The sequence below is a fragment of the Amycolatopsis sp. SB7-3 genome (assembly GCF_041021335.1).
Classification (GTDB): domain Bacteria; phylum Actinomycetota; class Actinomycetes; order Mycobacteriales; family Pseudonocardiaceae; genus Amycolatopsis; species Amycolatopsis japonica.
Window position 1 is genome coordinate 1 of record NZ_JBFPJQ010000010.1, and the last position, 55,107, is coordinate 55,107.

The window sequence follows — 55,107 nt, forward strand, 5'->3', positions numbered from 1 at the left end:
AGGCTTGCCCGTGTCGATCTGGCAGAAATCACAGCGCCGGGTGCACTGGTCGCCACCGATCAGGAAGGTGGCTTCACGGTCTTCCCAGCATTCGTAGATGTTGGGGCAGCCGGCTTCTTCACAGACGGTGTGGAGGCCTTCGCGGCGCACCAGGCCTTTGAGTTCGGTGAACTCCGGACCCATCCGGGCGCGCGTCTTGATCCACGACGGCTTCTTTTCGATGGGAGTCTGGGAATTCCGGACCTCGAGCCGCAACAGCTTGCGGCCATCTGGGGCAGCACTCACACCGTCACCCTACGCCCGCCGGAGCAGTGGTCGCCGCTCACGCGGGGTCGGGGGTGACGCCCGTCAACTTGGTGGTCAGATCCCACAACGCGGCGCCGAGCGATTCGCTCCTCGCGGCGGCCAGCGGGCGCACCTTGACCGGGGCGCCGCGAAGTCCGCCGAGCCCGCGAGGGCCGATGTAATCGCCGCCTTCGGCCTCCGGGGAGGTCGCCGCGAACAGCTGCGGGAGCGTGCCCTGGCGGGCGCTCTGCGCGATGAAGATCTCGCCGATCCGGTTGCCCCCGGCGACGAGCGCGCGCACCACCGGATTGCGGTAGGAACGGGCCATCCCCGAACCGAGTCCGGTCCAGGTGTAGCCGGGATGCGCCGCCACGCTGATGACGTTCTCTCCCGCGGCGCGCAGCCTGCGGTCGAGTTCGAGCGCGAACACCTGATTGGCGAGTTTCGACTGGCCGTAGGCGGAGCCGGGGTTGTACATCCGGCGTTCGAAGTTCGGGTCGGCGACGTCGATGCGCGCGCCTGTCGCCGCGATACTCGACAAGGTGACGACGCGCGCTCCCGAACCGTTGCGCAGTGACGGCATCAGCAGCCAGGTCAGCACCGCGTGCCCGAGATGGTTCGTGCCGAACTGGGTTTCGAAACCGTCCTTGGTGTGGCCGCGCGGGGTCGCCATCACGCCCGCGTTGTTGACCAGGACGTCGAGCTTGCCGCCCGTCAGCTCCTGGACCTTCTTCGCGGCCTCGCGGACCGAGTCGAGGTCGGCGAGATCCAGCCGGACGAGCTCGGGTGCGTCCCCGGTCGCGGCCGCGCGCACCTGCTCCAGCGCCTTGGCGCCACGCTCCGGCGACCGGCAGCCGAGCAGCACGCGGGCCCCCTTGCCCGCGAGCACCTCGGACATCCGCAACCCCAGCCCCGAATTCGCGCCGGTGACGAACACGGTCCGGCCGGTCTGATCCGGGATGTCGGCCTCGGTCCAGCGCGCGTGAGCAGCCATGTCGGTCACCTAACTACATCGTCGGCGGGGCCGCTACGCCGGATCAGGCGCTCGGCGCGAGCAACCGGAGCAGGTGACCCATGGGGCTGCGGCGGCGGGCGGGCTTCGCGTGCCGTCCGTGCCGGAGCAGGGTGGCGAACGCGCTGCCGACCTGGGTGATCTCGTCGACCGGTTCCTTGCCGTCGGCCAGCCCCGCCGTCAGCGCGAGCGTGCGCAGTTCGGCTTCGTGCGACGGGATCAGCGCGGGGCACCGCTCGAGGGCCGCGTCGAGAACGGCGCGGAGGGTCTCGTGTTCGGCGATGGCGCTGTTCCAGGCGCGGGTGACGGCTTCGACGCGGTCGAGCGCGAGGTCCTGGTCGGCGTAGTCCGGATCGGTCATCTCGGCGCGGAGGTGACCGGCGAAAACCTGGTTCCACTTGTACCGGAGCGCGACCAGAAGTTCCTCTTCGGTCGCGAAGTACTTGGTGGCGCCGGGGATTTCTTCGAGTGAGATGGCGTCGGACGGGTGGTGACCCGCCTGGCGCAGTGCGGCTTCGAGGATGTCGCGCCGCTGGTAGAAGTCGTTCCAGCTCATGATGTGGGCTCCCCTCCGTGACCCGGTTCATACCGCAGGTTTGCGGCATACTCCCGGTACGGACCTGACAGCAGCCAACATACCATGAGTATGGAGCGGGACCTGCGGCGTAAAGTTGTGAAGGTGGCGACAATGAGGTCAAGGCGGCTGGACTATTCCGAGTCCACCCGGTCGGCGCTCGTCGAGAGTGCCGTCGAGCTGTTCACCAAACGCGGCTACGCCGGCACGTCTCTCGACGAGATCGCCAAGCGGGCCAGGGTGACGAAAGGCGCGCTGTACCACCATTTCAGTGGGAAGCAGGCGCTGTTCGAGGCCGCCTTCGACACGGTGGAGAGCCAGGTCTTCGACCGGCTCGAAAAGATCATGAACGGCCCGGCCTCGCCGTGGGAGCGCGCGCTCGCGGGATTGCGCGGCTTCCTGCAGAGCTGCCTCGACCCGGCGTACCAGCGCATCGCGATCCACGAGGCGCCGGTGGTGATGGGCTGGGAACGCTGGCGCGAGGCGGAGGAGCGGTGCAGCTTCGGCCTGGTCCGCACCGGGATCCAGTCGCTCATCGAGGTCGGCGAGGTCGACGACGTCCCAGTGGACGTCACCGCGCGGCTGCTGTTCGGCGCGTTGTCGAGCGCGGCGATCGAGATCGCTTCGTCGCCCGAGCCGAAGAAGGTCAGTGCCCAGGTCGAGGAGGTACTGGTGCGGCTGCTCGTCGGCTTCCGCCGTGTCCCGCCCGCCGAGCACGGGAAAGCGAGCTGACCGAGCCCTGGCTAGGGTGGCGGCGTGGACCTCAGGATCTTTACCGAGCCCCAGCAGGGGGCCGCCTACGATGACCTGCTCCGGGTGGCGAAGGCCACCGAGGACGCGGGCTACGACGCCTTCTTCCGCAGCGACCACTACTTGAAGATGGGTTCGGCGACCGGGCTGCCGGGGCCGACCGACGCGTGGATCACCCTCGCGGGTCTCGCCCGTGAGACCAGCCGGGTGCGGCTGGGCACGCTCGTCACCGCCGCCACCTTTCGGCATCCGTCGGTGCTCGCGATCTCGGTCGCGCAGGTGGACCAGATGTCCGGCGGCCGCGTCGAACTCGGCCTGGGTTCGGGCTGGTACGACGACGAGCACACCGCCTACGGCCTCGACCTGCCGCCGATCAAGGAACGTTTCGACCGCTACGCCGAGCAGCTCGCCGTCGTCACCGGGCTGTGGGAGACGCCGGAGGGGGAGACGTTCTCCTTCGACGGCGAGCACTACAAGCTCGTCGACTCGCCCGGCCTGCCCAAGCCGGCGCAGCGGCCCCGGCCGCCGGTGATCATCGGTGGTGGCGGCAAGAAGCGCACCCCGGCGCTCGCCGCCCGCTACGCGGACGAGTTCAACCTGCCGTTCGTCGGCCCGGACTTCGCCGCCGAGCAGTTCGGCCGCGTCGACGCCGCCGCGCGCGAGATCGGCCGCGACCCCAAGGAGATCATCCGGTCGGCCGCGCTCGTCGTCGCCGTGGGGCGTGACGACGCCGAGGTCGCGAAGCGTGCTTCGGTGCTCGGGCGCGAGGTGTCCGAGCTGCGGGAGAACGGGCTCGCGGGGACGCCGTCGGAGGTCGTCGAGAAGGTCGGGCAGTGGCGCGAGAAGACCGGGATCACCCGGCTCTACCTGCAGCTGCTGGACCTTTCGGATCTGGACCAGGTCGAGCTGATCGCTTCCGAGGTCGCTCCTCAGCTGGACTGACGCTTTGCGCGTGAAGGCCCCCTTCCCTCGGCTCAGCCGAGGGAAGGGGGCCTTCACGCGCTTCTAGACGTATTCGACGTCCACACTGGCGATGGAGCCGCCAGGGCTGAACGAGACACCCGAAGGGTTGCCGTTCACCGCCGGGTAGCCCTCTTCCCGGGTGCAGTGCACCCGGCAGTACTGGACGACGACCTTGTAGGTCCCGCTCGGACAGAAGCCCGCGGCCCAGGTCGAGCCGTTGGTCTCGGTCCAGCAGCCCGGTGGCACCGCCGAGGCGACGCCGGGGGTGGCCAGCAGTCCGCCGACGGCGGCCGCGACCACCGCCGCATACGCGATTCTGCGCATGATTCCTCCCAGTGGGGCCGCGGCGCTTCCGCGGCCCTACTGGGAGCTTGGCACAGGAATCAGCTCTGCAGAGCGAAAGTGACGCCGGGGGCGGCCGGGGCTTCGGGGCGCGGCAGCCAGCGCTCGTCGCTCACCGCCAGCTCGCCTTCCAACGCCGCGAGGACGGCTTCCCGCGCCATCGGCAGCACCGACGCGACGGTGACCTCGCGGTCGAGCTCGTAGGAAAGCGACGTCACGCCCGCGTCCCGGATGCCGCACGGGACGATCTTGTCGAAGGCGCCGAGGTCGGCGTTGCAGTTCAGCTCGAAACCGTGCATGGTCACGCCGCGCTGGACGCGGATGCCGATCGCGGCGATCTTCCGCTCCGGGCCGCGGTCGTCTGCGGGGATCCAGACGCCGCTGCGGCCCTCGACCCGGCCGGTGTGCACGCCGAGCTGGTCGCAGACGGTGATCAGGGCCTCTTCGAGACGGCGCACGTAGTGCACGACGTCGATCGGGTCGGCGAGTTTGACGATCGGGTACCCGACCAGCTGGCCGGGCCCGTGCCAGGTGATCTTGCCGCCGCGGTCGACGTCGATCACCGGGGTGCCGTCGGTCGGCCTGTCCTCGGCTTCGGTGCGCTTGCCCGCCGTGTACACCGACGGGTGTTCCAGCAGGAGCATGGTGTCGGGACCCTCGCCGTCGGCACGGGCTGTCACGTGGCGGCGCTGGAGTTCCCAGGCTTCGGTGTAGTCGATCGTCCCGATCTCGCGGACGTCGACGGGCTCGGTGGCGGCACGGCATGACGTGGTCGAAGAGCTCACGTCAGCGACACTACGCCGGGTCTTTCGGCAGGGGGAGCAGGCCCAGCCAGGCCGCCGAAATCAGGCCGACGCCACCCACCGCGAGTACGGATCCCGCGGTGTCGGTCAGCCAGTGCACGCCCAGCACGATGCGGCAGAGGGCGCCGAGCACCGTCGCGGCGACGGCGATCGTGATCGCCAGGCGCGCGAGACGCGGCCGGGTCCACGCGCACAGCAGCACCGCGACGAATCCCGTGCACGCGACGGCGACGACGTGCCCGCTCGGGTAACTCAGATCGGGGAATTCGCGTGGCCGTTCCCGGTAGAAGGCCGGTTTCGCGATCAGGCTGGTCATGCGGCACGACAGCAGGACGACGGCCAGTTTGACGCACAGGACGGTCAGGTCCCGGCGGCGCCAGGCGATCACCACCAGCACGGCGCCCAGCGCGAACGGCAGCACCGGGCCGAGGACGTGCGTGACCAGGCCCGCCACCTGCCCGGCGGGCCGGGTGTACTGGTCGCGGAACGCGTCGGCGAGGGCGACGTCCACCGGCGGTGGCCGTTCGTCGACGGACAGCCCGAGTGTGACGAAGCCGACCAGCAGCAGGATCCCGGCGAGGGTGTACAGCCCGCGCTGCAAGGTCATGTCGCGGCGGCCAGCGCGTCCTCGAGGGTCGGATGGCGGAAGGAGTATCCCGCCTCCTCCAGCGCACGCGGCATGGCGCGCTGCCCGAACAGCGCCATCTCCTCCGCCGCCTGCCCGAGGGCGATCTTCATGGCGAACCCGGGAACCTGCCAGATCGCCGGCCGGTGCACGGCGCGGCCCAGTGCCTTCGTGAAGGCGGCGTTCGTGGCGGGCTGTGGCCCGGAGAGATTCACCGCGCCCGACAGCGATTCGTTCTCCAGCGCGAAAACGATCGCGCCGACCTCGTCGTCGAGCGAGATCCAGGGCATGTACTGCTTGCCGTCCCCGAGTTTCCCGCCGAGCCCCAACCGGAACAGCGGCCGCAGGACGTCGAGGAGCCCACCGTCGCGTGCGAGCACCAGCCCGGTGCGGATGCGCACTACGCGGGCTCCGGCGGTGGCCGCGGACTCGGTGGCGCCTTCCCACGCGGTGCAGAGCTCGGCGAGGAAACCGCGGCCCACCGGGCTCGTTTCGTCCACAAGGGACGGACCGGGATCGCCGTAGTAGCCCACGGCGGAAGCGTTGACCAGCACCGGGATCCCGTGTTCGGCGACGGCTTCCGCGAGGACCTCGGTCGGTTCGACCCGGCTGTCGAGGAGCACCTGCTTGCGGGCCGCGCTCCAGCGTCCGGGCAGCAGCGGCGCGCCCGCGAGGTTCACGACCGCGTCGACGCCGTCGAGCGCGCCGTCGGCGATCTCGCCCGCGGGGGGATCCCAGCGGCGTTCGTCGGCGGCCCGCTCCTCCCGGCGGACGAGGCGGACGACCTCGTGCCCGGAACGGCGTAACCGGGTCGTCAGGGCGCTGCCGATCAGTCCGCTCGCGCCCGCGATCAGAACTCGCATGATCCGATCGTGTCCTATCCGCGATCCGGTCGCACGCTCAGGTTCTTCAGCTGCCCGGCGACGTCCGACGCGGCGGTCAGCAGCACCAGCACCGGGATCGTCGCGGTGGGACGAAGCCGGTAACTGCCGCGCTTGTCCTGCTCGACGATCCCGGCGCCGGTCAGCGCCTTGAGATGGTGGTAAAGCTGGCCGGGCGACCCGAGATCGGCGGCCTCCTGCAGGGCGGGCGCGGTCTGCGCGCCCTTCTCGGCCAGCGTCCGCACCAGTGCCACCCGCGCCGTGCTGGACAGGGCCGCGAGCACCTCGACCCGCGGCCCGTCCTCGAATCCCAGCATCGGACCGGGTGTGATGGTGATCGCCCAGCTCAGCTCGAGGGGCTCGGTCAGCTCGCCGTGGTAGCCGACGATCCCGCCGGGACTCACCGCCTGCTCGGCCTCGTGCTCGCCGTGCCGTCCTTCGAGCGCGGCGACCCGGGCTTCGAGGGCGGCGATCCGGTCGGCGAGCTCAGCGTCCATACCGGCTATCTATACCTGCGCCTCAGCGGAGCGCTCGTTCCAGGGCGGCGAAGCGCGCCGGATCGGACAATGCCGCGAGCAAGACGTCGAGGAGCACGGGGGCGTTCGCGATGTCCTGATCGCTGACGCCGGTGAACAGGATGGCCGCGGTACCCGAACGCCCGCCGGGCCAGCGGACGGAAAGTCCCGTGGTCAGCGAGCGCGGCAGGCTTCCGCCCTTGAAGAGCACTTCGCTCGCTCCGGCGGGCACGCGGTCCGCGAGCGGTTTCGCGAGGATCTCGCGCGCGGTCGGGTACAGCCCGTTCGCGATAGCGCGGTGCAGCGCGAACAGATCCGCCGCCGAGCCCTGGCCGTGTCCCTTGATCCACGGCCATTGGGTGTCGGGGGTGCTTGGCATGTCCGGCCAGCGCCTGAGCGCTTCGGCGCGGAACGCCCGATCGCGGACGAAGCGGCGCGCGACCGCGTCACCCATCGCCCGGCGGACCGCGACGGGGCTACCGGGCGGGGGCGCGTACTCCGGCATGATCAGCATCAGGACCTCGCCGCCGAGCGAACGGGTGTCCGGCCGGAACCAGCCGCCCCGCGCCGCGGCGCGCTGGAGGGCCGGGTCGCCGAGGCGGGTGCGGAGATAGTCCGTGGCGGCGTTGTCGCTGAAGAAGATCATCGCTTCGGCGAGCCTCGCCAGGGGGACGCGCTGCTCGGGGTCCTTGGCGACGCCGTAGTCGTCGCAGGGGACACCCAGCCGGTTGAGCGCCAGGAAGTGCGCGCGGCCATCGCCTACGAACGGGTGGTGGGCGTCCCAGTCGCCCATCCGGATCTGTTCCTTCGGATCGAGCCTGCCTTCGGCGACCGCGACGGCGTACGCGCTGAGATGCACGACCTTGATCGACGAGGCCATGACGCGCCGGACGTCGGGGTTGCGCGCGGCCCGGTGGCCGGCGCCGTCGTCGATCAGGACGGAGACGTCGTGCCGGTGCGCGGCGATCCAGTCGAGCCAGCCCTGTCCGGTCGTCGTGTCCGGCTGGGCCGCGCTCGCGGTCCCCGGCAGCAGCAGCGCGGCCGATCCCGCGGCGGCACCCGCCAGCAGATGGCGTCTGGTCAGCATGGTCAACACCCTCCCTCTTGTTTTCCGTAATTCCGGAATACTAGAGTTCACGGTGGCTGTCAAACTCCCGCATTTCGTCCTCTGGATGCGGTAGTTCGTCATGCCAACGACCGCATTCAGAGGACGGAATGCGGGAGGGGAGAGGGGAGGGAAAGGCGAAGGCCCCCGCCCCGCCGAAGCGGGACGAGGGCCTTCACGGACCACCGGAGGATCAGAGACCGAGCTCGTCCTCGAAGTTGCCCTCTTCCAGACGCTGCTTGATCGTCGTGACGAAGCGGCCCGCGTCGGCCCCGTCCACCAGGCGGTGGTCGTAGGTCAGCGGCAGGAACGCCATCGACCGGACGGCGATCGTGTCGTTGCCGTCGGCGTCCGCGATCACGACCGGGCGCTTCACGACCGCGCCGGTACCGAGCATGCCGGACTGCGGCTGCACGATGATCGGCGTGTCGAACAGGGCGCCGTTGGAGCCGATGTTCGTGATCGTGAAGGTGCCACCCGACAGCTCGTCCGGCTTGATCTGGCCCGAACGCGCGCGGCCAGCCAGGTCGGCGATGCGGTGCGCGAGACCGGCGAGGCTGAGCTCCCCCGCGTCGTGGATGACCACCGACAGCAGACCCTTTTCGGTGTCCACCGCGATCCCCAGGTGCACCGCACCGTGGTAGGTGATCTCCTTCGTGTCCTCGTTGTAGGACGCGTTGACGTTCGGGTGCTGCTTGAGCGCCTCGACGGTGGCCTTCGCGAAGAACGGCAGGAACGTCAGGTTGACGCCCTCACGCTCCTTGAAGGCCGCCTTCGCCCGCTGGCGGAGCTTGGCGATCTTCGTGACGTCCACCTCGTGGACCTGCGTGAGCTGCGCGGAAACCTGCAGCGACTCGCGGGTCTTCGTGGCGGTGATCTGGCGGATCCGGCTGGCCTTCTGCACGGTGCCGCGCAGAGCCGCGAGCTCCGGCGAAACCGCGGCCTTGCGCGGAGCCGACGGGGCGGCGGCGGCCGGGGCGGCGGCAGCGGGCTGCGCGGCCGGAGCCGGGGCGGCCTTCTGCTTGGCTTCGGCGGCCGCGAGCACGTCCTGCTTGCGGATGCGGCCACCGACGCCGCTGCCGGACAGCGACGACAGGTCGATGCCGTGCTCCGAAGCGAGCTTGCGGACCAGCGGCGTCACGTACGGCGCGTTGTCCGAGCCGTTGTCGCTGCTCGCCGCCGGCTTCGGCGCCTCGGCCTTGGGGGCCGGAGCGGCCTGCGGAGCCGGGGCGGGCTTCGGCGCGGGAGCCGCTTCGGCCTTGGGCTCGGGCTTCGGTTCCGGTTTGGGCTCCGGCTTCGGCTCGGGCTTGGGTTCCGGCTTCGGCTCGGCCTTCGGGGCCGGGGCGGAACCGGCGGCACCGATCACCGCGAGCACACCGCCGACCTCGACGGTCTCGTCCTCGCCGGCGCGGATCTCCAGCACGGTGCCGGCGACCGGGGACGGGACCTCGGTGTCGACCTTGTCCGTGGAGATCTCGAGCAGCGGCTCGTCGACCTCGACGCTCTCGCCGACCTGCTTGAGCCACCGGGTGACGGTGCCCTCGGTGACGCTCTCGCCCAGCTCGGGCAGCTTCACCTCGGTACCTTCGCCGCCCGAAGCCGGCGCGGTGTCCGGCTGGGACGGCGCGGAGGCCTCTTCCTTCGCGGGCTCGGGTTCCGGCTCGGGCTGCGCCTCTTCGGCGGCCGGCTCGGCCGAACCGGAGGACTCCGGCACGCCGCCGGTCCCGTCGTCGATGACGGCGAGCTCGCCGCCGACCTCGACGGTCTCGTCTTCCTGCGCGCTGATCTTCACGACCTTGCCGGCGACCGGGGACGGGACCTCGGTGTCGACCTTGTCCGTGGAGATCTCGAGCAACGGCTCGTCGACCTCGACGGTGTCGCCCTCCTGCTTCAACCACCGGGTGACGGTGCCCTCGGTGACGCTCTCACCGAGCTCCGGCAACGTGACGGAGTAGGCCATCGTTCGCTGACTCCCTTGATATGTCTTGCTTGGTCTGGTTCTTCGACGGTGAGACGTCAGCTGTGGACGTGCAGCGGCTTGCCCGCCAGGGCGAGGAACGCTTCACCGAGGGCCTCGGTCTGCGTGGGGTGCGCGTGGATGAGCGGGGCGACGTCCTCGGGGAAGGCCTCCCAGCTGTAGATCAGCTGCGCTTCGCCGATCAGCTCGCCGACGCGGTCGCCCACCATGTGCACGCCGACGACCGGGCCGTCCGGAGCCTTGATCAGCTTGACCCCACCGGAGGTCTTGAGGATCTGGCTCTTGCCGTTGCCGCCGAGGTCGTAGGTGAAGGTGGTGACGTCGGAGCCGTACTTCTCCTTCGCCTGCGACTCGGTCAGGCCGACCGAAGCGACCTCGGGGTGCGAGTAGGTGACGCGCGGGATGCCGCTCTCGTCGATCACGCGCGGCTCCTGGCCGGCGATCTCTTCCGCGACGAAGATGCCCTGCTGGAACCCGCGGTGCGCGAGCTGCAGGCCGGGGACGATGTCACCGACGGCGTAGACGTTCGGCAGGTTGGTGCGCAGGCGGTCGTCGGTGAGGACGAAGCCGCGCTCCATCTTCACGCCTGCCTCCTCGTACCCGTGCCCGGCCGAGTTCGGGCCGCGGCCCACGGCGACCAGGAGCAGGTCGGCTTCGAGCGTCTCGCCGGACTCCAGCGACACGCTGACGCCGTTGTCGTCCTGCTTGGCGCCGGTGAACCGAACGCCGGTCTTGAAGGCGATCTTGCGACGGCGGAAAGCGCGCTCGAGCTGCTTGGACGCGTACTCGTCCTCGTTCGGGACCAGGCGGGGCAGCGCCTCCACGATGGTGACGTCGACGCCGAAGGACGCCCAGACGGACGCGAATTCGACACCGATGACACCACCGCCGAGGACGATGGCCTTCTTCGGGATGTAGTCCAGCGAAAGCGCCTGCTCGCTGGCGATGATGCGCCCGCCCAGCTCCAGGCCCGGCAGCGTCCTCGAGTACGAACCGGTGGCGAGGATGACGTTCTTGCCGGTGTAGCGGGTGCCGTCGACCTCGACGGTCGTGCCGCCGACGAACGTCCCGGTGCCCTCGACGAGGTTCACCTTGTGCGCCTTGGCCAGGCCCTGGAGGCCCTTGTACAGGCGCGAGATGATCCCGTCCTTGTACTTGTTGACGCCGGCGATGTCGATGCCTTCCAGCACGGCCTTCACACCGAAGGTCTCGGCGTCACGGGTCTCGTCGGCGACCTCCGCCGCGTGCAGGAGGGCCTTGGTCGGGATGCAGCCTCGGTGGAGGCACGTCCCGCCAAGCTTGTCCTTTTCGATCAGGGTGACGGAAAGGCCCAGCTCGGCCGCGCGGAACGCGGCGGCGTAGCCGCCCGATCCGCCACCCAGGATCACAAGGTCGGCGGAGGTGTCGGTCACTTCAATAACTCCTCGGCAAGCGGTAGGGGTGGTGCTCTGGCGCCGCTCCGCGCGGTATACGCGCGCGCGGACACTTGCCATCTTGTCACTACGTGTGGAGAGGCTGCGACCTAGGCCGCGTGCTGTGACCCACGGGACACGGTCCACGCGGACCGCCACGCTGAGCACACGCCCGCGTCGGGATAATGGACATCGGACGCGAATGGGAAGTGAGGTGGTCGGAGTGGGTCTGTTCGACTCGCTGCGCCGGCGCTCTAAGGGCGGGCAAAAGCCCGGTACGCTGCGGAAAGCCTCTTCAAACGACTTCAAGCATCTTGAGGACTGGGCGTCGTCACGGACCGGTGTCGAGGCGTACGTGGAGCCGAAGACCAACGTCACCGAGACCACCGTCGTCCTGATCGCCCATGACGGTGAGTGGACCCGGCGCCGGATCGAGAGCCTGGACGCGGCGCAGCAGTTCGGTCACAAACGGTCGATCCCCGTGTACGAGGTGGCGCGGGTCGGCTACCCGAAGCGGATGCGGGAGTACACCGAGCGGAAGAAGCGCGGCGAAGCCTGAGGCGGGGTCAGAGGTCGATCTCGCCGACGTGCTGTCCGTCGTGGACGGTGCCGGTGTCGCGGAAGCCGAGCCGGAGGTAGAACGCCTCCGGACTGTGCTCGCCAGGAACCCAGAGGGTCGTCGCCCGCCGATGGCCACGGCGCCGAGCCTCGTCGAGGACGGCCTCGACGGCGAATCGGCCGTAGCCCTTGCCTTGCCGTCCCGCCGCGACGTTGAGCCGCCAGAGCCCGCAGCGGAAGTAGTCGATCGGGCAGTCCGGATCGAACGCGCCCATCACGAATCCGGCCGGTTCCCCGTCGGCGAGGATCAACCGCGGCCAGGCGACTTCGGGCTGCGCGTAGGCCTCGGCGAGTGACCGGACCACTGGGGCCACGTAGGACTCCTGATGTGGTTCGACGGCGATCGCGCAGGCGGCGCCGACGTTGTCCCGGGTGATCTTCGTGAGCGTGAGTGCGGTCATGGTCGCGAAGCTAACGACGCGCTTCCGCGGATTTCACGCAGATTGCGCCAAAAGGAGCAAGTGCCGCTCCAGCAGCGCCCGGAACGTCGGATGCACCGTCGTGCCCAGCGCCGGGTCGATCTCGACCGTCCGCCACTGCTCGCCGGCGGACGTCAGCAGCACGACGGCCGGATCCGAGATCACCACGACACCGCCTTCCGCGCGCAGTTCCGCCGTCCCGAGCAGTCGGGGGAAGACGACGTCCGCGGGTAGGCCGTCGCAGGTCAGGAGGAATTCGCGGTAGTCGTCGGGCAGCCGGAGCCCGAGCCGCGCCTCGGCCGCGTCGATGGTGCGGAGCGACGCCGCCGGGGGAGCGGTGCCTCCGCCGCGCAGCCGGAGGATGCCCCCGATCATTTCGCGCCACGAGCCGGTGTCGGGCGGGTAGCGCTCGTACAGGGCCGCGACCAGCGCCCCGGCGCAGAGTTCCGTCCAGTCGCCGAGCCCGAGCGGGTCCGCGCCGGCGGCGAGTCGCGGCGCGAGACGTCGGGTCGCGGCGAGCACGGCGACGTCGGGGCGGCCCTGTCGCGACGCGATCTCGGCCCAGCCGTCCAGGTCGCCTCGCGCGATGGCCTCACGCAACCGATCCGGCCGCGACGGCCCGAGATGCGACACGGCCTCGCCGATCGGGGAGCCGCCGAGCAGACCGTCGAGATCGGACACGCGCCGGGCGAGGTAGTCGTCGTGGGCGCGTTCCTCGGCGTCGAGATCGAGCGGGATCATCGCCGCGGCCCAGTTCGGGTGTGCTCCCCGCGCTTCGAAGAGCATCGCCCACGCGCGGGCTTGCACGGCACCGGGGATCAGCGTCGTGACGGGTCGTTCGGTGAGCGCGTGCCAGTGCGTGACCAGCCGGTCCGCGTCCGCCATCGCCCCGGACGCGGCGAACAGCAGTGCCGCGTGCGCGATCCGGTCGTCGAGCGTCGCGTCGTCCCCGCTGAGCACGTCCCTGATCGCGCCTTCGAGATACGCGTCCCTGTCCACGGCACCGACCTTGCCATAAAGCGCGTGAAGGCCCCCTTCCCTCTGCTGCGCCGAGGGAAGGGGGCCTTCACGCGCGAAAAGGATCAGCCGTTCGCGGCGATGTCCGCGAGGACGGCGGCGATGGTGCGGACCGGGACGCCGGTGCCGCCCTTGCCGGTGTAGCCCCACGCGCCGCCGGTGTTGAACGACGGGCCCGCGATGTCGATGTGCGCCCAGGGCAGGCCCTCGGTGACGAACTCGCGCAGGAAGATGCCCGCCGCGAGCATGCCGCCCCAGCGGTGCCCGGTGACGTTGGCCAGGTCGGCGAGACGCGAGTCGAGGTCGGCGCGCAGCTCTTCCGGCAGCGGCATGGCCCAGCCGCCCTCACCGGTGGCCTGCGCGATCGAAGCGATCCGGTCGCGGAACTCGTCCGAGCCCATGACGCCCGCGGTGCGGTTGCCGAGCGCGACGACCTGCGCGCCGGTCAGCGTCGAGGTCTCGATCAGGTAGTCGGGGTTCTCCTCGCCCGCGCGCACGATCGCGTCGGCCAGCACGAGACGGCCTTCGGCGTCGGTGTTGAGTACCTCGACGGTCTTGCCGCCGTACATGCTTAGCACGTCGCCCGGCCGGTACGAGGTGGCCGAAGGCAGGTTCTCCGCCAGCGGGATGTGCGCGACGACCTCGAGCGGGTACTTCAGCTTCGCGGCCAGCACCACGGAGGCGAGCACGGCGGCCGCGCCCGACATGTCCGAGGTCATGTGGTCCATGTTCGCGGCGGGCTTGATCGAGATGCCGCCCGAGTCGAAGGTGATGCCCTTGCCGACCAGCGCGACCTTCTTCGACGCCTTCGCGGGCTTGTAGGCGATGCGCAGCAGGCGCGGCTGCCGCGACGAACCGCCGCCGACGCCGAGGATGCCGCCGAAGCCCTTGCGCTTCAACGCCTTCTCGTCGAGGACCTCGAAGTCGAGGTTGTTCGCCTCGGCCAGCGTCTTCGCGCGGTCGGCGAAGGAGGCCGGGAACAGGTCGTTCGGCGGGGTGTTGATCAGGTCGCGGGCGATGATGACCGACTCCGCGATCAGGCCGGCGGCCTTCAGCGTCGCCTTGTGGTCCTTGGCGGTGCCCTCTTCGGGGCTGACGAAGTCGACCTTCGCGACCGGGCCGTCGCCCTTCTCGGAGCGGTACTCGGTGAAGTTGTAGGCGCCGAGCACGGTGCCCTCGACGGCGGCCTGCAGATCGATCGCCGACAGCGTGACGAACGCGCGGTCGGTCCCGCTCAGCGCCCGCGCGGCGGCACCGGCGGCCCGGCGGACCTGCTCGGCGGTGACACCGTCCGCGCCCGCCTTGCCGAGGCCGACGGCCAGCACGACACCGGCGGACAGCTTGCCCAGCGTCGGTACCTTGACGACCTCGTCGGCCTTGCCGGAGGCGCCGAGGGTGCCGAGGACCTCGGCGAGCTTGCCGTCGAAAGCGGCGTCGGCGACGGAGGAGCCGGCGGCGAGCGCCAGGCCGTCTTCACCCTGCAGGGTGCCGATGACGACGACGTCGGCGCGCGTCTTGGCAAGCGCCGCTTCGGCGTTCTCGGTCAGGGCAAGCTTCGGCACGGTCACTTCTGGCTCCTCGCGCGTTCGCGGTGGTACCGGGCGGCCGCCCGGTTGGATCGTGAGCCATGCTAATGACAGTGGGACCTGGGGGAACAGCGGGGCCGAGCAGGTGACTGGACGAACTGGAAGGGCGACGGCGTGCGACTGGCTGGCGGTCTGCTCATCGCCCTGGCGGTGGGCACCTCTGGAGCGGACTACTGGGTACTCGCCGCGGTCGTCGTCGCGGCTGTCCTCGCCGTCGCGGCGGAGGCGTTGCTGCCGGCATTGGGTGACACCCGGCCCGAGCGGATCGCGGGCTGCGTTTCACGGTTGGGCCTGGTCCTGGTCTTCGCGACGACGTTCGGGCAGTACCTCTTCCCGTCCGCGCCGGGAGCCGCCGCCGCGGCGTTCGCGGTCGTGGTGACCGTCGCCGACCTGGCCGGAGTCCGTCTCGGCGACTACGCCGCCCGCTGGGTCACCGGGCTGTCGCTGGCCGCCGCCGCGTCGCTGATCGCGATCTGCGTGGGCATCCCGCCGTTGGCGCAGTTCATCGCGCCGGATCCGCCGTCGGTACCCGGTCTCGGCCTCGCCGTGCTGGTCCTGCTGCCGTTCCTCCTGCCCCGCCGCCACGGCGCGGGCCGGGCGGCCGCCGTGGGCGCGGTGGCCGTCGCGATCACGGCCGTCGCCCTCTACCAGCTGGGACCGATCCGGCTGGGGCTTTCGGCGACCTCGTTCCGCGAGCTCCTCGCCGCGGCCGACGCGGTCTCGCTGCTGCCGGTGCTGACCGTGGTGGCCGCCGTGGCGACCGTGCCCGTCGCGGTCGACGCCTTCACCGAGGGCAGGGAACGGCTTTCCCCGGAACGTCCGAAGGCGACACTCGCTTGTGGACTGATCGTGGCCGTCGCCGCCTTCTTCGCTGGGCCGGTCGTGGCCCTCGCGCTCGCGGGAGTGGGAACGCTCGCCGAACTGGTTCTGCGGGTCCGCGCCCGTCGGTACCGTTCGGAGAGTGACCGTTCAAGGCGTGCATGATCCTCTCTGGACCCCGGGCGACACGGTCGTCGAACGTTTCCTGCGACCGGACGGCTCGATCGGCCAGCACCATCCGCTGCGCGTCATCGCCGACGACGGCACCGTGCTGCTCGGCTGGCTGCCCGCGGACACCCCGATCGTCGGCAGCAGGCTCGCCGACGGACGGCTTTTCCGTGAAGCGCCCTTGGAAGAGCGGTTCCGGGTGCCGAGGGTGCGCGTGGCCGATTTCTGGCGCGACACGTCGACGCTGCGCCGCATCGCCGACGACGAATGGTCGTCGGTCTGGTGGTTCTTCGACGCCGACGGCCACTTCCTGAACTGGTACGTCAACCTCGAGGTCCCGCTGGGGCGCACGCCGTCCGGTCCCGACCGGATCGACGGCATCCTCGACGTCGCCGTGGAACCTGGCGGACGCTGGCAGTGGAAGGACGAGGACGAGGCCGAGGAGGCCGTCCTCGCGGGCCGCATCACCGCGGGTCAGCTCGAACGCCTGCGCGCCGAGGGCGAGCGGATCGGGGCACTCGCGGACGCCGGGGCGTTTCCCTTCGACGGGACGTGGACCGACTTCCGGCCCGACCCGGACTGGCCCGCGCCCGGCCTCCCCGACGGGTTGCTCTAGCTCACCTGCAACAGCAGGAGCAGCACCAGCACGACGTTGATCACCGTGAGGACGACCACCGACTTGGTGGACAGCTCGCGCGGGAACACCTTGCCGTGGATGTGCTTCCACCAGAAGATGCCGAAGAAACCGGCGATCAGGCCGAGGAACGCGCCGAAGCCGCTGTCGAGCAGGGCCCAGCCGTCCATCATCAGCACGCCGGTGCCGAAGGTGAGCAGCACGGCCGTCACGAAGGTCTTGACGTCGGCCCCCTTGCCGGGAACGGCGGGAGCGGCCGGGTGAGCGGGCTGCATCTGGTTGTACGTCACGCCGCCATCCTAGGGGCGCGACCCCTCCCGTGTTCGTCGTGACGGACAGATCGAGGGAGGTAAAGATATGCGGACGTCCGACTAACGTGGGTCCGACCAAGCGTTATCGTCTTGGGTATGACGACCTCGACGCAGTTCAGCCACCTCCCGCACCCGAGCCCCGCGAGCCCGGAACGCGTCGCGGACGTATTGGCCGCACCCGGTTTCGGGTTGCACTTCACCGACCACATGGTGACCGTGAAATGGAGCGCCGAGCAGGGCTGGCACGACGCGACCGTCGGGCCGTACGCGCCCTTGTCGCTCGACCCGGCCACCTCCGTGCTGCACTACGGCCAGGCGATCTTCGAAGGCCTCAAAGCGTACCGCCAGCCCGACGGCACGATCGCGGCGTTCCGCCCCGACGCGAACGCGATCCGCTTCCGTAACTCGGCCGAGCGCCTCGCCATGCCGCAGCTGCCGGTGGAGACCTTCCTCGACTCGATCCGCGAGCTGATCGCGGTCGACAGCCGCTGGGTCCCGACGAAGCCGGGCGAGTCGCTGTACCTGCGGCCGTTCATGATCTCCACCGAGGCCGGGCTCGGCGTCAACCGGCCCGCGAACGAGTACCTCTACGCGCTGATCGGCTCGCCCGCCGGCTCGTACTTCTCCGGTGGTGTGAAGCCGGTGAGCGTGTGGCTCTCGACCGAGTACGTGCGCGCCGTCCCCGGCGGCACCGGCGAGGCGAAATGCGCGGGCAACTACGCGGCGTCCTTCGTGGCGCAGGCGCAGGCCGTGGAGAAGGGTTGCGACCAGGTCGTGTGGCTCGACGCGGTCGAGCGGCGCTGGGTCGAGGAGATGGGCGGGATGAACCTGTTCTTCGTCTTCGGCTCCGGCGACGAGGCCCGCGTCGTGACGCCGGAACTGACCGGTTCGCTGCTCCCGGGCGTGACCCGCAAGTCGCTGCTGGAGCTGGCGAAGTCGTTCGGGCACCAGGTCGAGGAGCGCCGCGTCTCCACCGACGAGTGGGAGAAGGCGGCGGCTTCGGGCGAGCTGACCGAGGTGTTCGCCTGCGGGACCGCGGCGGTCATCACGCCGGTCGGGCACGTGAAGCACGCGGGCGGCGAGTTCTCCGTCGCGGGCGGGCAGCCCGGCGAGCTGACGATGAAGCTGCGCGGCGCGCTGACCGGGATCCAGGAGGGCACCCGCCCGGCTCCGGAAGGCTGGATGTACCCGCTGGGCTGAGCCCAAGTCCGTGAAGGCCTCCTTCCCTACCTTGAGCGTAGGGAAGGAGGCCTTCACGGACTTTCGCATTTAGAGGACTAAATGCGGGCGGGGTCAGGTGGCGGGGGTCTCGATCAGGGGGCCGCTGACGCCGGCCTGCTCGTGTGTGGCCATCTCCGCGAGCACCCGCGTCGCCATGAACACCAGCGGCAGGGCCGCGACGGCGCCCGTTCCCTCGCCGAGGCGGACGTCCAGGTCCAGGATCGGCTCCAGGTCGAGGTGCTCCAGTGCCAGCGCGTGCGCGGGTTCGCCGCCGCGCTGGCCCGCGGTCCACCACTGCCGCGCGCCGGGGACGAGTTCCTCGGCGACCAGCGCGGCCGCGGAGGCGACCAGGCCGTCCAGGATCACCGGCGTCTTCCGCAGCGAGGCCTGCGCGAGAAAGCCCGCCATCGCGGCGATGTCCGCGCCGCCGGCGGTGCGCAGCAGCGCGACCGGGTCGGCCAGCACGGTCCTCGCCCGCCGCAGCGCGTCACGGACCGCCGCGGCCTTGCGCATCCAGGCGTTGTCGTCGATACCGGAACCACGGCCGACGACGGCCACCGGTTCGCTGCCGGTCAGCGCCGCGACCAGCACCGAGGCCGGGGTGCTGTTCCCGATCCCGAGGTCGCCCGCGATGAGCAGGTCGGCCCCGCCGTCGACCTCGGCGTCGGCGATCGCCCGGCCCGCGCGGACGGCGGCACGCGCCTCTTCGTCGGTCAGCGCGTCTTCGACGTCGATCGAGCCGGATCCGCGCCGCACCTTGAACTCGCCGATCGACCGCGTCGCGGGGGCGTCGCTGTCGACGGCCATGTCGACGACCCGGACGCTCGCGCCCGCCGAGGCGGCCAGGACGTTGATGGCCGCGCCGCCGGTCAGCATGCTTCCGACGAGTTGCGCGGTGACCTCACCCGGATAAGCCGAGACGCCCTTCGCGGCGACACCGTGGTCACCGGCGAACACCACGACCCGCGGCCGCGTGAACGGCCGCGGCGGCGACTGGCCCTGGCAGGCCGCGACCCAAACGCCCAGCTCTTCGAGCCTGCCCAGCGAACCGGCCGGTTTGATCAGTTTCGTGTGCAGGGCGATCGCCGCCGAACGCGCGTGTTCATCAGGCTGCTCGACTTCGGCGAACTCGAGGTTTTCGTCGTCCAACGCCCTGCCCCTTCGGATCGCTTTGGTGGCCGGGCCCAACCTACCCACCCGGCTGTGCCAGAGTTGCCTGTGGCTCAGACGAAGGCCGCCGGAGTGGTGCTCGCGAGCGGAGCGGGTACCCGGGTCGGCGCCAAGCTCAACAAGGTCTATCTGCCGGTGGCGGGCAAACGGGTCGTCGCGTGGTCGCTCGACGCCTTCGCGCGCGTGCCCGGAATCGACGTGCTCGTGCTGGTCATCCGGCCGCAGGACACCGAACTCGCGCACGAGGTGCTCGCCGCGCATCCGGGCGAGGTCGAACTCGTCCACGGCGGCGCGACCCGGCAGGGTTCGGAGCTGAACGCCTTGCGCCACATGGCTTCCCGCATCGAGAGCGGTGAGATCGACGCGGTACTGCTGCACGACGCGGCCCGCCCGCTCGTGACTCCGGAACTGATCGCGGACGTCCTCGACGGCACGCGGCGCCACGGGGGAGCGGTGCCCGGCGTCGCGGCGGACGACATCGTGCGCGTCGACGGCGAGACCGTTTCCGGCGCGCTGCCCGGAGCGATCAGGGTGCAGACACCACAGGGTTTCCGCGCCGCCCCGTTGCTCGAAGCGTACGAAACGGCCGAGCGTGAGGGTTTCGTCGGCACGGACACGTCTTCGTGCATGGAAAGGTTCTCCGCGCTGCCGGTGCGGTGGGTTCCGGGCAGCGCGGAGAACCTCAAGATCACCTACCCGCACGACCTCGTTGTCGCCGAGCAGGTGATCGGCCGAGGTTAGGGATCTCCCTGGTCGGCCTTGGTCGGTATGGCGGGCAGGACGGTGACCGGTCGTCGTGCCTCCATCGGGATCACGCAGTCCGGATGTGGTTGCAGCAGCTGGATCGGCGCGGCGGTGTCGCCGGGCGGCGGAATGGTGAGCACGGCGCGCAGGGTCCAGTCGGCCGTCGAGTGGTACTGCCAGGACACGAGCGCGGGCCGGAAGACGTCGGTGTCGGCGACCGTGGTGACGCGGAAGGCGCTCGCCCGTTCTTCCCCGCGGAGGATGAGGACGTCGGCGCAGGTGTCCCACTGGAACACCGCGGCGCAGACCTCCGGTTCCTCCCGGGGGCCGAAGATGTAGACGACCCACCGGCGTCTTCGAAGCTCTTCGAGCAGTTCGTCGATGCTCAGATGGTTCATCGAGCCCCCCAACGGGTTTCGGGAACTTCTCGGAGAGTAACAGGTGTACTAGAGCACCGTCCAGAATGTGTACTAGTACGTAATAATGGGGTGTGAGCAGGATCCTTGGTGCTCGCCCATTGGTGTGCTAGAACGCTTGTGCGCACCGCGCGACCTTGTGAGGAGTCACCTTGCCCGCCGTCGATCGACCCGAACCGCCGTATCTCCAGATCGCGGGGAACATTCGCGACGACATCGTTTCGGGCAGGCTCAAGGAAGGCGACGCGGTTCCGTCCGCGCGCGAGATCGCGAGGAACTGGAACGTCGCGATGGCGACGGCGATGAAGGTGCTTTCGACACTTCGCGCCGAAGGTCTGGTCCGCGCGGTACGCGGGATCGGGACAGTGGTGCAGACCAGGGCGCTGCATCGGTCCGCGCACGATCGGACGATCTCGATCGCGCGAACCGGCAAGGTCTATCCACCGGGCCACTACGCGAAAATCCGCGAAGCGGGCCTCCTGCCGGCACCGGACAGGGTGGCCGGCGCGCTCGGAATCGATGAAGGTGCTCCGGTGATCCGGCGGCGAAGGACCACGTACGCGGCCGAAGGCAGGCCGGTGTCGACGTCGGTTTCGTGGTTCGACGGAGCCGTCGCGTCGAAGGCGCCTTTGCTGTTCGAGCCGGTGCGGATCGTCGAAGGCACGGTCAAATACGTGGCGGACCGGACGGGCCGGGTACTGACCGCGACTCATTCTCAGCACGCCGCGGGGCTGGCGGGTGCCGAGGAGGCGGCGGAACTCGGCGTGGCCGAAGGTTCGGCGATTCTGTTGAGTCGCAACAGGTTCTTGTCCGCCGAGGGTGACGTACTCGAGTACGGCGAATCGGCGGCCTTGCCGGACCACTGGATTTTCTACGAATACAACATCGAGGACGGGGCATGAAGCACATTCACGCGGGTAAGGTCCGGGACCTTTACGAAATCGACGGCGACATTCTGCTCGTCGCGTCGGATCGCGTTTCGGTCTACGACGTCTCGCTGCCGACCCCGATCCCGGACAAGGGCGCGCTGCTGAACCAGCTTTCCGCCTGGTGGTTCGAAAAGATGGCCGACGTGGTGCCGAACCACGTCGTCTCCACGACCGACGTGCCCGCCGAATTCGCCGGCCGCGCCATGCGCTGCAAGCCGCTGAAGATGATCCAGGTCGAGTGCATCGCGCGCGGCTACCTCACCGGTCTCGGCATGCGCGAATACCAGCGCGACGGCAAGGTTTCCGGGGTCGAGCTGCCCGCCGGTCTGGTCGAGGCGGACAAGCTGCCCGAGCCGATCTTCACGCCCACGACGAAGATCTCCGACACCGGACACGACGAGTTCATGACCTTCGCCGACGTCGTGAACGAGATCGGCCAGGAGACCGCGGACCGCATCCGCGATCTGACGCTCGAGGTCTATACCAAGGGGGCGGAGCACGCGGCGAAGAACGGCATCATCATCGCCGACACCAAGATCGAATTCGGTTTCGACGCCGACGGCGTGCTGACGCTCGGGGACGAGGTCCTCACGTCGGACTCGTCGCGGTTCTGGCCCGCCGACGAGTACGAGCCGGGCCGGACGCAGCACGCGTTCGACAAGCAGTTCGTCCGTGACTGGTCCACCACGACCGGCTGGGACAAGACGCCGCCCGGCCCCGCCATCCCGGCCGAGATCGTCGAGGCGACCCGCAAGCGCTACACCGAGGTCTACGAAAGGATCACCGGGAACACCTGGATTCCCGGTGGTGGTCATGCCTGAACAGCAGGTCTACGACCCGTACCGGCTGATCGACGACGTCGAGGGCCTGCTGATCCAGCGGGGCCACGCACCGGTGCGGCTCGACGGCCGGACCGGTGACCGGGTCGCCGGCGCGAGCAGGTTGTTGCGGGGCTTGGGAATCGATCCCTTGCGCGCGCCCGGCGACGCGCTCGACCTCGACGGTCAGATCGCGTACCAGTCCCGCGTGCACGGCGACTGACGTGTGTCGCAGTTAGTCGGCTGAATGCGGGAAAAGCGTCCGCATTTAGCCGACTAACTGCGTTCTTGGGGATCAGGGGGAGCGGGTCAGCGTCGGGTCGGTCTCGGTGACGCCGTCGAGGGCCTCGTCGATCGCGGCGAGCAGATCCGCGTCCAGCTTCACGCCGGCCGCCTTCACGTTCTCGTGCACCTGCTCCGGCCGCGAGGCGCCGATGATCGCCGAAGCGACGTTCGGGTTCTGCAGCACCCACGCCACGGCCAGCTGGGCCATCGTCAGGCCCGCCTTCTCCGCGATGGGCTCGAGCCGCTGCACGCGCTCGAGGACGTCGTCGTTGAGGAAGCGGGCGACCATGTTGGCGCCGCCCTTCTCGTCGGTCGCGCGGGAGCCCTCGGGCAGCGGCTGACCGGGCTTGTACTTGCCGGTGAGCACGCCCTGCGCGATCGGCGACCAGACGATCTGGCTGAGGCCCTCACGCTCGGAGGCCGGGACGACCTGCGCCTCGATGACCCGCCACAGCGCGTTGTACTGCGGCTGGTTCGAGATGAGGGGCACGTTGAGCTCGCGCGCGATCGCCGCGCCCTGGGTGATCTGCTCGGCGGTCCACTCGGAGACGCCGACGTAGAGCACCTTGCCCTGGCGGACGAGGTCGGCGAAGGCGAGGAATGTCTCTTCGAGCGGGACGGTCCGGTCGAACCGGTGCGCCTGGTAGAGGTCGACGTAGTCGGTGCCGAGGCGCTTCAGCGAGGCGTTCGCCGACTCCATGATGTGCTTGCGGCCGAGGCCCTGGTCGTTCGGGCCCTTGGGGCCGGTGGGCCAGTAGACCTTGGTGAAGATCTCCAGGCTTTCGCGGCGCAGGCCCTTCAATCCGCGGCCGAGTACCGATTCGGCGGCCGTGTTCGCGTAGACATCGGCGGTGTCGAAGGTGGTGATGCCGACGTCGAGCGCCGCCTTGATGCAGGCCTGGGCCTGGTCCTCTTCCACCTGGGACCCGTGGGTGAGCCAGTTGCCGTACGAGATCTCACTGACATTGAGGCCGCTGCGGCCCAGTCGTCGAAACTCCATGGGCGCGACTCTACCCCAGGCCGTTAGCGTCGCTAACGACCTGGGTTTCGCCTGTTCTCAGACCTTGTCGCCGGGGCTCACCCGCGGCTTGGGGACCCGCAGCTTGCGGATCTGGCTCGCCCGGATGAAGGAGTACCAGCCGACGGAGGTGCCCTTGATCGTCTCGTTCGGGAACTTCAGGCGGACCATCTTCGCGATCCGGCGCCCGCTGAGGAAACCTTCGACGATCATGCCGAGCAGCATCACGGTGCACAGCAGCGTCGCGTACCGCTGGACCTCGGGGTACGGCAGGATCAGCGCGACGAACACCAGGATCGCCAGCGGCATGAACAGGCCGAGCAGGTTGCGCCGCGAGTCGACCAGGTCGCGGATGTACGCCTTGACGGGGCCGCGGTCGCGGGGGAGCAGGTACTTGTCCTCGCCCGCCATCATCCGCTCGCGGCGTTCCTTGGCGGCGTTGCGCTGCTTCTGCTTGTACTCCGGGTCGGCCTTCGCGGACTTGCGGAGCTCCTTGTTGCGCTTCATCGCCTCCCGCATGGTGGTCGGCGGGGGCGCCACCGGGCCGCGGCGCTTGGCTTCGGCCTCACGACGCTTGGGCGTGGCCTTGCCCTTGCCCGGCGTATACGCCTTGGCCTGGACCTCGACGGCCTGGGTGTCGGGCGTCTCGGTGTCCGTCGTGGCGGAGTCTGTGGTGCTACGGCGCAGGAACCTCACCTCACCAGGGTAGTTGCAGGCGTCACGGTGCCACGCACCAGGCCGAGCGATATGTCACCATGGAGGGGAACAGATCGGGACTCCGACGTGTTGGACCATGTGCAAGACGAGTACCCGCAGCGAGTTCGACCAGAGGGAGAACCATGACGACCGCTGAGCAGGCAGCCGCAGCTCAGGCCGAAACCGCCGAGGAGACCCACGGCGTCACGTTGACCGACGCCGCCGCCAGCAAGGCGAAGGCCCTGCTCGAGCAGGAGGGCCGCGACGACATGCACCTGCGCATCGCCGTCCAGCCCGGTGGGTGCGCCGGCCTGCGCTACCAGCTGTTCTTCGACGAGCGCACGCTCGACGGCGACCTGTTCCGTGACTTCGACGGCCTCCGCGTGGCCGTCGACCGGATGAGCGCGCCGTACGTGTCGAGCGCCGTGATCGACTTCGTCGACTCGATCGAGAAGCAGGGCTTCACGATCGACAACCCCAACGCGACCGGCAGCTGCGCCTGCGGCGACAGCTTCCACTGATCCGCGTCGAGGCATGAAGAAGGGCCGCGAACCTCACCCAGGTCGCGGCCCTTCTTCATGCCCGGAGCGGATCAGACGTAGGCGTCCAGATCGGCGACCTGGGCGAGACAACGCTCGTCCACGGTCCAGGGCGGAGCGCTCTCCCGGGGCAGGGGCATGTTCTCGGCCTGGAGGGACGACGGGATACCGGCACAGTCGGCGATGAGTTCGCCGATCGATTCCGGTTCGAGGTGATACGCGGAAGTGGTCACGAACGACAAGCTAATGACTCATGGTGGAGTCGGACACCACTACCAACCGGTAGTGTTGACGGCCGTGCCTGAAGCAACCCGTATGGGGCATGACCTGCGGGTAACTTAGCCGTCCTCGCTCCCGCGGGGCCGACCGAACAAGGAGAACCGGTGGCAGCCAGCGCCAGGATCGCGGTATCCGGCAGTATCGCAACCGACCATCTCATGCACTTCCCGGGCAGGTTCGCCGAGCAGCTCATCGCCGAGCAGCTGCACCGGGTGTCCCTGAGCTTCCTGGCGGACGATCTCGTCGTGCGGCGGGGCGGGATCGGCGCGAACATCGCCTTCGGTCTCGGGGTGCTGGGCAAGAGCCCGATCCTGGTCGGCGCGGTGGGCTCCGACTTCGCCGACTACCGCTCGTGGCTCGAGCGGCACGGCGTCGACACGGCCGGGGTGCTGGTGTCCGAGGTCGCGCACACCGCCCGGTTCGTCTGCACCACCGACGAGGACCTCTGCCAGATCGCGACCTTCTACGCGGGCGCGATGGCCGAATCCCGCAACATCGAGCTGGCGCCGGTCGCCGCGCACGCGGGTGAACTGTCGCTCGTGCTGATCAGCCCGGACGACCCCGAAGGCATGGTCCGGCACGCCGAGGAGTGCCGTCAGCGCGGCTACACCTTCGCCGTCGACCCCTCGCAGCAGCTGGCCCGGATGGACGGCGCGCAGGTGCGCGCCTTCGTCGAGGGCGCGAAGTACCTGTTCAGCAACGACTACGAATGGGAACTGCTGCTGCAGAAGACCGGCTGGACCGAGGCCGAGGTCCTCGACCGCGTCGGCATGCGCATCACGACGCTCGGGGAGAAGGGCGTCGAGATCATCGGCAAGGACGGCCTCGCGCTGCAGATCGGCGCCGTCCCGGAACGCGGCAAGGTCGACCCGACCGGCGTCGGCGACGGTTTCCGCGCCGGGTTCATCGCGGGTATCGACGGCGGGCTCAGCCTGGAGCGTTCGGCGCAGCTGGGCTCGCTGATCGCCGTGCTGGTGCTGGAGACCGTGGGCACGCAGGAGTGGTCCTTCGACCGCGCCGACGTCCTGGGGCGGCTCAAGGAGGCCTTCGGGCCGGAGTCCGCCGAGGAGATCGCGGCGATCCTGCCGGAGTGAGCTGCCATAGCGCGTGAAGGCCTCCTTCCCTCGGCTCAGCCGAGGGAAGGAGGCCTTCACGCGCGACCGGTCAGGATCCCGCAGATCTCGGCGGGCCGGGACATCTGCGGGCAGTGCCCCGCGTCGATCTCGATCGCGGTGACCCCGAGCCGTTCCCGGGCGGCCCGCCGCAGCCATTCCGGCCGGAGAGTGCGGTCGCGGGTGGGAACGATCACCGTCGACGGGATCTCCGGTGCAGCCCCGGCGGGATGCGCCGCGAGCACCGCCGGGTTGAACAGCCGCAGGCTCTCGAGCGCCGGCCGTTCGGTTTCGGGATCGCAGTCGTGGAAGAGGAATTCCGACGCCTTCTCGGGATCCGCCGTCGGGTCCACGCCGATCCAGTCCGGTGCGAGCACGTCCCGCGCCTCGTCCCGCAGGCTCCGCCCACCGGCGAAATCGGGGATGTAGGCGGCGACCCACACCAGCGCCCGCGCGTCGAGGGCTTCGGCGATCGCGGGCAGCAGGACTCCCGCGCCGGAATGCGCCACGACCATCGGCCGCTCGCCGTCGTACTGGTCGCGCGCGTGCTGCGCGTAGCCCTCGACCGGCAGTTCCCGCGGGGTCAGCAGATCCACCGCGATCGTGCGGTGCCCGGCGGCGGTGAGCAGCTTCGCCACCCTGTCCCAGCCCGCCGGGCTCTGCGTCGTGCCGTGCACGAGGACGAAGTCCATCGCTCCATGCTGGCCTCCACCGGGTGAACGGTGAAGGCCGGCGTCACGAGTCGTGACTAGAGTTTCACCGGGTAGACGGGTTCCGGCACCTCGGGCTTGATGCGGTTCTCGACGAAGATGCCGTGCCACAGCATGAACACCAGCAGCGCCCACAGCTGACGGCTGCGGTCGAGCTGCCCGGCCTTGTGCTCTTCGAGCAGCGCCAGGACGGCCTTCTTGTCGAGCAGCGCGTCGGTCTGCGAGTCCGAGATGATGCCCTTGGCCCAGTCGTACATCTCGTTGCGCAGCCACAGCCGGATCGGCACCGGGAAGCCCAGCTTGCGCCGGTTCAGCACGTGGCCGGGGATGATCTTCGCCAGCGCCTGGCGCAGCGCGTACTTCGTGGTGCCGTGCGCGAGCTTCTGGTCGAGCGGGATGGTCGAGGCGACCTTGAACACCTCGGCGTCGAGGAACGGCACGCGCAGTTCCAGCGAGTTCGCCATGGTCACCTTGTCGGCCTTGACCAGGATGTCGCCGCGCAGCCAGGTGTAGAGGTCGACGTGCTGCATACGCGCGACCGGGTCCCAGTTCTCGGAGATCTTGTACCAAGGCGCGGTGACGTCCTTGAAGCCGATCCCGTCCTCGTACGTCCGCAGCACCTTGCGGAGCTGGTCGTCGCGGAAGTTGCGCGCGTTGCCGTAGTAGCGGTCCTCCAGCGGCAGCGCCCCGCGCCGCAGCAGGTCCTTGCCGCGGGTGCCCTCCGGGATCTTCGTGGAGACCTTGCCGATGATCTTCCGCATCCCGCCGGGGATCTTCTCGAACGGCGCCAGCGAGATCGGCTCGTTGTAGATCGTGTAGCCGCAGAAGAGCTCGTCGGCGCCTTCGCCGGACAGCACCGCCTTGACGTGCTTGCGGGCTTCGCGCGCGATGAACCAGAGCGGCACGAGCGCCGGGTCCGCCACCGGGTCGTCGAGGTACCAGACGATGAGCGGCAGCGCCTCCATCATCTCGTCCGCCGACACCGTGCGGACCACGTGCTTCACGCCGATCGCGGCGGCCGATTCGGCGGCGACGTCGACCTCGGAGTAGCCCTCGCGCTCGAACCCGGTGGTGAACGCGATCAGGTTCGGGTTGTGCTCCTTGGCCAGCGTCGCCGTCGCCGTGGAGTCGATACCGCCGGAGAGGAACGCGCCGACCGTGACGTCCGGGTCGGAGATCATGTGCTTGCCGACCGAGTCGCGCATCACATCGGCGATGCGCTCGTACAGCTCGTCGGCCTCGGCCTGGCTGTTCACCGGCTTCGCGTTGAACGTCGGGTGGAAATACCGCGTGAACTCGACGTCACCGCCGGGGACCACCCGGAACGACGTGCCGGACTCGACGCGGCGGACACCGGTGTGCATCGACTCGGGTTCCGGCACGTACTGCAGCACCAGGTAGTGCTGCAGGGCCGTCTTGTCCAGCTCGTCCTGGACGCCGAGCACGCTCGCAAGCTCCAGCAGGCTCTTCTTCTCGCTGGAGAAGGCGACCTTGCCGGGGCCCGCCGAGTAGAAGAGCGGCTTGATGCCGAACGGGTCACGCGCGCCGAAGACGACCTTCTCCTGCGAGTCCCAGATCAGGAAGGCGAACATGCCGCGCAGCTTCTTGACCGCCTCGTCGCCGAGGTAGTGGTACGCCGCGACGATGGCCTCGCCGTCGCCTTCTGTGGCGAATTTCGCACCATGCTCGGCGGCCAGCTCGTCACGCAGCTCTTTGTAGTTGTAGATCTCGCCGTTGAAGTTCAGCGTGTAGCGCTCCGGCGCCTCCGGCGGCCCCCACACCAGCGGCTGGTGGGCGTGGTCGACGTCGATGAAGGCCAGCCGGTTGAAGCCGTAGACCACCTCGGCGTCGGCCCAGGTGTCGTGCTCGTCGGGGCCGCGGTGCCGCTGGCAGCGCATGGCCGCGTCGACGGCGTCACGGGCGCTCGCAGCGTCGGCTTCGGTCGAACAGATCAGTCCAAGCAGGCCGCACACGTCTAGTTCACACACCTCTTGTTGGCCGAGCGGGGAGAAGGGCCCAGTATGCCGGTGGGTGTGTACACCCCGATGTGGTGGGGGATACGCGTGTTGGGGTTACCCCTTAGTCAGCGCGGCGCCGCAACTCGGCTAGGCTCCGGCTGTCACGAAGATCGGTCGAGGAGGCTCTGGGTGAAAGGGCAAGGCGCAGTGGGAAATCCAGAGCGCACCCCAGTTAAGCGGGCTGGTCGCGTCGCAGCGCTCGCCGCGCTGGTGATGCTGACCGCGACGGGCTGTTCCGGGGACGAGATCCTCCGCTTCGGCTGGCCGGTCGGGGTGACCCCGCAGGCGCACGACATGCGCACCTTGTGGACGTGGACCGTCATCGCCGCGCTGGCCGTCGGTGTCATCGTGTGGGCGCTGATCTTCTGGACCGCGATCTTCCACCGCAAGAAGAAGACCGCCGACGGCGCGGAGGAGGAACTGCCCCGTCAGTTCCAGTACAACATCCCGCTGGAGATCTTCACGGTCGTCGTCCCGACGATCATGGTCTGCGTGCTGTTCTTCTTCACCGCGACCACCGAGAACCGCGTGCTCGCCGAGACGGAGAACCCGGACGTCACGGTCGACATCGTCGCGTTCCAGTGGAACTGGGAGTTCAAGTACAAGAGCGACTCCAAGAACCACGAGGACCCCGAGATCACCACGGTCGGCAGCTCGACCGAGATCCCGCTGCTGGTCCTGCCGACGAACAAGACGATCCAGTACAACCTGCGGTCGGCCGACGTCATCCACTCGTTCTGGGTGCCGGAGTTCCACTTCAAGCGGGACGTCATGCCGGACCCGGAGAAGAACAACCAGGACTTCACCTTCCAGAACTCGATCGACAAGGAAGGTTCGTTCGTCGGCCGCTGCGCCGAACTGTGCGGCACCTACCACTCGGGGATGAACTTCGAGGTCAGGGCGCTCTCGCCGGACAAGTACGCGCAGTACATCCAGCTCCGTGGCACCGTGAACCCGAAGAGCGGCAAGCCGAACACGGCTTCCGAGGCGCTGACGGCGATGAACTGCGGCGAACTGTGCTCGCCCTACGCCGTCACCACCACCCCGTTCAACACCGACCGCACCGCGCGGGTCGCGTCCAACTGACCCGGCTGTTCGAGCCCGAAACAGGAGTGAGGCAACGTCCATGAAGGTCGAAGGACGGATTTTCTTCCTCGTCGCGGTCTTCTCCGTCATCGTCGCGGGTATCTACGCGTACATGACCGGAACGATGACCCGGGACGGCGTCGAGCCGGTCGGTGTGGTGGCCCTGATCCTCACCGGTGGCCTGGCCTTCCTGGCCGGGAGCTACCTGCAGTTCGTGGCGCGGCGCATCGAGCCGCGGCCGGAGGACCGGGAAGACGCCGAGATCAGCGACGGTGCCGGTGAGCTGGGCTTCTTCAGCCCGGGCAGCTACTGGCCGATCGGTCTCGCGGCGGCCGCCGCGCTGACCGGTGTCGCGCTCGCGTTCTTCCACGTCTGGCTGCTGATCATCGCGCTGGGCCTGGTCATCATCGCCATCGGCGGGCTGGTGTTCGAGTACCACACCGGTCCGAACCACGAGTGACGTTCTGACGCCGGAAGCGGCGCCTCGGTCTCCGGACCGGGGCGCCGTTTCGCATTCAGAGGACTAAACGCGGGCGGGCTGGGGTTCGGGGCGAGGGGCTCGCGTGCGCTTCGGGGCCAGCGCGGCCGCCAGGACGGCCAGCATCCCCACCCCTTCCGGCCAGGTCGGCCGGTGGCCGTAGGCGAGGACGTCGACGACCACCGCGACCACCGGATAGACGTAGGACAGCAGCGCCACCGTCGTGGTCGGCAGCTTCCCGATGCTCGCGTACATGAGCACGTACATCAGCGCGGTGTGCACGGTCCCGAGCAGGACCAGCCACAGCAGCCCTGAGGTGTCCGTGGGCAGCGGCGTGACCAGCAGGGCGGGTGCGAGCACGATCGTGCCGGTCACGAGCTGTACGGCCGCGAGGACGTGCGGTCGGACGTGCGTGAGCTGCTTCGCGACGAACGAGGCGCCGGCGTAGAGCGCGGCCGCGCCGAGGGCGAGCGCGATCCCCGCCAGCCGGACGGGCTTGCCGTCGGCGCCGTGCGCGGACAGGGAGATGAGGGTCACCCCGCCGAACGCGATCAGCGCCCGGACCAGCTGGCTCCTCGCCATCTTCTCGCCGAGGAACGCCGCGGCGAGACCGACCAGCATCAGCGGTTGAGTGTGGTAGACGACGGTGCTGACCCCGATCGACGACAGCGAGTACGAGGCGAACAGCAGCACCCAGTTCCCGACCAGGAACAGGCCGCCGAGGACCGCGAGCAGCAGGTCGCGGCGGCTGAGCGTCCACGGGCGGAGCCAGCCGCGAGCCGCGCTCCACACCAGGAGCAGCAGGCCGCCGACGAGGCTCCTCGCGAACGCCACGGCGGGGGCGTCGGCGCCGCTTTCGAGGACGACGGCGCCGATCGTGCCGGACAGCGCCATCGCGGCCGTCCACTGCAACACGGGGTTGTTCTTGTTCATGGCGACCACTTTCGCCCTCGTGTGCGCGGTCAACCAGTGTCAGAGATGACATCGACCGCAAAACTTGTGACACACTGCCCGGATGGATGTGAAGAAGGTCGCGGTGGTGCTCGCCGACCAGGTCTCGCCGTTCGAACTCGGCGTCGCGTGCGAGGTCTTCGGCACCGATCGCAGCGCCGACGGCATCGAGGGCTGGGACTTCGCGGTCTGCTCGCCCGGCGGCGCGAACGTGCTGAGCTGGTCCGGCTTCGGGCTCGATGGGCTGCGGGATCTGGACTTCGCGGCGTCCGCGGATCTGCTGATCGTCCCGACCTGCGCGCCCCGCAGCGCGAGCCCGCCGGAGCCGGTGCTCGAGGTCCTGCGCGACGCGGCGAGCCGGGGTGCCTGGGTCGCGGGCTTCTGCGCGGGCGTCTTCTCGCTCGGCTACGCGGGGCTGCTGGACGGGCGCAACTGCACCGTCCATTGGGTCTACGAGCAGGAGTTCCGGTCGCGCTTCCCGACGGCGAAGGTCGATCCGAAGGCGTTGTACGTCGACGACGGCGGCGTTCTCACCAGCGCGGGAACCGTGGCCGCCGTCGACCTGTGCCTGCATCTGGTGCGGGAGCTGCGCGGTGTCGCCGCGGCCACGACACTGGCCAGGCGGATGGTCGCGGCGCCGCACCGGGTCGGCGGGCAGGCCCAGTTCGTGCAGGCGCCGGTGCCCGAGACCGCCGCGCCGGACGACACCGTGCTCGCCGAAGCGCTCGAATGGATCGAGCGGCGATTGGACCGGCCGTTCACCGTCGCGGAGCTCGCCCGCCGCAGCGGTCTGGGGGAGCGTACGTTCCTGCGCCGGTTCTCGGCGGCCACCGGCACGACGCCGCACCGATGGCTCACCGAGCGCCGCCTGGACCGGGCGCAATCACTGCTCGAAGAAGGTCGTCTGTCCATTGAGGACATCGCGGTCGCCTGCGGATACGCCTCCGCCGCCGCGCTGCGGCATCAGTTCGGCAAGCTGCGGGGGACCAGCCCGAGCGCGTACCGCAGGACGTTTTCCGCCGGCTAGAAGGAGATTTCCTGTCCAACTGTCACTTGGACATGGTCGGGGACCTCGTCGTGCTCGTCGCCGACGGAGAGGGTGCCGGTCGGCTCGAACAGCAACAGCGACGCACCGTCCACTGAGGACGGTTTGTGGAACGTCCCGCGCGGGACGACGAAAACCGAACCGCGCGGCAGCGTGACGACGCGTTCGCCGCCCTCCTCGCGCAACGCGATGTCCAAGGTGCCGTCGAGAACGAGGAAGAACTCGTCGGTGTTCTCGTGGACGTGCCAGACGTGCTCGCCCGCGACCTTGGCGAGACGGACGTCGTAGTCGTTGACGTGGGCGACGATCCGGGGGCTCCAGATCTCGTCGAACCCGGCCAGGGCGGTTTCCAGATCGATCGGCTGCTTGCTCATACCCCGATCCTCGTCACTGGACCGCCGGGGCGGTGAGTGCTAGGAATCGCATATGTCGCATGATTCCTCGCACAAGGTCGCCATCCTGGTCGACGAGGGCTCCAACCCCTTCGAAATGGGCGTCGCGACCGAGCTCTTCGGCCTGCGGCGGCCGGAGCTGGACAGGCCTTGGTACGACTTCACGGTGTGCGCGGCCGAGCCGTCCGTGCGGATGCACCTGGGCATGTTCACCCTCACCGGGGTCGCGGGGCTCGAGGCCCTGGAGACCGCCGACACGGTGATCGTGCCCAACCGGCCCGATCCGGAGAGCCCGGCCAGGGAGTCGGTGCTGGGGGCTGTTCGCGCCGCGTCCGAGCGAGGTGCCCGGCTGGTGAGCTTCTGCACGGGCGCCTTCACCCTCGCGCGGGCCGGGGTCCTGGACGGGCGCCGCGCGACGACGCACTGGAAATGGGCCGGACGGTTTCGCGAGCTGTTCCCCGAAGTGCTGCTGGAGCCGGACGTGCTCTTCGTCGACGACGGCGACGTCCTGACCGCGGCGGGCAGCGCGGCCGCCCTCGATCTGGGGCTGCATCTGATCAGCCGTGACCACGGCGCCGAGATCGCGAACGCGGTGAGCCGGCGACTGGTGTTCGCCGGGCACCGGGACGGCGGGCAGCGGCAGTTCGTCGAACGTCCGCTGCCGCCGGTGCCGGACACGTCGCTGGCGCCGGTGCTCGCCTGGGCGCGTGAACGGCTGGACCGGCCGCTCACCGTCGCCGACCTCGCCGAGCGGGCGGCGGCCAGCCAGGCGACGCTGCACCGGCGGTTCCGCGCCGAACTGGGGACGACGCCACTGGCGTGGCTCACGACGGAACGGATCGCGCTGGCGTGCCGGCTGATCGAGCGCGGGGAGCAGCGGCTGGACCGGGTGGCGCGGGCTTCGGGGTTCGGGACCGCTGCGAACCTGCGTACGCAGCTTCGGCGGGCTACTGGGCTGACGCCTACGGCTTACCGGGCGCGCTTCAGCACCGCCTCGTGATAGTGCGTTTCGTCCTCTGAATGCGGTCCTTGCACGCGCAACTACCGCATCCAGAGGACGAAACGCGCGTCAGGCGAAGGCGATCCACCGGTTCAGCAGGTCCGCGGCGGCGCCCGAATCGATGGCCGACGCCGCCCGTTCGAGCCCGGCCGCCAGATCGTCTTCCAGCGATCCGGAGAACCCGGCGAAAGCCGCCAGCGCGGCAGCCGAGTTGAGCAGCACCGCGTCCCGCACCGGCCCGGTCTTCCCGGCCATCACCTGACGGAACACGTCGGCGTTGTGGGCGGCGTCCCCGCCGCGCAGGTCGTCCGCGGTCGCCCTGGCGATGCCCAGCGAAGCGGGGTCGAAGCTCCGCTCGGTGATCTCGCCGCCGGAGATCACCCACACCGAACTCGTGGTCGTGGTGGTGAGCTCGTCCAGGCCGTCGTCGCCGCGCACGAGCAGCACGGTCATGCCGCGCCGCGCGAACACCTCGGCCAGCACCCGGGTCTTGTCCTGATACGCGCAGCCGATCAGCGAACTGCGCGGCTGCGCCGGGTTGGTCAGGGGACCCAGCAGGTTGAACGTCGTCGGCACGCCGAGCTCGCCGCGGGTCGGGCCCGCGTGGCGCAGGGCCGGGTGGAACTTCGGCGCGAAGCAGAAGCCGATGCCCAGTTCGTTCACGCTGCGCTGGACCGTCTCCGGCGGCAGGTCGATCGTGACGCCGAGCTCCTCCAGCACGTCCGCCGCGCCGGATTTCGACGACGCGCTCCGGTTGCCGTGCTTGGCCACCGGGGCACCCGCCGCGGCCGTCACCACCGTGGCCATGGTGGAGATGTTGACCGAATTCGACCGGTCGCCGCCGGTGCCGACGATGTCCACCGACGGCCGGTCGATGGTCACCCGTTTGGCGTGCGCCAGCATGGCGTCGGCCATACCGGAGATCTCGGCCGGTGTCTCGCCCTTCGCGCGCAGCGCGACGGCGAATCCGGCGATCTGGGACGGCGTCGCCGCCCCGCTCATGATCTGGTCCATCGCCCACGCGGTGTCCTGCTCGGACAGATCCGCGCGCGCGATGAGCTGGTTGAGCAGGGACGGCCAGGTCTTGGCGGTCACGGCTCAGCCGTGCACGGCCGGCACCCGCCGGGCGCGCAGCACGTCGGCGACGGTCTCGGCGGCGGTCAGCGGGTCGAGCGGGTGGACCAGCACCGCGTCGGCCTGCGACCAGGTCGCGAGCCAGCGGTCGTCCTTGCGCCGCACCGACACGACGATCGGCGGGCAATCCTCGATCTCGTTCTTCAGCTGGCGGGTCAGCCCGATGCCACCGGTCGGCTGGGCCTCGCCGTCGAGGATGGCCAGGTCCACGTTGCCCGCGTCCATCTCGACGAGGACCTCGGAGATGCCGGACGCCTCGGTGTAGTCCACCCGGCCGAGGTCGGCGGCGGGCCTGCGGCCGACGGCGTTGATGATCGCCTCGCGCACCTCCGCCTTGTGGCTGAACACCAGGATCCGCATCGCCTGCTCGCCCATGAGCGCGCCTCCGCCTCGTCTAGTCATGTCGACCCCGCGATGTTATCCGCCATGACCGACATCACGTGGACGCACCCGACGGCTGGAGCGCGTCCCAGCCCAGGGAGTCGCCGCCGAGCCGTTGCGCGAGCCCCGCCATCCGTGACCGTTCCTGCGCGCAGTGCAGCGCGTCGAGGGGCTGGACGCGCAGTGCGTGCGCGAGGGCGAACTCCCCGTCGGATGCCTGTTCTCGCAGCTCCCAGCCGTCCTGGGCGAGGATCGAGGCCGCCTCCGCCACCTTTTCGGGCGGCAGCTTCAAGTGATGCCGCAGGATCGCGGGCGCTTCGGCGACCCAAGCGGGTGATCTCGCCAACGCCGAAGAATCCGCCTCGGCCGGATCGAACGCCTCCACGACGATCTCCACGCCGGGCGTGTCGATCGTCAGGCTGGGCGCGGAAGGCTTCCTGACCAGGTCACGAAGCCGATCTAGTAAACCCATGAGTAGCCCGGTTCCCACTTTCGTTCAGATGTGACCCGACACGCACGCGACCCGCCGTGGACCCACCCGGCGGGCGCCATGCGTGAGAGGACATAATGCGACGCGTGACAACGGCAGCTCCCACCATCAGCCAGCGGGTCCACTCGCTGAACCGGCCGAACATGGTCAGTGTCGGCACCATCGTGTGGCTGTCCAGCGAACTGATGTTCTTCGCCGGACTGTTCGCCATGTTCTTCACCGTGAAGGCGCAGAACGCGACCGGCCAGTGGCCGCCGCCGCTGCACGGTGAGCCCTTCGAGTTGAACGTCGCCTTGGCGATCCCGTTCACGGTGATCCTCGTGGCGTCCTCGTTCACCTGCCAGTTCGGCGTGTTCGCCGCCGAAAAGGGCGACGTCTTCGGCCTTCGACGCTGGTACATCATCACGTTGATCATGGGCGCGATCTTCGTCGGCGGCCAGGGTTACGAGTACCTCCACCTGATCGAAGAGGGGATGACGATCCCGTCCGGCCCGTTCGGCACGGTCTTCTTCCTCGCGACCGGGTTCCACGGCCTGCACGTCATCGGCGGGCTCATCGCGTTCGTGTACCTGCTCATCCGCACCAAGCTGAGCAAGTTCACCCCGGCCCAGGCCACCTCGGCGATCGTCGTGTCGTACTACTGGCACTTCGTCGACATCGTGTGGGTGGGTCTGTTCGCGGTGATCTACATCCTTCCGTGAACGAAGCCGCCACCACGACCTATCGGCCTGAACTGACAGCAAGGGTTGCCGCAAGATGACCTCCAGCAAGAACAACACGGAGCGCCGCTTCCGCAAGCGGTCGAAGGCACGCAGGCGGTTCGCCGGCGCGCTGGCGCTCGGGATCGCGCTGCTCAGCGTGGGCGGGTTGTACGCCGTTTTCGCCCCGGAGCCGCAGACCGCGCAGGCGCAGGGCGAATCCGCCCTCCTGCGCGAGGGCGAGAAGCTCTACAACAACACGTGTATCGAATGTCACGGGCCGAAGCTCGAAGGTGTCACCGACCGTGGCCCGAGCCTCATCGGCATCGGCGACGCGGCCGTGTACTTCCAGACCTCCACCGGCCGCATGCCCGCGGTGCGTCAGGAAGCCCAGGCGCAGCGGAAGCCGCCGAAGCTGTCCGAGGCCGAGATCAACGCCCTCGGCGCCTACATCCAGGCCAACGGTGGCGGCGCGCAGCGTCCCGCCGAGAAGGGTGACGCGCTGCGCGGCGACGACGTCGCGCGCGGCAGCGAGCTCTTCCGCCTCAACTGCGCCTCCTGCCACGGCTTCACCGGCCGCGGCGGCGCGCTCTCCTCGGGCAAGTTCGCCCCGAACCTGGACCCGGCCACGGAAGAGCAGATCTACACCGCGATGCTCACCGGGCCGCAGAACATGCCCAAGTTCTCCGACCGGCAGCTGTCGCCGGAGGAGAAGAAGGACATCATCGCGTTCGTGAAGTCCGTGAGCCACGGGAACAACGCTCCCGGCGGTAGCTCGCTCGGCGGACTCGGCCCGGCTTCGGAGGGCGCGATCGCGTGGATCGTCGGGATCGCCGCGCTGATCGGCGTGACGTTGTGGATTGGATCGAAGGCATGAGCGCCGAAGGGCCGAAGCCGCCGACAGAGGCGGAATTGGCGGACATGGATCGCGACCAGCTCGTCAAGCTGGGTACCGCGCTCGACGGGGTCGAGATCGTGGAGTACCCGACGCCGTGGCCGGTCGAGGGGACCCGGGCTGAGAAGCGCGCCGAGCGCGCTGTCGCCCTCTGGTTCGTGCTGGCCGCGCTGTCCGGCCTCGCGTTCGTGGTCCTCATCGCGTGGCCGCACTGGTTCGAGTACAAGGAGCCGGGTACGACCGGCTACACCAAGTACACGCTGTACACGCCGCTGCTCGGGGTCACCCTCGGGCTGGCCGTGCTCAGCCTCGGTATCGGTGTGATCCTCTACACCAAGAAGTTCATCCCGGCCGAGGTCTCGGTCCAGGAGCGCGGGGACGGCGGTTCCAAGGAGGTCGACAAGGCCACCATCGTCGCCCAGCTCGCCGACTCGGGCAGCCGCAGCACCATCGCGCGCCGCTCGATGATCAAGCGGTCCGCGGGTGCCGGTGCCGGTGTGCTCGGCCTCGCCGTCGCGGCGCTGCCGGTCGCGTCCTTCATCAAGGACCCGTGGAAGGACACCGAGAACCGCGACTCGCTGTGGCACTCGGGCTGGAAGAAGAACTTCCCGGACGAGGTCGTCTACCTGCGCCGCAACACCGGCCGTCCGCACGAGATCTCCCTGGTCAAGGCCGAGGACCTCGACGCCGGCGCGATGGAGACGGTGTTCCCGTACCGCAAGTCCGAGGAGCACGACGAGCACGCGCTGTCGGCCGCCTTCAAGCGGGTCGACAACCCGGTCATGCTGATCCGTCTCCGCCCGACCGACGCCGCCAAGGTCGTCAAGCGTCAGGGCCAGGAGGACTACAACTTCGGCGACTACTACGCGTACACGAAGATCTGCAGCCACGTGGGCTGCCCGACCTCCCTGTACGAGCAGCGGACCAACCGCATCCTCTGCCCCTGCCACCAGTCGCAGTTCGACGCGCTCCACTACGCCAAGCCGATTTTCGGGCCGGCTACGCGGCCGTTGGCCCAGCTTCCGATTACAGTGGACAAAGAGGGCTACCTGATCGCGCGCGGAGACTTCAACGAGGCCGTCGGACCGGCCTTTTGGGAGCGTAAGTCATGAGTTCACTCACCACCCCGACCAAGGGGACGAACCCGGTCGAGAAGGCCGCGGGCGCTGGTGCGAAGTGGGCCGACGACCGGTATCACCTGGCCAAGGGCATGCGGCACCAGCTCAACAAGGTGTTCCCGACGCACTGGTCGTTCCTGCTCGGCGAGATCGCGCTCTACAGCTTCATCATCCTGTTGCTGTCGGGTGTGTATCTCACGCTGTTCTTCGACCCCTCCATGGAGGAGGTCGTCTACAACGGCAGCTACACCGGTCTGCAGGGCGTCGAGATGTCGCGGGCCTTCGCGACCACGCTCGACATCTCATTCGACGTCCGGGGCGGTCTCTTCGTCCGCCAGCTGCACCACTGGGCCGCGCTGATCTTCGTGGCTTCGATGATGGTGCACATGTTCCGGATCTTCTTCACCGGAGCGTTCCGCCGCCCGCGTGAGGCGAACTGGGTCATCGGCGCGCTGCTGCTGGTCCTGGGCATGTTCGAAGGCTTCTTCGGCTACTCGCTCCCGGACGACCTGCTCTCCGGTACCGGTATCCGCGCGACCCTGTCGGGCATCGTGCTCTCGGTGCCGGTCATGGGCACCTGGATCCACTGGGCGCTGTTCGGCGGGGAGTTCCCCGGCAACGAGATCATCCCGCGCCTGTACACGATCCACATCCTGCTGCTGCCGGGCATCATGCTCGGCCTGGTGGCCGCGCACCTGGCGCTGGTCTGGTACCAGAAGCACACGCAGTTCCCCGGCGTGCGCCGCAAGGAAACCAACGTCGTCGGCGTCCGCATCATGCCGGTCTTCGCGCTCAAGGGCGGTGCGTTCTTCGCGCTGGTCACCGGCGTCATCGCGCTGATGTCGGGTCTCTTCCAGATCAACCCGATCTGGAACATCGGCCCGTACAACGCGGCGCAGGTCTCGGCGGGTTCGCAGCCTGACTGGTACATGGCCTGGGCCGACGGCATGCTGCGGATCTGGCCCGCGTGGGAGCTCTACCTCGGGAACTACACGGTCCCGGCGGTGTTCTTCCCCGGCGCGGTCGGGATGCCGCTGCTGATCGGCTTGCTGGTGATGTATCCCTGGATCGAGCGCAAGCTGTCCAAGGACACCGCGCACCACAACCTGCTGCAGCGTCCGCGCGACGTCCCGGTCCGGACCTCGCTGGGCATCATGGCCCTGACCTTCTTCGCGGTCATCATGCTGTCGGGCTTCAACGACATCATCGCGTTCGCCTTCGACATCTCGCTGAACGCGACGACGTGGGCGGGCCGGATCGGTGTCCTGCTGCTGCCGCCGATCGCGTACTACATCACCTACCGGATCTGCCTCGGCCTCCAGCGGGCCGACCGCGAGGTGCTGGAGCACGGTGTCGAGACCGGCATCATCAAGCGCCTGCCGCACGGTGAGTTCATCGAGATCCACCAGCCGCTCGGCCCGGTGGACGACCACGGCCACGCGATCCCGCTCGAGTACCAGGGCGCGTCGGTGCCGAAGAAGATGAACAAGCTCGGCTCGGCCGGACACGCCGTCGCCGGTTCGACCTGGTCCCCGGACCCGGTCGAGGAGACGATCGCGCTGGAGCGCGCCCGGGCCAACGGGCACGGCAACGGCAAGGTCGACGACATCGGTGGCGAGCCTTCGGAGGAGCGCAAGGAGATCACCTCCGGGCACTAGTTCGTCAGACACGCGTGAAGGCCCCCTTCCCTCGGCTCAGCCGAGGGAAGGGGGCCTTCACGCATTAGCGTCAGCCGGTGACCTTGAGCTCCAGGGGACGCATGTCGTCGTCGCTCGGGACGACGGTCAGGCCCGCGGCGGTGAGGACGGCGGTGAGCGCCGTCCGCATCGCCGCGTGGACGGCGATCTGCCGCCGCACCTGGGGATTCTCCTTGTCGCCTGCCACCAGGAGCCGGAAGGCCTCGTCACGCCAAGGCCTCGCCACCACCCAGTCGACCCAGACCCCGCAGGAGCCCTCGAAGACGTCCACCTCGATCACGGCACCTCCGGCGTCCCGGTGATCGTCCGGATCGGGCTCGACGATCACCGGGACTCCCGCCATCCGCAACGCGGCTTCGGTCCGGTCGCCCAGAGCGAACAGCCGTTCCTGCTCGGCGGGGTGGACGCGGCGGAGCGAGGTCATCCACCTGCTCCGCTGCCCACCAAGACGCGCTGTTCCGCTTCGGCGGCCGTCGCCGCACCGGGGAAGAGACCGCGTCTCTTGTAGGACTTCTTGATCATGTCGATCAGGCTCCCCTTGTAGATCTTGTCGATCTCGGGATCACCGGTCCACGGTACCGAGAACGACGTCTTGAGATCGGGCGCCATCTTGCTGACCCAGTCCCGTTTGCAGTCGGGGCACGGTTCGCGTTCGCTGTAGAGACCCTTGATGTTCTTGGGATCGAAACCCTGCTCGATGACCTGCTCGACGATGTGCTGCTCGGAGTGGCGGCCGGCGTCGTTGCTGTTGCCCGCCACGTAGCCGTCGGGGAGCTTCCCGTTCGGGTCCTTGTAGCCGGGGAGATAGGCGACGGCGACGTTCCGGCTGGTTCCGTAGCCGTTTCCGATCCGGTAGTCGAGCGCGATACTCGGCAACGTTCCCCCGTTGTCACCGTGATCCACGAGCCCGCAGGTGAAATCGGGGATGTCCGCGGTCTTCGCGGTGGCCGGTACCTGGCTGATCCGGTTGCACCATTTGCGGATGGCGTTGAAGAGCGGTTTGACCTTGTCCGCGACCTTGCGGAAGATCGCGGACTTGTTCAGGAACTTGGAGATGTTCTGGATGATCTTCACGACCGCCGAAGCCACCTTGGGCAGCTTCAGGAAGACGACGACGATCGACGCGACGTTGACCACGGTCCAAATGCAGGCCTCGATGTTGCCTTCACCGAAGCACCGCTCCGCGTCACGCCAGCCGATCACCTCCAGCAGGACTTCGGCCCCGATCTCCACCAGGAACGACGTCACACTGCCGCCGTTCTTGGACTGCTCCGCGGCCTGGCGGTACTCGTCCAGCAGCATCCGCCCGAATTCGGTCGCCGAGAGCATGGCGATTTCTTCTTGGGTCAGATCGGGCAGCCCGGCGCCCGTCTCCTCCGCCGCGCGGCGTCTCGCCTCCTCTTCTTCCTTGCGTTGCTGGTCTTCCGCGCGGTCGGCGGCTTGCTGGGCTTCGGTCGCGCTCTGCCGTGCCCGCTCCGCGGCGGCGGCCGCGTTACGCGCGTGTTCTTCGGCCCGGTCGGCCGCGGCCCTGGCTTCCGCCGCCGAGGCTTCCGCGGCGGTCGCCGCGTCCCTGGCGATTTGAGCGTCCCGCTCGGCACGCGACGCCGAGTCCCTCGCCGCCTGTGCCTCGCGTTCCGCCGCGGCGGCGTTCCGGCCGGCGATGGCGGCGTCGGCGTTGGCCTCGTTGGCCGCCCCACGCGCGGTTTGCGCGTCCGCACGGGCGGCCGCGTCCGACGCGTTCGCCCGCTCGCCCGCGGCACGGGCCAGCGCGCCTTCGGCCGCGGCCGCGGCCGCCGCTTCCTGCGCTTCGGCCGCCGAGTTCGCCGCGGCGGCGGCTGATGCCGCTGCCCGCGCCGCCGCTTCGAACGCGGGTTTGACCTCTTTCTGCGCCCGAGCAGCGGCTTCGGCGGCCCGATCCGCCGCCAGCCTCGCTTCGGTGGCCCGGTCGCGGGCCGCTTGCGCCTGCTCGGCTCCGACCGCCCTGGCCTGGTTGGCGACCAGGATGACGAAATCGGCGTCGAGGTCCGAACCCGCGTACGGCGCAACGACGGTGATCGCCCGGTTGGCCGGATCGGTGATCGCGCTCGACGACGCCCGCGCGGCGGTGGACGCCCGCAGGGCGATATCCGCTTGCGTGGCCGCGGAGACCGACTCGGTGAAGGCCGCGTCGGCCTCGGCGCGGGTACGCTCCGCCGCCATCAGCGAACGCATCGCCTCGCCCGCCGCCTGTTCCGCGAGCTGGACCGCGTTCCGTGCCGCCTCGGCCGCCTTGGTCTCCTCGGCGGTCGCCTCGGCCGCCTTCACGGTGGCCTGGGTGGCGTGGTGATGGGTCTCCGCCGCCGAGGCCTCGGCCCGGTTGGCCGCGTGGTTGGCCGCGGAGGCGGCGGCACGGGCTTCCTGAGCCGCGGCGCGGGCCCGTGCCGCCGCTCGGGTCGCTTCGCCCGCCGCTTGCCTCGCGACCACGGCGGCGCCGGTCGCCCGGTCGGCGGCGTCGCGGGCCGCGGTGGCCGCGGCGGTCGCGTTGTTGGCCTCGTTCCGCGCCGCGGCGGCGGCGTTCTTCGCGTCGGTCTCCGCCGCGGTGCCCCGTGCGGCGGCTTCGGCCGCGTTCAGCGCGTCCGCCTTCGCCTGCGCGGTCTGCTTCAGCCGTTCCGCGGTGAAGGCGGCGTCGCGAGCGGCTCTCGCCTTCCCTTCTTCACCCACCGCCCGCTGTTCGGCTTCCCCGGCGAGCCGTTCCTGCTCCTGTGCGCGGAGGTTGGAGTCGTTGGCGATACCGGCTTGGCGCTGGGCTTCGCCGCGGTGACGACGTGCTTCCGCGGCCGCTTGGTCGGCACGCTGACGGGCGGCGGCCGCGTTGGCCCGCTCGGCCTCGGCGACCCGCCGGGCGTTCTTCGCCCTGTCCCGCTGCCGTTCCGCTTCTTCGCGATGCGCGCGGGTGCGTTCGGCCGAGGCCCTGGCGGCGTTGGCCGCGGCTTCGGCCGCTTCGCGAGCCTGTCTGGCCCGGACGGCCGCGTCCTTGGCCGCCACCGCCTGCACTCGCGCCGCTTCGGCCACCTGGGCCGCGGCGGTCGCGTGTTCTTCGGCGTGCAGACCCCATTGGCGAGCCTGCTCGGCGTGTTTCTCGGCGCGTTCCTGGGCGTTGCGCGCCTGATCGGTGGCTTCGGTGGCGTCGATCGCGTGCTGAGCGGTCTCCGAGGCGTGGACCGCCGCCTGCCCAGCCGCGCTCATGCCCCTCGCCATGTCGGCCCACTGAGTGCCGTAGGGAAGTCCGACGGCGACCAGTTCGGCGGCCTGGACGCCCGCCTGCTCGGCCGCGCGTACGGCATCGGCCGCGGCGTTGCGGGCGTTGCCGACCTGACGGGCGGCCTCGGCCTTGACCAAGGCGAAGGAGTCGGGCGGGTGGTTGCCCGCCGCGTCGTTCGCGTCGAGGATCTGCTTGGCCTTGCGGGCTTCGTTCCCCGCGAGCACCATCGCGTTCGCGATCCGCTGGAGCGCGCGCAGCGCGTCCCCGTGCGCCACCATCAGGTTCCGCCGCGCGTTCATCGCCCGGACGGCCCGCTTGGCGAGGTCACTCAGCTGCTCGGCGGCCCGTGCCGCTGCTTCCTGGTCACGGATCTGCTTCTCCCGCTCTTCGGCGTCACGTTTCGCCGCGGCGAGGTACCCGGTGTTCAGGAACTCGGCGATGGCCGCGTCACCCGCGTCGAGCGCGGCCTGCGCCGCCGTCTTCACGTGGTGCCCGGCGACGCCGAGCAGTGCCGTGACCCTGGCGCGCAGCTCCTCCGCGCGTGCCTGGCCGCCCGCCGCGACCTGTGCGTCGCGTTCCCTCGCGATCTCCTTGCCGTAGGCGAGGAACTGCTCGCGGTCGGTATCGCTTCCCGCGAGCACCCGCTGGACCTCGGCGTTGAAGATCGGCCCGCCGGTGCCTGCCATCGCCTGGATGGTGGCCCGGTTCTGGCGCGCGGTCTCGGCTTCCCGCGCCGCGGCCCTCGCCTTGGCGGCGTCGAGGCCGGTTTCGAGGAATTCGTGCAATGCGGCTTCGGTGCCCGCGTCGAGCGCCGCGCGCGCGGCCTCACGTACTTCGGGCTCCTCGGCCAGCTCGGCGTGATCGGCGATGATCTGCCGGACGACGGGACTGCCCACCAGGGCGGGTACGCCCGATCGGCCGTCCCAGTTGCGGTACGGGTCTTCCGGCAGCGGACGGGCCGGGGACGTCGGTGGCGGTGTGGTCGGTGGTGGATCGTCGGCCGCGGCCGCGGGCGCCGGGTTGATGAGCCCGGCGAGCAGGGCGGTGGCCAAGAAGACAAGGAACGTTCTCAGCAGATATCTCGTTCTCGACATCAGAACCCCCAGAAATCGGTGCCTGCCGGTCGAACCGGCAGGCACCTCGGGCTTGTCAGTTGTAGTACTCTTTCGCGCCTTCGGCGGCGGTGTGTTCGATCCTTCCGTGCTGGAAGTAGCTCACGCGTTTACCGGGCACACCGGGGAAATCCATTTCGTCGGAAGTGGGATAACCGAGCCTGCTTCGTTCGTATTGCAGTGCCGCCCACCGATCGAAAATGGCTCCGTAGATCAGCTTCGGGCCGATGTCCGGGTGGTACCAGATGCCTCTGGGGCCGGCGAACAGGTTGCGCATACCTTTCCCGTCGGGCAGATATCCCGTGTCCCCGCTGGGGATGAATCCCGGAATGTTCCGGCCACCGGATTCGAGGTACTTGTTGAGCAGCGGGTCCAATATCCGGACCACGCCGTGTTGTGCCGACCAGAAGGCGCCACCCTTCTGGAAGCGTTTGTAGCGGATGCCGTTCAAGATGTTTTCCGGCTGGGTCTGCGGGCCGAGGCCGTTCCAGCCCCACCAGTCCTCGTTGAGCCAGCGCTCGTCGATCTTCGTGGTGATCGAAGGGTTGGGGCCGACGGGAATCCAGCTGATGTCGGCGGCGAAGTTGCCGTCGGTGTCGAAGTTGTTCTCCTTGCTCTGGCCGTTGGCCGCCCAGAGCTCGCCCCAGTACTGCCGCAGGTAGCGGCCCGGATACGCCTTCGCCTCCAGCGTCACGTTGGTCGGATTGCCGTCCCTGCCCGCCTTGGCGCACCAGGTGGCGTTGAGTTTGTAGCCGTCGGTGCCGTCGTTGCCCGCCAGCTGGACCCGCAGGTTGGGCGCGATGCGCAGGTAGCTGCCGACCCGGGTGGCCGATTCCAGCGAGAAGCAGTTCGGGTCGGCGAGCCCGGGGACGATCTTCCAGGTGGCGTCGCCCAGTGGTGCGGTGACGACATTCGACGGCTGGGTTCCCGGGGTGGCCCAGGCATCGCCGCCGGCACTGCGGACGTGCCAGCCCCGCCGTCCGGCGGTGACGCCGGCGAACGCCTGTTCCAGCACGGTGTACTGACCCTTGGCGAGGAAGTCCTTGACCTGGTCCCAGGTCCCGTTCGCGGCGACGTCGGCCGCGGCCGCGGCGAGCCGGGGACGGAGCCTGCTGGCGTCGGCCTTGGCCTTGATGTCGCGGACCTTCTGGCGGTCGGCCTCTTCCCGTTCGCGCAGGATCCTGGCGTCGTCCCTCGCACGGGCCTCGGCGACCCCGGTCCTGATGTAGGCGTTCCAGTCGGCGGGCAGGCCGGTGAGGGCGACGGTGGCCGCGTTCTTGATCTCGCGGTGCGCGGGGTCGGCGAGTTCCGGGGTCTTGAGCAGCTCGCGGATGAAGTCGTCGTCGGCGAGGTCGAGCCAGGCCGCGACGGCGATGACGGGAACCTTGTCGCAGGCGTCCTTCTTCGCCATCCTGGCGGCTTCCCTGCGGGCGGCCTCCTGGTTCTCCTGGTTCAACCGGTCGAGGTAGTCGAGCTGATCCTGGTGATTCAGTGCCCGGATCTTGTTCTCGATGAAGTCCTTCCAGACCGCCGCGTCACCGCCGAACGCGTCGAACGCGCCCTGCTTGAGTTTCGGCTGTTCCGGCCTCGCCTTCTGGTACACCTTGTAGATGAACATCTGATCGTTGTCGTTGAGCATGACGTCGTCGAAACCGACGATGTCGGCGTCGATCAGGATCTCCCGGCGCAGCTGGACGGTGCGGTCCCAGGCCTCCTGGCGACGCTGCCGTTCGACGCGGTCGCGGGCGGCGAAATCGAAGACGCCGGTGCGGATGAACGCCGTGGCGTCGGGGGCGGCGTTGTTGTCGAGCATGACCTTGTAGACGCGGTAGGCCTCGGCCTTGGTGACCGGGAAGTTCGTCGCGTCGATCTTGTCGTAGACCTTGAAGACGAAATTCATGTCGGTGGCCTCGCGCCATTCCTTGGTGGCTTCACCGACTTCGATCTCGAAAACCGCGCGTACCTTTTCGGTTTCGGTCGCGCTCGGCAGTTCGGCCGCCGCGGCGTCCGGGCTTTCACGGGGAACCGATGCCTCGGTGGCGGACGGGGCGGGCGCCTCGACGGTCGGGCTCGGCGGCGCCGGGGGAGCGGCGTACCCGATGGCCGGGGTGATCAGGCCGCACAGCACGGTCGCGGCGGTCAGCACGGCGACACGTCCGGCCGGTCGTCTGCCGACGATCAGTGATCTTCGCATTTCACATACCTCTGTTCGGGCGAAAAAGGCCGGCCGGGGGCCCTGGAGCGTTTCCCGGGCCCCCGGCCGGAGCAGGACGAACTCGGTCAGTTGACGGTCATGAACACGAGGATTTCGTAAGTGCTGGAGTTCCAGGTCATGTAGCCGTGCTCGAAATTGCTTTGCCGTCCGATGGGGATGGTGAACTCGTCGCTGGTCGGGAAACCGAGCCTGCCGTTTTCCGCGCCGAGCGAATTCCACCTGTCGCGAATGGAACCCATCACGAATTTGGCCCCGGTCGACGGTGTCCAGTAGATCGCCATGTTGTGGCCGTGGAAATTGATCATCGACCGGTTGGTCCCGTTCACCTGGTCGGTGCTCGGCAGCAGCCACTTGTGCCCGCCGAGGCTCAGGTACCGGGTGAGGATCTCGCCGGTGATGAACTTCGCGCCGGTCTCCGGGCCCCAGTACAGGCGGCCGTTGGTGAATTCGCGGAACCGGACACCCGCGTCGTAGATCTCCGCGGCCTTCGGATTACCGGCGAGCCCGCGCAGGCCGTCGTTGTTGAACCAGTCCAGCATCAGCGGCGTCGACACCTCGGGATTCGGTGCGACCACCCGCCAGTTCGAGTCCTCGGTGAAGAGCCGGTCCGTGTCGAACCAGTTCCCGCCACCCTGCTGGGCGATCCAGAGCTGCGCGTCGATATGCCGCAGTATCCGGCCCGGGTGCGCCTTCGACTCCAGCTGGACCTCGCCGCCGTTGCGCCGCGGGCACCAGGTGGCGTCCTTCTTGAACTGGTCGGTGCCGTCGTTGCCGTGCAGTTTGACCCGCAGATCCTGCTGCCGCAGGTAGTTCCCGGCGCGGTCGGTGGACTCCAGGGAGTAACACAGCGGATCGGCGAGCCCGCTCGCCACCTTCCAGGTCGCGTACGGCAACGGCTTGGTCCCGTCGGTGCCGGGGTTCCCGGTGGTGATCCACGCGTCGCCCCCGCCGGTGTGGACGTGCCAGCCCCGGACGCCGGGGGTGTAGGTCCCGAACGACTGGGTCAGTACCTCGTACTGGCCCGTGCGCAGGAACGTGACCACCGCGTCGCGGTTGCCCGCCAGCGCCGCGTTGGCGGCCGCGACGAGCCGCGGCCGGAGCCCGCTGTTCTCCGCGCGGACCTTGAGCTGCCGCACGGCGTCCCGGTTGGCCTGGTCTTCCTGCGCTTCACGGCGGGCCTTGTCGCGGCCGGCCGCCGCCTTGAGCCCGGTGTCGACGAACGCCTTCCACGCCGCCGGATCCGTGCTGCGGGAGGCGCGCTCCGCCGCGTCCTTGACCTCGATGTTCGCCGGGTTGGCCAGTTCGGGCAGCCGCAGCAGCTCACGGACGAAGACGTCGTCCTCGGCGTCCAGCCAGACGTTCTGGAAGGTGGCCGGAATCTCGGCGACGGCGGTGCGCCGCTTGATGTCACGCTCTTCCCGGGCCGCCTTCTCGGCGTTCTCCTGCCGGAGGCGTTCGAGGTGTTCGATGATGTCCTGCTCGGCGAGGTCGAGGATGGTGACCTCGATGAAGGTCTTCCAAGCGGCGGCGTCGCCCTTGTACGCGGTCATCGCGCCGCTCTGGACCTTGGAGCCGCTCTTGGCCCGGCTGGCGACCTGGAAGACGAAGTTCCGGTCGGTGAGGTCGAGCAGCACGGGGTCCAACGGGATGATGCGGGCGTTCTCCAGTGCCTTCATCCGCGCGCCGATCCGGTCCCGCCGTTCGATGTCGCGGAGGATCTTCTCGTCGTGATCGCGCTGGACGAATTCGTGGATACCGGTCCGGATGAACGCCGAGGCGTCGGCGACGGTGAGACCGTAGATCCGTGACGCTTCCGCCTTGGTGCGGGGGAAGGCGTCGATGCTGATCTTCTCGTAGACCTTGAAGACGAAGTTCTTGTCGGACAACCGCAGCCAATCGTCGGTCGCCTCGCCGACCTCGATCGCCTCGACCGCCAGCACCTTGTCCCGCTGTGACGCCGGGGGAACCGTGGTCGACCCGATATCGGGTTCCGCGGTCGGCACGGCGGGCGGCACACCCTGTCCGGGTGGTGTTTCGGCCGCACCCGCCGGTGCGCCGACCAGCCCCGCGAACACGGCGGCGACGGCGGCCGCCGCTATGCCACGGCTGAGCCATGGCCTTGACATGGACGTTCTTCGCATACCCCAGTCACCTATTCTCGAGAGGAAGCCGCCGCGGGAAACCGGACGGCGGAATGATCAGCTCGGGTTCTTGATCCGCTGCTCGCCTTCGAGGGCCTTCCGCAGCAACGACTCCCAGTACTCGACGTTTTCGCCGGAGAGGGAGCGGTTGTCCGTCCAGTCGCCTTCCACCGTCTTCGCGGGGTCGATGATCGCCTTCCAGTTGGGGTTCTGGGCGGCCTGCTGCGCGGCGAGCAGGATGGCGTGCCAGGTTTCCGCCTGCCGCTGGGCGAAATCCCTCGCCTCTTCCCATTTCGACCGCACCGGCGAAACCTCGGTCCCGACCTTGCGCCAGGCGGCCGCGGCCCGGTCACGGGCCTCCTTGCCGGCTTCGCCTTCGATTTCCCGCGCGGCCTTTTCGGCGGCTTCGGCGTCGACGATCAGCTGGGTGATCGTCAGTTGCCACTGGCGGTTCTCGCGCAGCATCTCTTCGCGGAACGACTCGATGTCCAGCCGCGCGCCCTGTGCCCAGCCCCAGGCGAAGAAATCCGTCAGGTCGTCGTCGGTCGATCCCTCGCGGACCGCGTAGGCCGCGGCGAATCTCACCTGGGTACCCGGATCCCGTTCGGCGAGCATCCGCACGTATCGGCGGTCCTCCTCGACGAGGGCGCGTTTCTGCTCGCCGAGGTCGGCGCGGAACTTCTGATCCCGAGCCTTCGCGGCTTCGTAACCGCCGCCGTGGCAGAACTGTTCCCGTTTGGACGCGGTCGTCGTCAAATGGTGGTTCGCCGCGTCGTAGACCTCCGGCGAGTAGGCCCGAAGGTGGGTCTCCAGCAGTCGCCGGAGGAAGCGCTTGTTGCCTTCGTCGCGGTTGAGCGCCCGCTGTGTCGCGTATTCGAGCCCGCCACCCGGATAGCGGAGGAACTCGATGGAGGCCGCTTCCGGGTCTTCGCTGAGCAGAGCGGTCCACGCGTCCGTCTTCACCGTGCTGTGGACGCTGTACCTGGCGTGGGTCAGGACCTCCCAGCGGGCGATCTCGCCGGGTGTCATCGCCGCGGCCGTGGCGTGTACTCCGGTTTCGGCGGCGAACCCCGCCGGAACGGCGACCGTCCCGGAGAACAACGCCGCGGCGCAAAGCGCGCAGGACAAAATACGCTTGTACACTCCAAGCCCCCAGTCAGCTTCGGTGCAGGTTGAATTAACGGGGACCCTTCCCGGACGGTGCCGGGAAAGGTGTCGGTGGCAACGGCATCCGGAATCGAGACCGGAGCCGGCGATGAATTCGAAGTTCTTCGAATCCTTGTCGGGAAAACGCCAGCGCTTTCCCGGCGACTGTTTCAGTCACCGGGAAAGGGTTCGGGCTTCGTCAGTGGCCGCGTATCCGGCGGCTTCGGTGATGGATCGGCGAGCAGCTTCCGCCGACGGGCGATGCGGTGGCTCGTGTGGAGTGAATGTGGCGGCGATCGCCGCGATCCCATGACGGATCGATCATCGGTACATACCCCGGAATCCCCAGTACCGGAATTCCCCCAGTGAAATTCCGATTCTGAACCCAGCTAACCGCGAATGGGCGGTTTGCGCAAGATGCACCCCGAAGGTTAAAAAGTCACCGACGGGGCGGCGTTCTTGTTTGTCCTCAAGCTCCTTCGACGCCGATGTCGAACGCGGACTCCTTGTCGGCCTTCGAGTACGAGCGGAACGCGATATGCGTGACGGTGTTCAGCACGCCGGGCACCTTGCCGATCTTCGCCGGGATCAGATCCGCGAGGTCTTCGTGGGCCGTGACCCGGACCGAAGCGACCAGGTCGACGTCACCCGCGCAGGAGTAGACCTCGCGGACACCCTCGATGTCCGCGATCGCCTGCGCCGCCTCGGGGATGGCATCGGCCTCGACCTGGATCAACACGATCGCGGTGATCACTACAGCGCCTCCTACGTCAATGAACCCGGTGTGCGAATCCTAGCCCGCCACCCGTTCCAGCGCCGTCGCGCTCGCCGCCAGGTCGAGCCACTCCTGCCAGCCACCCGCCACCGCGGCGGGCTCCGCCCAGGGCTGCGTCGTGCGCACGAGCCGGACACCCGGACGGGTCAGCCAGCGCAGGAGGATGCCGATCTCCTCCGGGATCGCGCCGAAGAGCGGGCCGGGCCCCGGGATGACCGTCTCCGCCGAGGCCACGAGCATCTCGACGACCGGCATCGGCGGCACCCCGCGCCGCGCGACCCCCGCCGACGCGAGCCTGCCGTGCCGGATCACCGCCAGTTCCCAGCCGCCGTTCCCGTCCGGACCGGCGGCGATCAGCTCCGGGATACCCGCCAGCGCCGACTGCCGGTGCGCCCGGCCGACCGCGCGGATCAGCCCGGCCAGCTGATCGCGATGCTGGGCGGCCTGCTCGTAGTGTTCCGCCGCGGCGAGCCGGGCCAGCTGGTCGGCGGCGGCCCGCAGCGGACGCCCGTCCGTACCGGCGATGAGACCGGACACCGCCAGCACTCCCGGCCTGTACGCCTCGACCGTCTGCAGCCCGGCGCACGGCGCTCCGCAGCGGCCGAGCTCGGCGAGGACACAGGGCGTCCCGTTCGGCGCGGTCGCCGAGATGCGCTGGGTGCACGTCCGCAGCCCGGAGGCGCCGGCGAGGGTGTCCGCGGCGGACCGGGCGTCGGTCTGGGTGCGGAAGGGTCCCAGCATCCCGTCTCGCGGCATGCGGACCACCGAAAGGCGAGGGAAGGCCTCCTCGGTCAGCGCGACCCACCACGCGTGCCGTGGGTTCTTGGAGCGGCGGTTGTACATGGGGCGGTGGGCGGCGATCAGCCGGAGCTCACGGACGGCGGCTTCGAGCGCGTGCGCGCATTCCACCGCGTCGACCCGCTCGGCCAGCGCGACCATCTCCCGGATCCGGCCACGGCTCTCCGAACCGGTGAAGTACTGCCGGACCCGGCGGCGCAGATCGGACGACGTGCCGACGTAGAGGACCTCGTCGCTCGGGCCGCGGAAGAGATAGACGCCGGGCCTCGACGGCAGATGTTCGGCCAGCGACCGTTTGCGGCGCTGGGCCGCGGTCACCTCGGGCAGGTAGTCCAGCAGCTCTTCGAGGGTGTGGACGCCGAGGTTGCCCACCCGTTCGAGCAGCGCGTGCAGGACGTCGACGGTGGCGCGCGCGTCGGCGAGCGCGCGGTGGTTGGGCGTCGTCCGCGCTCCGAACAACGCCGCCAGCGCGGAAAGCCGGTAGCTGGGCGTCTCGTCGCGGGAGATGACCCGGCGGGCGAGCCGGACCGTGCAGACGACGGCCGTCTTGGGCCAGTGGTAACCGTGGCCCTCGCAGGCCGCGCGCATGAATCCGGTGTCGAAGGCGGCGTTGTGCGCCACGAGCACGGCACCGGAGATGAATTCGAGGAACGCGGGGAGCACGCGCTCGATCCGGGGAGCGTCGTAGACCATCGCGCCGGTGATGCCGGTGAGCTCGACGATCTGCGGCGGGATCGGCATCCCCGGGTTGACGAAGGTGGCGAACTCGCCGACGACCTCGCCCGCGCGGATCTTGACCGCGCCGATCTCGGTGATCCCGTCCGGGCCGGGTTTCGTGCCGGTGGTCTCCAGGTCGAATACGACGAACGTGATGTCCCGCAAAGGAGTTCCCAGCTCGTCGAAGGCGAGTTGCGCCGCGCCGGGCCGCCGTCCGGTGTCCATGGTCGGGCACAGTAGGGGCGGGCACCGACAATCCCAGGATGCGCGCACGCCGTCCCATCGAGCGCGCCCCGAGGCCATGGGGCCTACGCTGGAGCGATGCAACCGCAGCCCGCAGTGCCCGAATCGCCCGAGGACGCCACCGGCGGCCCCTCGGGTGTCGTGGCGTCGGCGGGTGCGCCGGAGCTGTCCGAAGAGGTGCCCGCCGAAGGCTGGACCGCCCTGCCGGAGACCGTGCGGGAGCGGATCGCCGAGCTGGCGGCCGCCGCCGTCGGCAAACTGCCGGTCGCCGACGTGCCGAGGCAGCTGCGCCCGGTCGCGAAGTTCGCCCCGGCGAAACGCGCGAAACTCGGCGGGACGGCGCTGCTCACCGCGTTGGGGGAGTCTTCGCAGTTCCGGGTCGCGGTCACCGAATGGCTGCGTGACCACCGCAAGGACGCCCTCGACCCGAACGCCCCCGATTCCGTCGCCGCCGCGGCCGCCGCCGTGCTGCTCGGCGAGGCGGGCGCGGCCGGACGGGTCCGGCTGGTGGCGAAGAACGCCGAGGAGACGGCGTTGCGTGCCGAACGCGACGCCGCGCTGGCGCGTAACCAGCGGCTCGAGGCGGAACTCGCCCAGCTGCGCGAAGAACTGCGTGAAGCCAAGGAGATCGCCGGTAGTGCGCGAGGCGAACGCGACGCCGAGGTCGAAAAGCTGTTGAAGCGCCTGCGGGAGCAAGGTGTCCAGCTGCGCCAGGCGAAGGACGCCGTCGCCGAGGCGCACGCTCGGCTGGAGAGCGGAGGCGCCGAGAGCGCCGAAGAGATCAAGGCGCTGAAGGCCCAGTTGGACCGTGAGAGGCAGCGCGTCGCGACAGAGCGGGCGCGGGCGGAAAAGGCCGTCACGGACGCGGAGATCGCCCGTCAGTCGGCGCGTGAGGCGCGTCAGGCCGACGAGGTCAGGCTCGGGCTGCTGCTGGACACGATCGAAGGCGCCGTCGGCGGGCTCCGCCGCGAACTTTCGGTGAGCGCGCGAGGCCAGCGTCCGGCCGACATGGTGCGCGGCGCGACGTCAGGTCTGGGGGCGGGCGGCAAGATCCAGGACGTCACCGCGCTCGACCGGCACCTCGCGCTGCCCAACGTGCATCTGATCGTCGACGGCTACAACGTCACGAAGACCGGTTATCCGGAGCTGGCGCTCTCCGACCAGCGAGACAGGCTGATCCATCAGCTTTCCGCACTCGCCGCGCGGACTTCGGCCGAAGTGACCGTCGTGTTCGACGGTGCCGGCGTGCTTTCCGTGCCCGCCGCGGTGCCGCGCGGGGTGCGGGTGCTGTTCTCCGAACGCGGCGTGCTCGCGGACGACGTCATCCGGTCCCTCGTCGCGGCCGAGCCGCCGGGGCGGCCGATGGTGGTCGCGAGCACGGACCGGGCGGTGGCGGATTCGGTGCGGGGCAAGGGCGCGCATCCGGTGCCGTCGGCGGTGCTGGTGTCGCGGCTCAGCCGGGTGTAGAGCTTCCGGATGTCATGAAAGGGCCGTTCAGGACGTTTTTCGTCTTGAACGGCCCTTTCATGACATCCGGGACCGCTCGTTGCGACGCATGAGGCCCGAAACTGTCGGTGGTCGCTCTTAATGTGCACCTCACCACTGAAAGTGAGGAGCCCGAGATGGACGACAAGGCCATCGCCGATATAGCCGACATAGAGACGCTCGTCATCGATTGCGACCGGTGCGCGGTCCGCGGTGACGCATGTCATGACTGCGTCGTCAGCGTCCTCCTCGGCGCGCCGCTCGCGCTCGAATGGGACGCCGACGAGCGGAAAGCGGTCGACGCGCTCGCCGAAGCCGGGATGGTCCCGCGCCTCCGGATGGTCGAGATCGTGGAGCAGGAGCGCCGGAAAACGGCCTGAGGACACGCCTCGACCGGGGTATTCGACGAGTGGTCGATCCGATCGGGTGAACGGTAGGTAGTCGTGATCGGCCCCAGGTTGTAACGCCCGTCACACCTTTCCGCTCATGCTGGTCCGAAGGTGTTTCGGCGCATCACGGAGAGTTTTTGCGCTTGCCATGGTGGACGCGGTGCCCGTGGTTTCGTAACCTGTCCGAGATCTCGTGGCCGGAAGTCGTCGCCAGACGGCGACACGGGATCGCCACTGAGGCAGCTTTGTCGGGGAGCTGCACCGGAACCAGCCACGCGCCAAACCTGTTGCGATAGCACTCGGCCAGGCGCGAGGCGGGAACGCGGGGAACCGCGCGGACCTCACGGTCGGCGTCGCGGCTTCGCGGAAGAGGGCCCCCGACCTCTTCGTCCCGGGTTCCGAGTCGGTGGCCGACAGCAAAGGAGACACGCGCGACCGTGCAGTCGCATCCAGTCAAGCGCGTGGTGTCAGGAGCTTTGGCCGCGGCCGCGGTGATCACCGCGGTGACAGTGGCCCAGCCTTCAGCCACCGCTGCCCCAGGCCCCGCCCTCCAGCAGCCCCCGTCCGGCTCGGACGCCCTCGCCAAGTACCGCGACCTCGCGGCACAGGCCGAGAAGGCGAACGAAGACCTCCTCAAGGCGAAGGACGACCTCGCCGCGAAGCAGGGTGAGCTCGACAAGGCGACCGCCGACGCCGCCGCGGCCAAGG

At 69.3% G+C, this 55,107-nt stretch carries 56 protein-coding genes and 1 pseudogene (1 of these 57 only partly in view); 23 read left to right on the forward strand and 34 right to left on the reverse strand.

Annotated features, from left to right (window positions below):
* From AB8M46_RS38700 to AB8M46_RS38710, 3 genes and pseudogenes are all read right to left on the reverse strand, one after another.
* Positions 1-285, reverse strand: a pseudogene (locus AB8M46_RS38700) (lipoyl synthase); the annotation flags it as partial.
* Between the two features lie 37 nt (positions 286-322).
* Complete coding sequence (locus AB8M46_RS38705) at positions 323-1,279, reverse strand: oxidoreductase (protein ID WP_394363401.1); 957 nt, start codon at positions 1,277-1,279, stop codon at positions 323-325.
* A gap of 43 nt (positions 1,280-1,322) precedes the next feature.
* Positions 1,323-1,853: a hypothetical protein gene (locus AB8M46_RS38710; protein ID WP_378429261.1), complete on the reverse strand. Its 531-nt coding sequence runs from the start codon at positions 1,851-1,853 to the stop codon at positions 1,323-1,325.
* 132 nt (positions 1,854-1,985) lie between these two features.
* On the opposite strand from AB8M46_RS38710, the gene AB8M46_RS38715 reads away from it, so the two are divergent.
* Positions 1,986-2,603: a TetR/AcrR family transcriptional regulator gene (locus AB8M46_RS38715; protein ID WP_016336085.1), complete on the forward strand. Its 618-nt coding sequence runs from the start codon at positions 1,986-1,988 to the stop codon at positions 2,601-2,603.
* Positions 2,604-2,627: 24 nt separating this feature from the next.
* Entirely contained in the window at positions 2,628-3,563 is a 936-nt protein-coding gene (locus tag AB8M46_RS38720) for an LLM class F420-dependent oxidoreductase (RefSeq protein ID WP_394363402.1), read from the forward strand.
* A 63-nt stretch (positions 3,564-3,626) separates the two neighbouring features.
* On the opposite strand, the gene AB8M46_RS38725 is transcribed toward AB8M46_RS38720, so the two are convergent.
* From AB8M46_RS38725 to lpdA, 8 genes are all read right to left on the reverse strand, one after another.
* The gene (locus tag AB8M46_RS38725) at positions 3,627-3,908 is read right to left on the reverse strand and encodes a hypothetical protein (protein WP_378428889.1); all 282 of its coding nucleotides are present in this window, start codon (positions 3,906-3,908) and stop codon (positions 3,627-3,629) included.
* A 59-nt stretch (positions 3,909-3,967) separates the two neighbouring features.
* Entirely contained in the window at positions 3,968-4,711 is a 744-nt protein-coding gene (gene lipB, locus AB8M46_RS38730; protein ID WP_037344680.1) for a lipoyl(octanoyl) transferase LipB, read from the reverse strand.
* Between the two features lie 10 nt (positions 4,712-4,721).
* Positions 4,722-5,336: a phosphatase PAP2 family protein gene (locus AB8M46_RS38735; RefSeq protein WP_394363403.1), complete on the reverse strand. Its 615-nt coding sequence runs from the start codon at positions 5,334-5,336 to the stop codon at positions 4,722-4,724.
* A complete protein-coding gene (locus AB8M46_RS38740) occupies positions 5,333-6,217 on the reverse strand; it encodes a TIGR01777 family oxidoreductase (protein WP_394363404.1) in 885 nt (294 codons plus the stop codon). The genes AB8M46_RS38735 and AB8M46_RS38740 overlap by 4 nt, the downstream gene beginning before the upstream one ends.
* Before the next feature lie 14 nt (positions 6,218-6,231).
* Entirely contained in the window at positions 6,232-6,732 is a 501-nt protein-coding gene (locus tag AB8M46_RS38745; RefSeq protein WP_037344687.1) for a helix-turn-helix transcriptional regulator, read from the reverse strand.
* Positions 6,733-6,754: 22 nt separating this feature from the next.
* Complete coding sequence (locus tag AB8M46_RS38750; RefSeq protein WP_394363405.1) at positions 6,755-7,837, reverse strand: serine hydrolase; 1,083 nt, start codon at positions 7,835-7,837, stop codon at positions 6,755-6,757.
* A gap of 211 nt (positions 7,838-8,048) precedes the next feature.
* Complete coding sequence (gene sucB / locus AB8M46_RS38755) at positions 8,049-9,815, reverse strand: 2-oxoglutarate dehydrogenase, E2 component, dihydrolipoamide succinyltransferase (RefSeq protein ID WP_394363406.1); 1,767 nt, start codon at positions 9,813-9,815, stop codon at positions 8,049-8,051.
* A gap of 56 nt (positions 9,816-9,871) precedes the next feature.
* Positions 9,872-11,245, reverse strand: a complete 1,374-nt coding sequence (gene lpdA, locus AB8M46_RS38760) for a dihydrolipoyl dehydrogenase (RefSeq protein ID WP_037344695.1) — start codon at positions 11,243-11,245, stop codon at positions 9,872-9,874.
* 214 nt (positions 11,246-11,459) lie between these two features.
* On the opposite strand from lpdA, the gene AB8M46_RS38765 reads away from it, so the two are divergent.
* Complete coding sequence (locus AB8M46_RS38765; RefSeq protein ID WP_037345665.1) at positions 11,460-11,804, forward strand: hypothetical protein; 345 nt, start codon at positions 11,460-11,462, stop codon at positions 11,802-11,804.
* A gap of 7 nt (positions 11,805-11,811) precedes the next feature.
* On the opposite strand, the gene AB8M46_RS38770 is transcribed toward AB8M46_RS38765, so the two are convergent.
* From AB8M46_RS38770 to AB8M46_RS38780, 3 genes are all read right to left on the reverse strand, one after another.
* The gene (locus tag AB8M46_RS38770; RefSeq protein WP_394363407.1) at positions 11,812-12,264 is read right to left on the reverse strand and encodes a GNAT family N-acetyltransferase; all 453 of its coding nucleotides are present in this window, start codon (positions 12,262-12,264) and stop codon (positions 11,812-11,814) included.
* A 33-nt stretch (positions 12,265-12,297) separates the two neighbouring features.
* A complete protein-coding gene (locus AB8M46_RS38775) occupies positions 12,298-13,281 on the reverse strand; it encodes an SMI1/KNR4 family protein (protein ID WP_394363408.1) in 984 nt (327 codons plus the stop codon).
* Between the two features lie 83 nt (positions 13,282-13,364).
* Positions 13,365-14,867, reverse strand: a complete 1,503-nt coding sequence (locus AB8M46_RS38780) for a leucyl aminopeptidase (RefSeq protein WP_037344699.1) — start codon at positions 14,865-14,867, stop codon at positions 13,365-13,367.
* A 132-nt stretch (positions 14,868-14,999) separates the two neighbouring features.
* Between AB8M46_RS38780 and AB8M46_RS38785 the strand changes: the two genes are divergently transcribed.
* Together AB8M46_RS38785 and AB8M46_RS38790 are read left to right on the forward strand one after the other, a co-directional pair.
* Positions 15,000-15,869 (forward strand): hypothetical protein, encoded by an 870-nt coding sequence (locus AB8M46_RS38785; RefSeq protein ID WP_394363409.1) that lies wholly within the window; start codon positions 15,000-15,002, stop codon positions 15,867-15,869.
* Positions 15,862-16,488 carry a DUF402 domain-containing protein gene (locus AB8M46_RS38790; RefSeq protein WP_125735350.1) on the forward strand — a complete coding sequence of 209 codons (627 nt, stop codon included), beginning with the start codon at positions 15,862-15,864 and terminating at the stop codon, positions 16,486-16,488. Before AB8M46_RS38785 ends, AB8M46_RS38790 begins: the two co-directional genes overlap by 8 nt.
* On the opposite strand, the gene AB8M46_RS38795 is transcribed toward AB8M46_RS38790, so the two are convergent.
* Entirely contained in the window at positions 16,485-16,796 is a 312-nt protein-coding gene (locus tag AB8M46_RS38795; protein WP_037344702.1) for a hypothetical protein, read from the reverse strand. The genes AB8M46_RS38790 and AB8M46_RS38795 overlap by 4 nt on opposite strands.
* A gap of 117 nt (positions 16,797-16,913) precedes the next feature.
* On the opposite strand from AB8M46_RS38795, the gene AB8M46_RS38800 reads away from it, so the two are divergent.
* Positions 16,914-18,017, forward strand: coding sequence for a branched-chain amino acid aminotransferase (locus tag AB8M46_RS38800; RefSeq protein ID WP_037344703.1), 1,104 nt, complete (start codon positions 16,914-16,916; stop codon positions 18,015-18,017).
* Between the two features lie 93 nt (positions 18,018-18,110).
* Here the strand turns inward: AB8M46_RS38800 and cobT are convergent, their stop codons facing one another.
* Positions 18,111-19,187, reverse strand: a complete 1,077-nt coding sequence (cobT, locus tag AB8M46_RS38805) for a nicotinate-nucleotide--dimethylbenzimidazole phosphoribosyltransferase (RefSeq protein WP_037344704.1) — start codon at positions 19,185-19,187, stop codon at positions 18,111-18,113.
* 93 nt (positions 19,188-19,280) lie between these two features.
* Between cobT and AB8M46_RS38810 the strand changes: the two genes are divergently transcribed.
* Entirely contained in the window at positions 19,281-19,949 is a 669-nt protein-coding gene (locus AB8M46_RS38810; RefSeq protein WP_394363442.1) for a 2-C-methyl-D-erythritol 4-phosphate cytidylyltransferase, read from the forward strand.
* Here AB8M46_RS38810 and AB8M46_RS38815 read toward each other — a convergent pair.
* Positions 19,946-20,350 carry a hypothetical protein gene (locus tag AB8M46_RS38815; RefSeq protein ID WP_037344708.1) on the reverse strand — a complete coding sequence of 135 codons (405 nt, stop codon included), beginning with the start codon at positions 20,348-20,350 and terminating at the stop codon, positions 19,946-19,948. The genes AB8M46_RS38810 and AB8M46_RS38815 overlap by 4 nt on opposite strands.
* Positions 20,351-20,520: 170 nt before the next feature.
* Between AB8M46_RS38815 and AB8M46_RS38820 the strand changes: the two genes are divergently transcribed.
* Genes AB8M46_RS38820 through AB8M46_RS38830 form a run of 3 tightly spaced genes read left to right on the forward strand, consistent with a single transcriptional unit; the run spans position 20,521 to position 22,338 of the window.
* Positions 20,521-21,270 (forward strand): GntR family transcriptional regulator, encoded by a 750-nt coding sequence (locus AB8M46_RS38820; RefSeq protein WP_037344711.1) that lies wholly within the window; start codon positions 20,521-20,523, stop codon positions 21,268-21,270.
* Positions 21,267-22,118: a phosphoribosylaminoimidazolesuccinocarboxamide synthase gene (locus AB8M46_RS38825; protein WP_037344713.1), complete on the forward strand. Its 852-nt coding sequence runs from the start codon at positions 21,267-21,269 to the stop codon at positions 22,116-22,118. Before AB8M46_RS38820 ends, AB8M46_RS38825 begins: the two co-directional genes overlap by 4 nt.
* Positions 22,111-22,338 carry a hypothetical protein gene (locus AB8M46_RS38830; protein ID WP_016336063.1) on the forward strand — a complete coding sequence of 76 codons (228 nt, stop codon included), beginning with the start codon at positions 22,111-22,113 and terminating at the stop codon, positions 22,336-22,338. Before AB8M46_RS38825 ends, AB8M46_RS38830 begins: the two co-directional genes overlap by 8 nt.
* 72 nt (positions 22,339-22,410) lie before the next feature.
* On the opposite strand, the gene AB8M46_RS38835 is transcribed toward AB8M46_RS38830, so the two are convergent.
* Positions 22,411-23,400 carry an aldo/keto reductase family protein gene (locus AB8M46_RS38835; protein ID WP_037344716.1) on the reverse strand — a complete coding sequence of 330 codons (990 nt, stop codon included), beginning with the start codon at positions 23,398-23,400 and terminating at the stop codon, positions 22,411-22,413.
* Between the two features lie 57 nt (positions 23,401-23,457).
* On the reverse strand, positions 23,458-24,114 hold the full coding sequence (locus tag AB8M46_RS38840; protein ID WP_016336061.1) for a DUF3043 domain-containing protein: 657 nt from the start codon (positions 24,112-24,114) through the stop codon (positions 23,458-23,460).
* A 143-nt stretch (positions 24,115-24,257) separates the two neighbouring features.
* On the opposite strand from AB8M46_RS38840, the gene AB8M46_RS38845 reads away from it, so the two are divergent.
* On the forward strand, positions 24,258-24,635 hold the full coding sequence (locus AB8M46_RS38845; protein ID WP_016336060.1) for an iron-sulfur cluster assembly accessory protein: 378 nt from the start codon (positions 24,258-24,260) through the stop codon (positions 24,633-24,635).
* Positions 24,636-24,706: 71 nt separating this feature from the next.
* On the opposite strand, the gene AB8M46_RS38850 is transcribed toward AB8M46_RS38845, so the two are convergent.
* Positions 24,707-24,895, reverse strand: coding sequence for a hypothetical protein (locus tag AB8M46_RS38850; protein ID WP_016336059.1), 189 nt, complete (start codon positions 24,893-24,895; stop codon positions 24,707-24,709).
* A gap of 141 nt (positions 24,896-25,036) precedes the next feature.
* Here AB8M46_RS38850 and AB8M46_RS38855 point away from each other — a divergent pair, with 141 nt between their 5' ends.
* Positions 25,037-26,026, forward strand: a complete 990-nt coding sequence (locus AB8M46_RS38855) for a carbohydrate kinase family protein (RefSeq protein ID WP_125735346.1) — start codon at positions 25,037-25,039, stop codon at positions 26,024-26,026.
* Between the two features lie 56 nt (positions 26,027-26,082).
* On the opposite strand, the gene AB8M46_RS38860 is transcribed toward AB8M46_RS38855, so the two are convergent.
* Together AB8M46_RS38860 and asnB are read right to left on the reverse strand one after the other, a co-directional pair.
* Positions 26,083-26,736 carry an alpha/beta fold hydrolase gene (locus AB8M46_RS38860; RefSeq protein WP_394363410.1) on the reverse strand — a complete coding sequence of 218 codons (654 nt, stop codon included), beginning with the start codon at positions 26,734-26,736 and terminating at the stop codon, positions 26,083-26,085.
* Positions 26,737-26,792: 56 nt separating this feature from the next.
* Positions 26,793-28,727 carry an asparagine synthase (glutamine-hydrolyzing) gene (asnB, locus tag AB8M46_RS38865; RefSeq protein ID WP_394363411.1) on the reverse strand — a complete coding sequence of 645 codons (1,935 nt, stop codon included), beginning with the start codon at positions 28,725-28,727 and terminating at the stop codon, positions 26,793-26,795.
* A 192-nt stretch (positions 28,728-28,919) separates the two neighbouring features.
* Between asnB and AB8M46_RS38870 the strand changes: the two genes are divergently transcribed.
* Together AB8M46_RS38870 and AB8M46_RS38875 are read left to right on the forward strand one after the other, a co-directional pair.
* A complete protein-coding gene (locus AB8M46_RS38870; RefSeq protein ID WP_034321399.1) occupies positions 28,920-29,858 on the forward strand; it encodes a cytochrome c oxidase subunit II in 939 nt (312 codons plus the stop codon).
* A 40-nt stretch (positions 29,859-29,898) separates the two neighbouring features.
* A complete protein-coding gene (locus tag AB8M46_RS38875) occupies positions 29,899-30,318 on the forward strand; it encodes a cytochrome c oxidase subunit 4 (protein WP_037344731.1) in 420 nt (139 codons plus the stop codon).
* A gap of 63 nt (positions 30,319-30,381) precedes the next feature.
* On the opposite strand, the gene AB8M46_RS38880 is transcribed toward AB8M46_RS38875, so the two are convergent.
* Positions 30,382-31,269 carry a DMT family transporter gene (locus tag AB8M46_RS38880; protein WP_394363412.1) on the reverse strand — a complete coding sequence of 296 codons (888 nt, stop codon included), beginning with the start codon at positions 31,267-31,269 and terminating at the stop codon, positions 30,382-30,384.
* 82 nt (positions 31,270-31,351) lie between these two features.
* On the opposite strand from AB8M46_RS38880, the gene AB8M46_RS38885 reads away from it, so the two are divergent.
* Positions 31,352-32,314, forward strand: a complete 963-nt coding sequence (locus tag AB8M46_RS38885; RefSeq protein ID WP_125735342.1) for a GlxA family transcriptional regulator — start codon at positions 31,352-31,354, stop codon at positions 32,312-32,314.
* On the opposite strand, the gene AB8M46_RS38890 is transcribed toward AB8M46_RS38885, so the two are convergent.
* Positions 32,311-32,706: a cupin domain-containing protein gene (locus tag AB8M46_RS38890; RefSeq protein WP_037344733.1), complete on the reverse strand. Its 396-nt coding sequence runs from the start codon at positions 32,704-32,706 to the stop codon at positions 32,311-32,313. The two genes, AB8M46_RS38885 and AB8M46_RS38890, sit on opposite strands and share 4 nt — an antisense overlap.
* A 52-nt stretch (positions 32,707-32,758) precedes the next feature.
* Here AB8M46_RS38890 and AB8M46_RS38895 point away from each other — a divergent pair, with 52 nt between their 5' ends.
* Positions 32,759-33,724: a helix-turn-helix domain-containing protein gene (locus AB8M46_RS38895; RefSeq protein ID WP_394363413.1), complete on the forward strand. Its 966-nt coding sequence runs from the start codon at positions 32,759-32,761 to the stop codon at positions 33,722-33,724.
* A 69-nt stretch (positions 33,725-33,793) separates the two neighbouring features.
* Here AB8M46_RS38895 and trpD read toward each other — a convergent pair whose 3' ends face one another.
* The 3 genes from trpD to AB8M46_RS38910 all read right to left on the reverse strand — a co-directional run bounded on the left by trpD (position 33,794) and on the right by AB8M46_RS38910 (position 35,711).
* Positions 33,794-34,819: an anthranilate phosphoribosyltransferase gene (gene trpD / locus AB8M46_RS38900; RefSeq protein WP_037344737.1), complete on the reverse strand. Its 1,026-nt coding sequence runs from the start codon at positions 34,817-34,819 to the stop codon at positions 33,794-33,796.
* Between the two features lie 3 nt (positions 34,820-34,822).
* Complete coding sequence (locus AB8M46_RS38905) at positions 34,823-35,233, reverse strand: hypothetical protein (RefSeq protein WP_016336048.1); 411 nt, start codon at positions 35,231-35,233, stop codon at positions 34,823-34,825.
* 61 nt (positions 35,234-35,294) lie between these two features.
* Positions 35,295-35,711: a hypothetical protein gene (locus AB8M46_RS38910; RefSeq protein WP_394363414.1), complete on the reverse strand. Its 417-nt coding sequence runs from the start codon at positions 35,709-35,711 to the stop codon at positions 35,295-35,297.
* Positions 35,712-35,806: 95 nt separating this feature from the next.
* On the opposite strand from AB8M46_RS38910, the gene AB8M46_RS38915 reads away from it, so the two are divergent.
* From AB8M46_RS38915 to AB8M46_RS38930, 4 genes are read left to right on the forward strand one after another with little or no spacing between them, the layout of a single operon-like run.
* Entirely contained in the window at positions 35,807-36,430 is a 624-nt protein-coding gene (locus AB8M46_RS38915) for a heme-copper oxidase subunit III (protein WP_081975967.1), read from the forward strand.
* A gap of 55 nt (positions 36,431-36,485) precedes the next feature.
* Positions 36,486-37,304, forward strand: a complete 819-nt coding sequence (locus AB8M46_RS38920) for a c-type cytochrome (RefSeq protein ID WP_037344744.1) — start codon at positions 36,486-36,488, stop codon at positions 37,302-37,304.
* Positions 37,301-38,434: a ubiquinol-cytochrome c reductase iron-sulfur subunit gene (locus AB8M46_RS38925; protein WP_037344746.1), complete on the forward strand. Its 1,134-nt coding sequence runs from the start codon at positions 37,301-37,303 to the stop codon at positions 38,432-38,434. Before AB8M46_RS38920 ends, AB8M46_RS38925 begins: the two co-directional genes overlap by 4 nt.
* Positions 38,431-40,098 (forward strand): cytochrome bc complex cytochrome b subunit, encoded by a 1,668-nt coding sequence (locus AB8M46_RS38930; RefSeq protein WP_037344747.1) that lies wholly within the window; start codon positions 38,431-38,433, stop codon positions 40,096-40,098. The genes AB8M46_RS38925 and AB8M46_RS38930 overlap by 4 nt, the downstream gene beginning before the upstream one ends.
* Before the next feature lie 70 nt (positions 40,099-40,168).
* On the opposite strand, the gene AB8M46_RS38935 is transcribed toward AB8M46_RS38930, so the two are convergent.
* The 7 genes from AB8M46_RS38935 to AB8M46_RS38965 form a co-directional block, all read right to left on the reverse strand.
* Positions 40,169-40,561, reverse strand: coding sequence for a hypothetical protein (locus AB8M46_RS38935; RefSeq protein ID WP_052120970.1), 393 nt, complete (start codon positions 40,559-40,561; stop codon positions 40,169-40,171).
* The gene (locus AB8M46_RS38940) at positions 40,558-44,472 is read right to left on the reverse strand and encodes a nucleic acid/nucleotide deaminase domain-containing protein (RefSeq protein WP_394363415.1); all 3,915 of its coding nucleotides are present in this window, start codon (positions 44,470-44,472) and stop codon (positions 40,558-40,560) included. The genes AB8M46_RS38935 and AB8M46_RS38940 overlap by 4 nt, the downstream gene beginning before the upstream one ends.
* A gap of 55 nt (positions 44,473-44,527) precedes the next feature.
* Positions 44,528-46,684, reverse strand: a complete 2,157-nt coding sequence (locus AB8M46_RS38945; RefSeq protein WP_394363416.1) for an AbfB domain-containing protein — start codon at positions 46,682-46,684, stop codon at positions 44,528-44,530.
* A gap of 86 nt (positions 46,685-46,770) precedes the next feature.
* Positions 46,771-48,831 carry an AbfB domain-containing protein gene (locus tag AB8M46_RS38950; protein WP_378426750.1) on the reverse strand — a complete coding sequence of 687 codons (2,061 nt, stop codon included), beginning with the start codon at positions 48,829-48,831 and terminating at the stop codon, positions 46,771-46,773.
* A 72-nt stretch (positions 48,832-48,903) separates the two neighbouring features.
* Positions 48,904-49,989 (reverse strand): hypothetical protein, encoded by a 1,086-nt coding sequence (locus AB8M46_RS38955; RefSeq protein WP_394363417.1) that lies wholly within the window; start codon positions 49,987-49,989, stop codon positions 48,904-48,906.
* A 472-nt stretch (positions 49,990-50,461) separates the two neighbouring features.
* Positions 50,462-50,746, reverse strand: coding sequence for an Lrp/AsnC family transcriptional regulator (locus tag AB8M46_RS38960; RefSeq protein ID WP_037344753.1), 285 nt, complete (start codon positions 50,744-50,746; stop codon positions 50,462-50,464).
* A 39-nt stretch (positions 50,747-50,785) separates the two neighbouring features.
* Positions 50,786-52,507, reverse strand: coding sequence for a DEDD exonuclease domain-containing protein (locus tag AB8M46_RS38965; protein WP_378426752.1), 1,722 nt, complete (start codon positions 52,505-52,507; stop codon positions 50,786-50,788).
* Between the two features lie 96 nt (positions 52,508-52,603).
* Between AB8M46_RS38965 and AB8M46_RS38970 the strand changes: the two genes are divergently transcribed.
* From AB8M46_RS38970 to AB8M46_RS38980, 3 genes are all read left to right on the forward strand, one after another.
* Entirely contained in the window at positions 52,604-53,992 is a 1,389-nt protein-coding gene (locus AB8M46_RS38970) for an NYN domain-containing protein (RefSeq protein WP_394363418.1), read from the forward strand.
* A 155-nt stretch (positions 53,993-54,147) separates the two neighbouring features.
* The gene (locus tag AB8M46_RS38975; RefSeq protein ID WP_037344759.1) at positions 54,148-54,390 is read left to right on the forward strand and encodes a hypothetical protein; all 243 of its coding nucleotides are present in this window, start codon (positions 54,148-54,150) and stop codon (positions 54,388-54,390) included.
* A gap of 446 nt (positions 54,391-54,836) precedes the next feature.
* On the forward strand, positions 54,837-55,107 hold the 5' portion of the coding sequence (locus AB8M46_RS38980; RefSeq protein WP_394363419.1) for a C40 family peptidase. 782 nt of this gene lie beyond the right edge of the window; 271 of the gene's 1,053 nt are visible here — the first part of the coding sequence; it begins with the start codon at positions 54,837-54,839; its stop codon lies beyond the right edge, outside the window.

What these genes read in the sequence shown, in the direction of transcription:
- AB8M46_RS38800 (WP_037344703.1), top strand. Translation starts at nt 16,914, where the DNA reads ATGACGACCTCGACGCAGTTCAGCCACCTCCCGCACCCGAGCCCCGCG.
- AB8M46_RS38975 (WP_037344759.1), top strand. Translation starts at nt 54,148, where the DNA reads ATGGACGACAAGGCCATCGCCGATATAGCCGACATAGAGACGCTCGTC.
- AB8M46_RS38835 (WP_037344716.1), bottom strand. Translation starts at nt 23,400, where the DNA reads ATGGAGTTTCGACGACTGGGCCGCAGCGGCCTCAATGTCAGTGAGATC.
- AB8M46_RS38915 (WP_081975967.1), top strand. Translation starts at nt 35,807, where the DNA reads ATGCGACGCGTGACAACGGCAGCTCCCACCATCAGCCAGCGGGTCCAC.
- AB8M46_RS38735 (WP_394363403.1), bottom strand. Translation starts at nt 5,336, where the DNA reads ATGACCTTGCAGCGCGGGCTGTACACCCTCGCCGGGATCCTGCTGCTG.
- AB8M46_RS38920 (WP_037344744.1), top strand. Translation starts at nt 36,486, where the DNA reads ATGACCTCCAGCAAGAACAACACGGAGCGCCGCTTCCGCAAGCGGTCG.
- AB8M46_RS38740 (WP_394363404.1), bottom strand. Translation starts at nt 6,217, where the DNA reads ATGCGAGTTCTGATCGCGGGCGCGAGCGGACTGATCGGCAGCGCCCTG.
- AB8M46_RS38895 (WP_394363413.1), top strand. Translation starts at nt 32,759, where the DNA reads ATGTCGCATGATTCCTCGCACAAGGTCGCCATCCTGGTCGACGAGGGC.
- AB8M46_RS38945 (WP_394363416.1), bottom strand. Translation starts at nt 46,684, where the DNA reads ATGCGAAGATCACTGATCGTCGGCAGACGACCGGCCGGACGTGTCGCC.
- AB8M46_RS38845 (WP_016336060.1), top strand. Translation starts at nt 24,258, where the DNA reads ATGACGACCGCTGAGCAGGCAGCCGCAGCTCAGGCCGAAACCGCCGAG.
- AB8M46_RS38930 (WP_037344747.1), top strand. Translation starts at nt 38,431, where the DNA reads ATGAGTTCACTCACCACCCCGACCAAGGGGACGAACCCGGTCGAGAAG.
- AB8M46_RS38940 (WP_394363415.1), bottom strand. Translation starts at nt 44,472, where the DNA reads ATGTCGAGAACGAGATATCTGCTGAGAACGTTCCTTGTCTTCTTGGCC.
- AB8M46_RS38950 (WP_378426750.1), bottom strand. Translation starts at nt 48,831, where the DNA reads ATGTCAAGGCCATGGCTCAGCCGTGGCATAGCGGCGGCCGCCGTCGCC.
- AB8M46_RS38890 (WP_037344733.1), bottom strand. Translation starts at nt 32,706, where the DNA reads ATGAGCAAGCAGCCGATCGATCTGGAAACCGCCCTGGCCGGGTTCGAC.
- AB8M46_RS38885 (WP_125735342.1), top strand. Translation starts at nt 31,352, where the DNA reads ATGGATGTGAAGAAGGTCGCGGTGGTGCTCGCCGACCAGGTCTCGCCG.
- AB8M46_RS38710 (WP_378429261.1), bottom strand. Translation starts at nt 1,853, where the DNA reads ATGAGCTGGAACGACTTCTACCAGCGGCGCGACATCCTCGAAGCCGCA.
- AB8M46_RS38705 (WP_394363401.1), bottom strand. Translation starts at nt 1,279, where the DNA reads ATGGCTGCTCACGCGCGCTGGACCGAGGCCGACATCCCGGATCAGACC.
- AB8M46_RS38970 (WP_394363418.1), top strand. Translation starts at nt 52,604, where the DNA reads ATGCAACCGCAGCCCGCAGTGCCCGAATCGCCCGAGGACGCCACCGGC.
- AB8M46_RS38875 (WP_037344731.1), top strand. Translation starts at nt 29,899, where the DNA reads ATGAAGGTCGAAGGACGGATTTTCTTCCTCGTCGCGGTCTTCTCCGTC.
- AB8M46_RS38925 (WP_037344746.1), top strand. Translation starts at nt 37,301, where the DNA reads ATGAGCGCCGAAGGGCCGAAGCCGCCGACAGAGGCGGAATTGGCGGAC.
- AB8M46_RS38715 (WP_016336085.1), top strand. Translation starts at nt 1,986, where the DNA reads ATGAGGTCAAGGCGGCTGGACTATTCCGAGTCCACCCGGTCGGCGCTC.
- sucB (WP_394363406.1), bottom strand. Translation starts at nt 9,815, where the DNA reads ATGGCCTACTCCGTCACGTTGCCGGAGCTCGGTGAGAGCGTCACCGAG.
- AB8M46_RS38770 (WP_394363407.1), bottom strand. Translation starts at nt 12,264, where the DNA reads ATGACCGCACTCACGCTCACGAAGATCACCCGGGACAACGTCGGCGCC.
- AB8M46_RS38905 (WP_016336048.1), bottom strand. Translation starts at nt 35,233, where the DNA reads ATGGGCGAGCAGGCGATGCGGATCCTGGTGTTCAGCCACAAGGCGGAG.
- AB8M46_RS38830 (WP_016336063.1), top strand. Translation starts at nt 22,111, where the DNA reads ATGCCTGAACAGCAGGTCTACGACCCGTACCGGCTGATCGACGACGTC.
- AB8M46_RS38860 (WP_394363410.1), bottom strand. Translation starts at nt 26,736, where the DNA reads ATGGACTTCGTCCTCGTGCACGGCACGACGCAGAGCCCGGCGGGCTGG.
- AB8M46_RS38880 (WP_394363412.1), bottom strand. Translation starts at nt 31,269, where the DNA reads ATGAACAAGAACAACCCCGTGTTGCAGTGGACGGCCGCGATGGCGCTG.
- AB8M46_RS38965 (WP_378426752.1), bottom strand. Translation starts at nt 52,507, where the DNA reads ATGGACACCGGACGGCGGCCCGGCGCGGCGCAACTCGCCTTCGACGAG.
- AB8M46_RS38750 (WP_394363405.1), bottom strand. Translation starts at nt 7,837, where the DNA reads ATGCTGACCAGACGCCATCTGCTGGCGGGTGCCGCCGCGGGATCGGCC.
- AB8M46_RS38725 (WP_378428889.1), bottom strand. Translation starts at nt 3,908, where the DNA reads ATGCGCAGAATCGCGTATGCGGCGGTGGTCGCGGCCGCCGTCGGCGGA.
- AB8M46_RS38815 (WP_037344708.1), bottom strand. Translation starts at nt 20,350, where the DNA reads ATGAACCATCTGAGCATCGACGAACTGCTCGAAGAGCTTCGAAGACGC.
- AB8M46_RS38825 (WP_037344713.1), top strand. Translation starts at nt 21,267, where the DNA reads ATGAAGCACATTCACGCGGGTAAGGTCCGGGACCTTTACGAAATCGAC.
- AB8M46_RS38745 (WP_037344687.1), bottom strand. Translation starts at nt 6,732, where the DNA reads ATGGACGCTGAGCTCGCCGACCGGATCGCCGCCCTCGAAGCCCGGGTC.
- AB8M46_RS38910 (WP_394363414.1), bottom strand. Translation starts at nt 35,711, where the DNA reads ATGGGTTTACTAGATCGGCTTCGTGACCTGGTCAGGAAGCCTTCCGCG.
- AB8M46_RS38935 (WP_052120970.1), bottom strand. Translation starts at nt 40,561, where the DNA reads ATGACCTCGCTCCGCCGCGTCCACCCCGCCGAGCAGGAACGGCTGTTC.